The 52,719-nt window shown below is 66.4% G+C and carries 64 protein-coding genes and 2 rRNA genes (2 of these 66 running past the window's edge); 30 read left to right on the top strand and 36 right to left on the bottom strand.

All coding sequences use genetic code 11. The features are described 5' to 3' along the window. The 4 genes from test1122_RS14615 to test1122_RS14630 form a co-directional block, all read left to right on the top strand. Positions 1-1,611 (top strand): 23S ribosomal RNA (locus test1122_RS14615); it begins 1,516 nt to the left of the window's first position. A gap of 82 nt (positions 1,612-1,693) precedes the next feature. Then, positions 1,694-1,810, top strand: a 5S ribosomal RNA gene (rrf, locus tag test1122_RS14620). A 172-nt stretch (positions 1,811-1,982) separates the two neighbouring features. After that, the gene (locus test1122_RS14625; RefSeq protein WP_232269601.1) at positions 1,983-2,393 is read left to right on the top strand and encodes a DUF2267 domain-containing protein; all 411 of its coding nucleotides are present in this window, start codon (positions 1,983-1,985) and stop codon (positions 2,391-2,393) included. 38 nt (positions 2,394-2,431) lie between these two features. Continuing rightward, positions 2,432-2,749: a DUF2795 domain-containing protein gene (locus test1122_RS14630; RefSeq protein WP_232269602.1), complete on the top strand. Its 318-nt coding sequence runs from the start codon at positions 2,432-2,434 to the stop codon at positions 2,747-2,749. A gap of 49 nt (positions 2,750-2,798) precedes the next feature. Here the strand turns inward: test1122_RS14630 and test1122_RS14635 are convergent, their stop codons facing one another. The 6 genes from test1122_RS14635 to test1122_RS14660 form a co-directional block, all read right to left on the bottom strand. Further along, positions 2,799-4,310, bottom strand: a complete 1,512-nt coding sequence (locus test1122_RS14635; protein ID WP_232269603.1) for a type IV secretory system conjugative DNA transfer family protein — start codon at positions 4,308-4,310, stop codon at positions 2,799-2,801. A gap of 1 nt (position 4,311) precedes the next feature. Beyond that, the gene (locus tag test1122_RS14640) at positions 4,312-5,730 is read right to left on the bottom strand and encodes an ATP-binding protein (protein WP_232269604.1); all 1,419 of its coding nucleotides are present in this window, start codon (positions 5,728-5,730) and stop codon (positions 4,312-4,314) included. Between the two features lie 24 nt (positions 5,731-5,754). Beyond that, the gene (locus test1122_RS14645; RefSeq protein WP_232269605.1) at positions 5,755-7,299 is read right to left on the bottom strand and encodes an SCO6880 family protein; all 1,545 of its coding nucleotides are present in this window, start codon (positions 7,297-7,299) and stop codon (positions 5,755-5,757) included. A 2-nt stretch (positions 7,300-7,301) separates the two neighbouring features. Further along, a complete protein-coding gene (locus tag test1122_RS14650; protein WP_232269606.1) occupies positions 7,302-8,579 on the bottom strand; it encodes a hypothetical protein in 1,278 nt (425 codons plus the stop codon). Further along, positions 8,569-9,384, bottom strand: coding sequence for a DUF8175 domain-containg protein (locus tag test1122_RS14655; RefSeq protein ID WP_232269607.1), 816 nt, complete (start codon positions 9,382-9,384; stop codon positions 8,569-8,571). Before test1122_RS14655 ends, test1122_RS14650 begins: the two co-directional genes overlap by 11 nt. 353 nt (positions 9,385-9,737) lie before the next feature. Beyond that, on the bottom strand, positions 9,738-9,878 hold the full coding sequence (locus tag test1122_RS14660; RefSeq protein ID WP_232269608.1) for a hypothetical protein: 141 nt from the start codon (positions 9,876-9,878) through the stop codon (positions 9,738-9,740). A gap of 170 nt (positions 9,879-10,048) precedes the next feature. Here test1122_RS14660 and test1122_RS14665 point away from each other — a divergent pair, with 170 nt between their 5' ends. From test1122_RS14665 to test1122_RS14675, 3 genes are all read left to right on the top strand, one after another. Then, positions 10,049-10,294 (top strand): GntR family transcriptional regulator, encoded by a 246-nt coding sequence (locus test1122_RS14665; RefSeq protein WP_232271915.1) that lies wholly within the window; start codon positions 10,049-10,051, stop codon positions 10,292-10,294. A gap of 125 nt (positions 10,295-10,419) precedes the next feature. Next, positions 10,420-10,971, top strand: a complete 552-nt coding sequence (locus test1122_RS14670; RefSeq protein ID WP_232269609.1) for a Uma2 family endonuclease — start codon at positions 10,420-10,422, stop codon at positions 10,969-10,971. A 145-nt stretch (positions 10,972-11,116) separates the two neighbouring features. Continuing rightward, positions 11,117-11,722 (top strand): Uma2 family endonuclease, encoded by a 606-nt coding sequence (locus tag test1122_RS14675; protein WP_232269610.1) that lies wholly within the window; start codon positions 11,117-11,119, stop codon positions 11,720-11,722. Between the two features lie 102 nt (positions 11,723-11,824). Here test1122_RS14675 and test1122_RS14680 read toward each other — a convergent pair whose 3' ends face one another. The 5 genes from test1122_RS14680 to test1122_RS14700 all read right to left on the bottom strand — a co-directional run bounded on the left by test1122_RS14680 (position 11,825) and on the right by test1122_RS14700 (position 15,207). Then, complete coding sequence (locus test1122_RS14680; protein WP_232269611.1) at positions 11,825-12,415, bottom strand: hypothetical protein; 591 nt, start codon at positions 12,413-12,415, stop codon at positions 11,825-11,827. Beyond that, positions 12,412-13,689, bottom strand: coding sequence for a DUF7224 domain-containing protein (locus tag test1122_RS14685; protein ID WP_232269612.1), 1,278 nt, complete (start codon positions 13,687-13,689; stop codon positions 12,412-12,414). The genes test1122_RS14680 and test1122_RS14685 overlap by 4 nt, the downstream gene beginning before the upstream one ends. Then, a complete protein-coding gene (locus test1122_RS14690; protein ID WP_232269613.1) occupies positions 13,689-14,411 on the bottom strand; it encodes an ABC transporter ATP-binding protein in 723 nt (240 codons plus the stop codon). The genes test1122_RS14685 and test1122_RS14690 overlap by 1 nt, the downstream gene beginning before the upstream one ends. Before the next feature lie 107 nt (positions 14,412-14,518). Next, positions 14,519-14,941, bottom strand: a complete 423-nt coding sequence (locus test1122_RS14695; protein ID WP_232269614.1) for a hypothetical protein — start codon at positions 14,939-14,941, stop codon at positions 14,519-14,521. A 14-nt stretch (positions 14,942-14,955) separates the two neighbouring features. Further along, positions 14,956-15,207 carry a hypothetical protein gene (locus test1122_RS14700; protein WP_232269615.1) on the bottom strand — a complete coding sequence of 84 codons (252 nt, stop codon included), beginning with the start codon at positions 15,205-15,207 and terminating at the stop codon, positions 14,956-14,958. Positions 15,208-15,447: 240 nt separating this feature from the next. On the opposite strand from test1122_RS14700, the gene test1122_RS14705 reads away from it, so the two are divergent. The 3 genes from test1122_RS14705 (at position 15,448) to test1122_RS14715 (ending at position 17,655) form a co-directional block, all read left to right on the top strand. After that, positions 15,448-16,038 carry a VanZ family protein gene (locus tag test1122_RS14705; protein ID WP_232269616.1) on the top strand — a complete coding sequence of 197 codons (591 nt, stop codon included), beginning with the start codon at positions 15,448-15,450 and terminating at the stop codon, positions 16,036-16,038. A 620-nt stretch (positions 16,039-16,658) separates the two neighbouring features. Further along, positions 16,659-17,246 (top strand): Uma2 family endonuclease, encoded by a 588-nt coding sequence (locus test1122_RS14710; protein ID WP_232269617.1) that lies wholly within the window; start codon positions 16,659-16,661, stop codon positions 17,244-17,246. Positions 17,247-17,442: 196 nt separating this feature from the next. Continuing rightward, complete coding sequence (locus test1122_RS14715) at positions 17,443-17,655, top strand: hypothetical protein (RefSeq protein WP_232269618.1); 213 nt, start codon at positions 17,443-17,445, stop codon at positions 17,653-17,655. A gap of 548 nt (positions 17,656-18,203) precedes the next feature. Here the strand turns inward: test1122_RS14715 and test1122_RS14720 are convergent. Genes test1122_RS14720 through test1122_RS14730 form a run of 3 tightly spaced genes read right to left on the bottom strand, consistent with a single transcriptional unit; the run spans position 18,204 to position 21,135 of the window. Then, on the bottom strand, positions 18,204-18,587 hold the full coding sequence (locus tag test1122_RS14720) for a hypothetical protein (protein ID WP_232269619.1): 384 nt from the start codon (positions 18,585-18,587) through the stop codon (positions 18,204-18,206). A gap of 21 nt (positions 18,588-18,608) precedes the next feature. Beyond that, positions 18,609-20,987 carry a hypothetical protein gene (locus tag test1122_RS14725; protein WP_232269620.1) on the bottom strand — a complete coding sequence of 793 codons (2,379 nt, stop codon included), beginning with the start codon at positions 20,985-20,987 and terminating at the stop codon, positions 18,609-18,611. Between the two features lie 10 nt (positions 20,988-20,997). Next, complete coding sequence (locus test1122_RS14730) at positions 20,998-21,135, bottom strand: hypothetical protein (protein ID WP_232269621.1); 138 nt, start codon at positions 21,133-21,135, stop codon at positions 20,998-21,000. Positions 21,136-21,405: 270 nt separating this feature from the next. Here test1122_RS14730 and test1122_RS14735 point away from each other — a divergent pair, with 270 nt between their 5' ends. After that, positions 21,406-21,852 carry a hypothetical protein gene (locus test1122_RS14735; protein ID WP_232269622.1) on the top strand — a complete coding sequence of 149 codons (447 nt, stop codon included), beginning with the start codon at positions 21,406-21,408 and terminating at the stop codon, positions 21,850-21,852. 24 nt (positions 21,853-21,876) lie between these two features. Here test1122_RS14735 and test1122_RS14740 read toward each other — a convergent pair whose 3' ends face one another. Both test1122_RS14740 and test1122_RS14745 read right to left on the bottom strand, forming a co-directional pair. Then, positions 21,877-22,260 carry a PIN domain-containing protein gene (locus tag test1122_RS14740; RefSeq protein ID WP_232269623.1) on the bottom strand — a complete coding sequence of 128 codons (384 nt, stop codon included), beginning with the start codon at positions 22,258-22,260 and terminating at the stop codon, positions 21,877-21,879. Continuing rightward, positions 22,257-22,556 (bottom strand): ribbon-helix-helix domain-containing protein, encoded by a 300-nt coding sequence (locus tag test1122_RS14745; protein WP_232269624.1) that lies wholly within the window; start codon positions 22,554-22,556, stop codon positions 22,257-22,259. The genes test1122_RS14740 and test1122_RS14745 overlap by 4 nt, the downstream gene beginning before the upstream one ends. 118 nt (positions 22,557-22,674) lie before the next feature. On the opposite strand from test1122_RS14745, the gene test1122_RS14750 reads away from it, so the two are divergent. The 3 genes from test1122_RS14750 to test1122_RS14760 all read left to right on the top strand — a co-directional run bounded on the left by test1122_RS14750 (position 22,675) and on the right by test1122_RS14760 (position 24,296). Continuing rightward, positions 22,675-22,959, top strand: coding sequence for a carbohydrate-binding module family 14 protein (locus test1122_RS14750; RefSeq protein WP_232269625.1), 285 nt, complete (start codon positions 22,675-22,677; stop codon positions 22,957-22,959). 96 nt (positions 22,960-23,055) lie between these two features. Beyond that, the gene (locus test1122_RS14755) at positions 23,056-23,844 is read left to right on the top strand and encodes a serine hydrolase (protein WP_232269626.1); all 789 of its coding nucleotides are present in this window, start codon (positions 23,056-23,058) and stop codon (positions 23,842-23,844) included. Between the two features lie 137 nt (positions 23,845-23,981). After that, complete coding sequence (locus test1122_RS14760; protein ID WP_422397075.1) at positions 23,982-24,296, top strand: hypothetical protein; 315 nt, start codon at positions 23,982-23,984, stop codon at positions 24,294-24,296. 10 nt (positions 24,297-24,306) lie between these two features. Here test1122_RS14760 and test1122_RS14765 read toward each other — a convergent pair whose 3' ends face one another. The 3 genes from test1122_RS14765 to test1122_RS14775 form a co-directional block, all read right to left on the bottom strand. Then, positions 24,307-24,798, bottom strand: a complete 492-nt coding sequence (locus test1122_RS14765; RefSeq protein WP_232269628.1) for a Gmad2 immunoglobulin-like domain-containing protein — start codon at positions 24,796-24,798, stop codon at positions 24,307-24,309. Between the two features lie 86 nt (positions 24,799-24,884). Further along, complete coding sequence (locus tag test1122_RS14770; RefSeq protein ID WP_232269629.1) at positions 24,885-25,580, bottom strand: peptidoglycan recognition protein family protein; 696 nt, start codon at positions 25,578-25,580, stop codon at positions 24,885-24,887. 179 nt (positions 25,581-25,759) lie between these two features. After that, on the bottom strand, positions 25,760-25,897 hold the full coding sequence (locus tag test1122_RS14775; protein WP_232269630.1) for a hypothetical protein: 138 nt from the start codon (positions 25,895-25,897) through the stop codon (positions 25,760-25,762). A gap of 171 nt (positions 25,898-26,068) precedes the next feature. Here test1122_RS14775 and tuf point away from each other — a divergent pair, with 171 nt between their 5' ends. From tuf to test1122_RS14790, 3 genes are all read left to right on the top strand, one after another. Next, positions 26,069-27,259, top strand: a complete 1,191-nt coding sequence (gene tuf / locus test1122_RS14780) for an elongation factor Tu (RefSeq protein ID WP_232269631.1) — start codon at positions 26,069-26,071, stop codon at positions 27,257-27,259. 669 nt (positions 27,260-27,928) lie between these two features. Continuing rightward, positions 27,929-28,135, top strand: coding sequence for a hypothetical protein (locus tag test1122_RS14785; RefSeq protein WP_232269632.1), 207 nt, complete (start codon positions 27,929-27,931; stop codon positions 28,133-28,135). A gap of 93 nt (positions 28,136-28,228) precedes the next feature. Further along, positions 28,229-28,612, top strand: coding sequence for a hypothetical protein (locus tag test1122_RS14790; RefSeq protein ID WP_232269633.1), 384 nt, complete (start codon positions 28,229-28,231; stop codon positions 28,610-28,612). On the opposite strand, the gene test1122_RS14795 is transcribed toward test1122_RS14790, so the two are convergent. From test1122_RS14795 to test1122_RS14805, 3 genes are all read right to left on the bottom strand, one after another. Continuing rightward, positions 28,609-28,875 carry a DUF397 domain-containing protein gene (locus tag test1122_RS14795; protein WP_232269634.1) on the bottom strand — a complete coding sequence of 89 codons (267 nt, stop codon included), beginning with the start codon at positions 28,873-28,875 and terminating at the stop codon, positions 28,609-28,611. The two genes, test1122_RS14790 and test1122_RS14795, sit on opposite strands and share 4 nt — an antisense overlap. Positions 28,876-28,895: 20 nt before the next feature. Beyond that, positions 28,896-29,204: a hypothetical protein gene (locus test1122_RS14800; protein ID WP_232269635.1), complete on the bottom strand. Its 309-nt coding sequence runs from the start codon at positions 29,202-29,204 to the stop codon at positions 28,896-28,898. Positions 29,205-29,294: 90 nt separating this feature from the next. Continuing rightward, on the bottom strand, positions 29,295-29,987 hold the full coding sequence (locus tag test1122_RS14805; RefSeq protein ID WP_232269636.1) for an O-methyltransferase: 693 nt from the start codon (positions 29,985-29,987) through the stop codon (positions 29,295-29,297). 363 nt (positions 29,988-30,350) lie between these two features. Between test1122_RS14805 and test1122_RS14810 the strand changes: the two genes are divergently transcribed. Beyond that, positions 30,351-31,265, top strand: coding sequence for a C40 family peptidase (locus test1122_RS14810; protein ID WP_422397076.1), 915 nt, complete (start codon positions 30,351-30,353; stop codon positions 31,263-31,265). Between the two features lie 219 nt (positions 31,266-31,484). Further along, positions 31,485-32,186: a phosphatase PAP2 family protein gene (locus test1122_RS14815; RefSeq protein ID WP_232269638.1), complete on the top strand. Its 702-nt coding sequence runs from the start codon at positions 31,485-31,487 to the stop codon at positions 32,184-32,186. A 1-nt stretch (position 32,187) separates the two neighbouring features. Here test1122_RS14815 and test1122_RS14820 read toward each other — a convergent pair whose 3' ends face one another. Further along, positions 32,188-32,358 (bottom strand): hypothetical protein, encoded by a 171-nt coding sequence (locus test1122_RS14820; protein ID WP_232269639.1) that lies wholly within the window; start codon positions 32,356-32,358, stop codon positions 32,188-32,190. Between the two features lie 86 nt (positions 32,359-32,444). On the opposite strand from test1122_RS14820, the gene test1122_RS14825 reads away from it, so the two are divergent. Together test1122_RS14825 and test1122_RS14830 are read left to right on the top strand one after the other, a co-directional pair. After that, entirely contained in the window at positions 32,445-33,257 is an 813-nt protein-coding gene (locus test1122_RS14825) for an SCO4651 family lipoprotein (RefSeq protein ID WP_232269640.1), read from the top strand. A 76-nt stretch (positions 33,258-33,333) separates the two neighbouring features. Then, positions 33,334-33,495 carry a hypothetical protein gene (locus tag test1122_RS14830; RefSeq protein ID WP_232269641.1) on the top strand — a complete coding sequence of 54 codons (162 nt, stop codon included), beginning with the start codon at positions 33,334-33,336 and terminating at the stop codon, positions 33,493-33,495. A gap of 74 nt (positions 33,496-33,569) precedes the next feature. Here the strand turns inward: test1122_RS14830 and test1122_RS14835 are convergent, their stop codons facing one another. Then, positions 33,570-33,893 (bottom strand): metal-sensitive transcriptional regulator, encoded by a 324-nt coding sequence (locus tag test1122_RS14835; RefSeq protein WP_232269642.1) that lies wholly within the window; start codon positions 33,891-33,893, stop codon positions 33,570-33,572. A 203-nt stretch (positions 33,894-34,096) separates the two neighbouring features. Here test1122_RS14835 and test1122_RS14840 point away from each other — a divergent pair, with 203 nt between their 5' ends. Together test1122_RS14840 and test1122_RS14845 are read left to right on the top strand one after the other, a co-directional pair. After that, positions 34,097-34,717 (top strand): DUF47 domain-containing protein, encoded by a 621-nt coding sequence (locus test1122_RS14840; protein ID WP_232269643.1) that lies wholly within the window; start codon positions 34,097-34,099, stop codon positions 34,715-34,717. 5 nt (positions 34,718-34,722) lie between these two features. Continuing rightward, entirely contained in the window at positions 34,723-35,721 is a 999-nt protein-coding gene (locus tag test1122_RS14845; protein WP_232269644.1) for an inorganic phosphate transporter, read from the top strand. Positions 35,722-36,058: 337 nt separating this feature from the next. On the opposite strand, the gene pstB is transcribed toward test1122_RS14845, so the two are convergent. The 4 genes from pstB to pstS form a co-directional block, all read right to left on the bottom strand. Next, on the bottom strand, positions 36,059-36,835 hold the full coding sequence (gene pstB / locus test1122_RS14850; RefSeq protein ID WP_232269645.1) for a phosphate ABC transporter ATP-binding protein PstB: 777 nt from the start codon (positions 36,833-36,835) through the stop codon (positions 36,059-36,061). A 30-nt stretch (positions 36,836-36,865) separates the two neighbouring features. Further along, positions 36,866-37,945 carry a phosphate ABC transporter permease PstA gene (gene pstA / locus test1122_RS14855; RefSeq protein ID WP_232269646.1) on the bottom strand — a complete coding sequence of 360 codons (1,080 nt, stop codon included), beginning with the start codon at positions 37,943-37,945 and terminating at the stop codon, positions 36,866-36,868. Continuing rightward, the gene (pstC, locus tag test1122_RS14860) at positions 37,942-38,922 is read right to left on the bottom strand and encodes a phosphate ABC transporter permease subunit PstC (RefSeq protein ID WP_232269647.1); all 981 of its coding nucleotides are present in this window, start codon (positions 38,920-38,922) and stop codon (positions 37,942-37,944) included. The genes pstA and pstC overlap by 4 nt, the downstream gene beginning before the upstream one ends. A gap of 144 nt (positions 38,923-39,066) precedes the next feature. Further along, the gene (pstS, locus tag test1122_RS14865) at positions 39,067-40,191 is read right to left on the bottom strand and encodes a phosphate ABC transporter substrate-binding protein PstS (RefSeq protein ID WP_232269648.1); all 1,125 of its coding nucleotides are present in this window, start codon (positions 40,189-40,191) and stop codon (positions 39,067-39,069) included. Between the two features lie 451 nt (positions 40,192-40,642). Between pstS and test1122_RS14870 the strand changes: the two genes are divergently transcribed. From test1122_RS14870 to test1122_RS14880, 3 genes are all read left to right on the top strand, one after another. Next, a complete protein-coding gene (locus test1122_RS14870) occupies positions 40,643-41,185 on the top strand; it encodes a hypothetical protein (protein ID WP_232269649.1) in 543 nt (180 codons plus the stop codon). A 192-nt stretch (positions 41,186-41,377) separates the two neighbouring features. Beyond that, complete coding sequence (locus test1122_RS14875) at positions 41,378-42,448, top strand: C40 family peptidase (RefSeq protein ID WP_232269650.1); 1,071 nt, start codon at positions 41,378-41,380, stop codon at positions 42,446-42,448. Positions 42,449-42,637: 189 nt separating this feature from the next. Continuing rightward, the gene (locus test1122_RS14880) at positions 42,638-43,834 is read left to right on the top strand and encodes a PP2C family protein-serine/threonine phosphatase (protein WP_232269651.1); all 1,197 of its coding nucleotides are present in this window, start codon (positions 42,638-42,640) and stop codon (positions 43,832-43,834) included. Positions 43,835-43,848: 14 nt separating this feature from the next. Here the strand turns inward: test1122_RS14880 and test1122_RS14885 are convergent, their stop codons facing one another. From test1122_RS14885 to test1122_RS14895, 3 genes are all read right to left on the bottom strand, one after another. Then, on the bottom strand, positions 43,849-44,184 hold the full coding sequence (locus test1122_RS14885; protein ID WP_232269652.1) for a DUF2516 family protein: 336 nt from the start codon (positions 44,182-44,184) through the stop codon (positions 43,849-43,851). A gap of 147 nt (positions 44,185-44,331) precedes the next feature. Next, positions 44,332-44,829, bottom strand: a complete 498-nt coding sequence (locus tag test1122_RS14890) for a hypothetical protein (RefSeq protein ID WP_232269653.1) — start codon at positions 44,827-44,829, stop codon at positions 44,332-44,334. After that, complete coding sequence (locus tag test1122_RS14895) at positions 44,822-45,211, bottom strand: helix-turn-helix domain-containing protein (RefSeq protein ID WP_232269654.1); 390 nt, start codon at positions 45,209-45,211, stop codon at positions 44,822-44,824. The genes test1122_RS14890 and test1122_RS14895 overlap by 8 nt, the downstream gene beginning before the upstream one ends. A gap of 510 nt (positions 45,212-45,721) precedes the next feature. On the opposite strand from test1122_RS14895, the gene test1122_RS14900 reads away from it, so the two are divergent. The 3 genes from test1122_RS14900 to test1122_RS14910 all read left to right on the top strand — a co-directional run bounded on the left by test1122_RS14900 (position 45,722) and on the right by test1122_RS14910 (position 47,547). Further along, a complete protein-coding gene (locus test1122_RS14900) occupies positions 45,722-46,267 on the top strand; it encodes an RNA polymerase sigma factor (RefSeq protein ID WP_232269655.1) in 546 nt (181 codons plus the stop codon). Further along, entirely contained in the window at positions 46,264-46,761 is a 498-nt protein-coding gene (locus test1122_RS14905) for a transmembrane transport protein (protein ID WP_232269656.1), read from the top strand. The genes test1122_RS14900 and test1122_RS14905 overlap by 4 nt, the downstream gene beginning before the upstream one ends. A 282-nt stretch (positions 46,762-47,043) precedes the next feature. After that, positions 47,044-47,547, top strand: coding sequence for a YfbM family protein (locus test1122_RS14910; RefSeq protein WP_232269657.1), 504 nt, complete (start codon positions 47,044-47,046; stop codon positions 47,545-47,547). Positions 47,548-47,708: 161 nt separating this feature from the next. Here the strand turns inward: test1122_RS14910 and test1122_RS14920 are convergent, their stop codons facing one another. From test1122_RS14920 to test1122_RS14935, 4 genes are all read right to left on the bottom strand, one after another. Then, the gene (locus test1122_RS14920; protein WP_277879830.1) at positions 47,709-48,128 is read right to left on the bottom strand and encodes an ankyrin repeat domain-containing protein; all 420 of its coding nucleotides are present in this window, start codon (positions 48,126-48,128) and stop codon (positions 47,709-47,711) included. Between the two features lie 205 nt (positions 48,129-48,333). Next, entirely contained in the window at positions 48,334-49,614 is a 1,281-nt protein-coding gene (locus test1122_RS14925) for a GNAT family N-acetyltransferase (RefSeq protein ID WP_232269658.1), read from the bottom strand. A gap of 91 nt (positions 49,615-49,705) precedes the next feature. Further along, positions 49,706-50,668 (bottom strand): asparaginase, encoded by a 963-nt coding sequence (locus test1122_RS14930; protein ID WP_232269659.1) that lies wholly within the window; start codon positions 50,666-50,668, stop codon positions 49,706-49,708. 51 nt (positions 50,669-50,719) lie between these two features. Further along, positions 50,720-51,307, bottom strand: a complete 588-nt coding sequence (locus test1122_RS14935; RefSeq protein WP_232269660.1) for an RsiG family protein — start codon at positions 51,305-51,307, stop codon at positions 50,720-50,722. A gap of 158 nt (positions 51,308-51,465) precedes the next feature. Between test1122_RS14935 and dtd the strand changes: the two genes are divergently transcribed. Beyond that, positions 51,466-51,891, top strand: a complete 426-nt coding sequence (gene dtd / locus test1122_RS14940) for a D-aminoacyl-tRNA deacylase (protein ID WP_232269661.1) — start codon at positions 51,466-51,468, stop codon at positions 51,889-51,891. Positions 51,892-52,098: 207 nt separating this feature from the next. Here the strand turns inward: dtd and ygfZ are convergent, their stop codons facing one another. Next, positions 52,099-52,719, bottom strand: partial view of a CAF17-like 4Fe-4S cluster assembly/insertion protein YgfZ gene (ygfZ, locus tag test1122_RS14945; RefSeq protein ID WP_232269662.1) — the 3' portion only. 354 nt of this gene lie beyond the right edge of the window; only the last 621 of its 975 coding nucleotides appear in the window; the start codon falls outside the window, past its right edge; its stop codon occupies positions 52,099-52,101.

Here is a 52,719-nt window from a genome sequence, read left to right on the forward strand (position 1 = left end):
GGTACCCGCTTTGAAGCGCCCAACATCGAATCAAGCGATGCTAAGTCCGTGAAGCCGCCCTGGATCCTTCGGGTGAAGGGGAGTGGTGGAGCCGGCGAACCAGACTTGTAGTAGGTGAGTGATGGGGTGACGCAGGAAGGTAGTCCAGCCCGGGCGGTGGTTGTCCCGGGGTAAGGGTGTAGGACGTTACGTAGGTAAATCCGCGTGACATTAAGTCTGAGACCTGATGCCGAGCCGATTGTGGTGAAGTGGATGATCCTATGCTGTCGAGAAAAGCCTCTAGCGATGTTTCATGGCGGCCCGTACCCTAAACCGACTCAGGTGGTCAGGTAGAGAATACCGAGGCGTTCGGGTGAACTATGGTTAAGGAACTCGGCAAAATGCCCCCGTAACTTCGGGAGAAGGGGGGCCACGCCTGGTGATGAGTTTTGCACTCGGAGCTGGGGGTGGCCGCAGAGACCAGCGAGAAGCGACTGTTTACTAAAAACACAGGTCCGTGCGAAGCTGTAAGGCGATGTATACGGACTGACGCCTGCCCGGTGCTGGAACGTTAAGGGGACCGGTTAGTTCACTCTTCGGGGTGGGCGAGGCTGAGAACTTAAGCGCCAGTAAACGGCGGTGGTAACTATAACCATCCTAAGGTAGCGAAATTCCTTGTCGGGTAAGTTCCGACCTGCACGAATGGCGTAACGACTTCTTGACTGTCTCAACCATAGGCCCGGTGAAATTGCATTACGAGTAAAGATGCTCGTTTCGCGCAGCAGGACGGAAAGACCCCGGGACCTTTACTATAGCTTGATATTGGTGTTCGGTTCGGCTTGTGTAGGATAGGTGGGAGACTGTGAAGCCCGTACGCCAGTATGGGTGGAGTCGTTGTTGAAATACCACTCTGGTCGTGCTGGATGTCTAACCTGGGTCCGTGATCCGGATCAGGGACAGTGTCTGGTGGGTAGTTTAACTGGGGCGGTTGCCTCCTAAAGGGTAACGGAGGCGCCCAAAGGTTCCCTCAGCCTGGTTGGTAATCAGGTGTTGAGTGTAAGTGCACAAGGGAGCTTGACTGTGAGACTGACGGGTCGAGCAGGGACGAAAGTCGGGACTAGTGATCCGGCGGTGGCTTGTGGAAGCGCCGTCGCTCAACGGATAAAAGGTACCCCGGGGATAACAGGCTGATCTTCCCCAAGAGTCCATATCGACGGGATGGTTTGGCACCTCGATGTCGGCTCGTCGCATCCTGGGGCTGGAGTCGGTCCCAAGGGTTGGGCTGTTCGCCCATTAAAGCGGTACGCGAGCTGGGTTTAGAACGTCGTGAGACAGTTCGGTCCCTATCCGCTGTGCGCGTAGGAGTCTTGAGAAGGGCTGTCCCTAGTACGAGAGGACCGGGACGGACGGACCTCTGGTGTGCCAGTTGTTCTGCCAAGGGCATGGCTGGTTGGCTACGTTCGGAAAGGATAACCGCTGAAAGCATCTAAGCGGGAAGCCTGCTTCGAGATGAGGACTCCCTCCCCCATGAGGGGTTAAGGCTCCCAGTAGACGACTGGGTTGATAGGCCAGATATGGAAGACCGGTAACGGTTGGAGTTGACTGGTACTAATAGGCCGAGGGCTTGTCCGCAGTTGCTCGCGTCCACTGTGTAGGTTCTGAGGTAACGACCAGAACCGGTAACCATTCTTTTTGGTTGTGAACTTTATAGTGTTTCGGTGGTCTTGGCGAAGGGGAAACGCCCGGTTACATTTCGAACCCGGAAGCTAAGCCTTTCAGCGCCGATGGTACTGCATGGGGGACCGTGTGGGAGAGTAGGACGCCGCCGAACAATTGTTGATGAGAAGCCCCGTTGGGAAACCAACGGGGCTTCTCTGCGTTTACCCTCCGATCGGCCCGTTAGGCCGCGCAGGACCTGGCAACCCGGGAGTGGTGCAGCGGATCGCACGAGGCCGTGGCCTGCACCCTGCAGCCAGCAGCCAGCAGCGAGAAGGAGGCGCGTCATGCAGCACGACATCTTCATTGGCCAGGTCCAGGCCCGCGCGCGGCTCGACAGCCGTGGTTCGGCCGAGACTGCCACCCGGGCCAGCCTGGAGACGCTCGCCGAACGGATCCCGGCGTCGGTGTCCGAAAACGTGGCGGCCCAGCTGCCACACGAGATCGGTGAACACCTGAAGCGAGTGGCGAGCGCGCTCGACCAGCCGGAGACCGGCATCCGACTGAGCCGCCAGGAGTTCTTCGACCGCGTCGCCAGGCGTGCCAGTGCCGACCTGCCCAAGGCGGTGCACGAGGCCCGCTGTGTGGTCGAGGTCGCCGACGAGGCCACCAACGGCTTGCTGGCCACGAAGATCCGCCCGCTCCTCGACGACGAGCTGGCCGAAGTCCTCTTCGCGGGCAGCACGGGCTCGGCGTAGCCCGGAGTAGCGCGGCTAGCGCAGGGAGAGGGGTCATCATGGCTGATACGAGCACCCAGGAAGTCCTGGCAGCGGTACGAGACGCCAAGTTCCCCGCGAGCAAGGAGGAACTGCTCCGCGCCGCGCGGGCCTCAGGCGCCTCGCAGGAAGTACTGAAGGCCCTGCGGGGCATCCCGGCTGAGGAGTACGCGAACAGGGAGGATGTCGCCCACTCGGTACGGGTCGATCCGGCCTCTGACCTGGGCCTCAGCCCCGCGCAGCGCGCCGAGCAGGCCCGTAAGGGCGGCGCTCCCGGTCAGTCGCAGCACCTGCGGGATGTGCCCAAGCCGCCGGTGGAGGAGGAACTGGACCAGTGAGGGGACGCTGCTGCACGACCTGGTCGCCGTCCACCGGCTTGTCACCGAGCTACGGGGTACCGACACCCCCGACACGGGGCCCCGCTTTGAAACCAAACGCCGGTTGTGAGCCGCGCTCCGCGTGCGTCCTGGCCAGCTCCGGCCACCAGGCATGAGCCTGGTCCTTGGACCGGAGGTAGGCGTGGGTGTGGATACCGGTCTCCTCCCCGGAGGTGAGGAGACCGGGAAGATCGGCGAGGGGCGCTACGGTCGCGGGGCCGTCGAGGATGACGGTGAGTGGTGGGTCGAGCCGACCGGAGGATGACCGTGCGGCCATGCGCCGGCCGTGCTCGACCACGCTTGTGGTGAGGGCGGTGAGGAGCGGCATCGCGCCGGGGTCGCGCCGCGGGTCCTCGATGGAGTCGCCCACGATGTAGAGCGTGCCCGCTTCGGTGATGAACGATTCCAGCGCGATGGTGTCGGCCCGGCTGGCTGTGCAGACGGTGCGGATATGGAGTTGGGAGAGGGCGGTCAGGGCGTGGCGGATCAGGTCCGTTGCCTCGTCGCGGCGCTCGGGGTGGGCGATGAGGGTGGCTTCCAGCTCTCCCGCCGCGCCGGGGGCGGCTGCCTTGTCCTTACGGAGGATCCGTACTGCCTCCGTTGGTGAGCCGCTGGTGGCCCAGCGGTGGACTTGGCGGAAGGGCTGGCCGGTGATCGCCGCCGCGTGCAGGCAGCACCGCAGCAGCGTTTCGGCGGCGTCGTGGACCGCCGCGTCGGCCGTCGCGGGGCTGCGGACGGGGGCGAGCAGGGCGGCGGCGCGGGTGCGGGCGGTTTCCGGGTCCGTACAGCCGTGCTCTGGTGCCCAGCTGATGCGAGCCGGGGCGTCGGTGGCGTGAGTGGGGTCGTAGAGGTGTGTGGGGCCCAGCTTGCTGCGGGCGCCGACGGTGTCCGCCCATAGGGCTGCGTTCGCGGTGACGACCACCGCGGCGCCTTCGGCCGCTTGGAGCGCCTCGGCGGGGTCCGCCGCGCCCTGCAGGTGCAGCCTTGTGGTGGCCCCCGGCGCGGTGGCGGGGGTCGGGGTGATCCGCTCGGGGGACCGCTCCTGCTGCGCCGGGAGGTCGGGCTCTGGCGACGGATTCGGCGACGGCGACGACTCCGGGGCTGGTACTGGTGCTGGGATCGGGATATCCGGCGCTGCCGCCGCCTTCGCGCGCTGCGCCTCGCGATAGGCGCGGCGGCGGGTTACGGAGGTCAGGACCACGAACGCCAGCGTGAAGAGGATCAGGAGCTGGCCGATGAAGACGCCCCAGAAGAGCCCCGGCCCGGACAGCGTCGCGGGGTCGGCGTCGGGCCAGGCGGCGGCCAGGTCGGCCGGGTCCGAGGCAAGCCCGCGGAAGGCCAGCGGAGTCCGGGTGAAGACGACGCCCGTGGGCCAGGTGCCGTGCGCGAGCAGCCCGGAGAGTCCGGCCGCGGACCAGGTGAGGATCGTCAGACCGAGCAGGAAGCCCAGGGCTCCGATGAGCAGGCTGTCCGGAACACTGTTCCCGGGGCGGCGGGACGGCTCCGCTTCGTAACTCGGCATATCAGGCCACCGTTTCGTCCGCGGGGGCGATTTTGTCGAAGGATACGGCGCGGGACTCGGTCTCGGACTCCAGCGCCTCGTCCAGTTTATCCAGCGGGGAGGCGGCCTGCGCGGACGACTCCGTCATGGCCCGGTCGGTGAAGACCAGCGGCCGTTCCGCCTCCGTGACCAGGTGTTTGACGACCTGAACATTTCCATTGACGTCCCATACGGCCATGCCGGGGGAGAGGGTGGGGATGATCTCCACCGCCCAGCGGGGCAGGCCCAGGACGTCACCCGTCGCCCGCGCTTCATCAGCCTTCTGGGCGTAAATCGTGCGGGTGGACGCCATCTTCAAGATGGCCGCGGCTTCCTTCGCCGCCGCGCCGTCCACCACATCGGAGAGATGGTGGACCACCGCGACGAAGGACAGGCCCAGGCGGCGGCCGAACTTCAACAGCCGCTGGAAGAGCTGTGCCACGAAGGGCGAGTTGATGATGTGCCAGGCCTCCTCGACCAGGAAGATCCGCTTCTTGCGGTCCGGCCTGATCCAGGTGTGTTCCAGCCACACTCCCACGATCGCCATCAGGATCGGCATGGCGATGGAGTTGCGGTCGATATGGGAGAGGTCGAAGACGGTGAGCGGGGCGTCGAGGTCGATGCCGACCGTCGTCGGGCCGTCGAACATGCCGCGCAGATCACCGTCGACCAGGCGGTCCAGGACGAGTGCCACATCCAGGCCCCAGGAGCGGACGTCCTCCAGCGCGACATTCATGGCCAGCGCGGACTCCGGCTTGGGATGGCGCAGCTGCTCGACGATGTCGGTGAGGACGGGCTGCCGGTCGGCGACCGCTGAGTTGACGTAGGAGTGCGCCACCTTGAGGGCGAAGCCCGCGCGTTCGTCCAGGCCGTGGCCGAGCGCGACCTCGATGATCGTACGGAGGAGGGCGAGCTGCCCGGTGGTGGTGATGGCGGGGTCCAGCGGGTTGAGACGGATTCCCTGGTCCAGCGCGGCCGTGGGGTCGAGCCGGATCGGGGTTATGCCGAGCTCGTTGGCGATGAGGTTCCACTCGCCCATCCCGTCCTCGCCCTGCGCGTCCAGCACGACGACCTGGCGGTCCCGGAAGCGGAGCTGGCGCAGCACATACGTCTTCTCCAGCGCCGACTTGCCGTTGCCGGATTCGCCCAGCACCAGCCAGTGCGGGGCCGGGAGCTGCTGCCCGTAGAGCTGGAAGGGGTCGTAGATATAGCCCTTGCCGCTGTAGACCTCGCGCCCGATGATCACGCCTGAGTCGCCCAGGCCGGGTGCGGCCGTGGGCAGATAGACGGCCTGCGCCTGGCCAGTGGAGGTACGGACCGGGAGCCGCGTCGTCTCCGTCTTGCCGAAGAGGAAGCTGGTGAAGGCGTCGGTGATGGCGGTCAAGGGGTCAAACGCGGCCACAACGTCTCTCCTAGCGGCTGTCGGCTAGCGGCGGATGCCGGTCGCGAACGGGAGGGTGTTGACGAACGCCCGGTGGTGTTCGCGGTCGCACCACTCCAGCTTCAGATAGCTCTTGCCCGCCGAGGCGCGGATCGTACGCTTATCGCGGGCCAGCGCTTCCGGATGGCGGGACGAGACCGTGATGTAGCCGACGAGGTTCACCCCCGCCGCGCCGCTGGCCAGGTCCTCGCCGCGCTGGTCGACGCGGCCGTGCGCGGCGACATCGCGAGGGTCGACCGTACGGTTCATCTTGGCCTGACGGCTGGCCTCCGCTTCGTCGTTGGTCTTCTCCGTCAGCATCCGCTCGATGGCGACCTCGGTCGGCTCCAGATCCATACAGACCGCGACCGTACGGATCACATCCGGGGTGTGCACCAGCAGCGGCGCCAGGAAGTTCACCCCGACCGGCGTCATCGGCCACTCCTTCACCCACGCCGTGGAGTGGCACCAGGGCTGCCGGGTCATCGACTCCCGGGTCTTGGCCTGGAGATAGGTCGGCTCGACCGCGTCCAGCTCGGCGGGCCACGCGTTCCGCTTCGTCATGGCCTGGATGTGGTCGATCGGGTGGTCCGGGTCGTACATGGAGTGGATCAACGACGCCATCCGGGCCTGCCCCAGCGGCTGCCGTACCCGGATATCCGCCTCGGCCAGCCGGGCGCAGATATCGGTCAGTTCACGGGCCATCACGATGGCCAGCCCCGCGTCCCGGGACAGCTTCCGCTCCTTGTTAGCCCGGGCGATCGTGGTCGCCTCGGCGGCCAGGTCCCGCCCGTAGTGCATACAGGCCACCAGATAGGCGCGGTGCTGCTCGCTGGAGGTCGACACCATCGACTGGAGCTGGTCGTACGATTCCTGGAGCCACCCCGGCGCCCGTTCATCGCCGCGCTGTGCGACATCCTTCGCGTGCGCGTCGGGGTCGGCCGGGAGCGTACGGGCCAGCATCTGCAGCCGGGTGACATAGCCATCGCCGTTCGCGACATGCTTGAGCAGGGTGCCGAAACGGTCCACCAGGGCTTCCTGGTCCTCGCTGTCCCGCAGGCCGACGCCGGGTCCCTCGATCTCTATGGCGGCTGTCACGGTACGGCGGTCCGCGTGCAGCAGCACCGCGATCTCATCCGGCCCGAACGGCGCCGAGAGCCAGGTGATACGGCCCACCCCGGGCGGCGGCCCGATCTCCACCTCGCGCCCGTCGAGGCTGATCCCCGCCTCGGCGGCGTCGGAGCGGTACGCCGTACCGCCCTGGCGGCGCAGCCGCCGGAAGGAGCGGTCAATCTCAAACCAGCGGTAGAACGTCCGCTGCTTGTACGGGACGTACACGGCCGCCAGCGCCAGCATCGGGAAGCCCACCAGCAGCACGATGCGCAGCGACAGCACGGGAACGAGCAGCCCGCTCATCATGCCCAGGAACGCACCCGCGATGATCAGCGCGATCTCACCGGTCTCGCGGTTCTTACCGACGATGGCGTTCGGACGGGCTCGCCCGATCATGTACGTACGGCGGGGGGTGAGGACGTAGGGCGGGGAGGACATGCTCAGTCACCTCGGGCGCGGTTGCTGCTGGTCGAGCTGGGGGCCTGACGCGGTGGGGGCGGCTTGGGCGGCGGCGCGTCGCCGCTCCGGGTGCTGTGGGCGGATACGCCGCCGGAGACCGGGTTCGGCTGCCTGGGGGTGCCGCTGCCTGACTGCTGGGCGCCGGGGCCGCTGCCGCCCCGGCCGCCGTGGGTGTTGATGCCCTGCCGCAGCATCGCCGCCGGGGACGACACGGCGGCCACCGCCTTACGGGACGCCGGGTCGGCGGAGGCGTTGCGGTGCCGGACGATCTCATCGCCGAAGCCGGGTACGAAGCGGTAGATCATCGCCGAGGCGAAGATGGCCAGGATGATGATGGCCAGCCCGGACACGATCGCCGAGAAGGCGTCCGGCCCCTCATCGGCGGCCAGCGCCCCGGCCAGGCCCAGCACGATAACGATCACCGGTTTCACCAGGATCACGGCGATCATGATCCCGGCCCACCGCCGTACGTGCGACCACATGTTCTTGTCCACGAGCCCGGCGTAGACCACCACGCCCAGCAGCGCGCCAACGTACAGCAGCGCGGCCCGGATCACCAGTTCCAGCCAGAGCACACCTGCGGCGAGAACGGATACGAGCGAAACGACGATCAGCATGATCGGCCCACCGCCGATCCCCTCGCCCTTCTCCAGCGCCTCGGAGAACGCGCCGAAGAAAGTGTCGGTCTTGGCCGACGTCCCGGACGCGATGACTTCCGTAACGCCGTCGGTCGCCGAGACGAGCGTATAGAGGATGAGCGGGGTGAACGCGGAGGCCAGCACGACCAGCCAGAGAAAGCCGATGGCCTCGCCGATGGCCTCCAGCAGGGGTACGCCCCGGATGGCCCGCTTGGTGACGGCAAGCAGCCAGAGGATGAGGGTGAGGATCGTCGACGCGGCGAATACGACGGCGTACTGCTTGAGGAACTCGGCGTTGGTGAAGTCGACGTTCGTCGTCGCGTTGACGGCGTCGGAGAGCTTCCCCACGATCCACGAGGCGGCTTCGGCACAGCCCTTGGCGAGGGAGGAAAGCGGGTCGACGGCCGTCTCCAGCTCGGAGGTCCCGGTGCCGCCACCGTCACCGGGCGCGCCGCTCTCGCAGTATTCCCTCGCGGGACCACGGATGAGTTCGCACGGGTCATCGCTGGCAGAGGGGCTAGGACTCGGCTCAGCAACGGCTCGGGAGGCGGCCAGCAGGAGCGTGCCTTGCAGGCCCGCGACCACGGCAGCGACTGTAAGGGCGCGGCGATTACCGGGCATACGTGAACCCTCCGAACCCTTCGATTGCCTCGGCCATCTCCTCAGCTGAAGAGGCCCGCTGATCTCGGCCTACTGGGACCGGGCCGTCCTTTTGGTCGAAGTCGGTGACCTTCCAGTCACCCTTGACCCACTGAAGCTGGAAGGTATTGGTGTACCAAGCCTCACTGACGGGGTTCTTGGAGTCCTCGCCTGCCAGGCCGAACAACGACGAGTACCAGACCGACACCTTCGCGGTGTGGTTGCTGTACTCCTCCACCTTCGTGCCGACGGGATTCGTGCGGGAGACAAAGGTCATGCCCTTGGGGGGCGTGCCGTCCTTGGTGAGACCGATTCTCTTGAGGAAGGCAGCGTTGGTATACACGCGGTCGAGATCGGCCTTGCGCTCTGCCGCAACCTCGGGGGCGTAGACAGCCGTCACGATGCTCTCGCGCTTGTCATCGTCGTACATGCCGTCACCGCTGAGCGCCACCGCATAGTTGGCGGCAGCGCTCTGCGCGCCCTGCTCAGTCCGGGCGAAGCCGGAGGGTACCGGCTGCACGCCAGTGGGCGCGGTCGGCTGGGCCTTGCCGCCCTTGCCATCGCCACCACCACCGCCGTCCCCATCGCCACCGCTCCGCGTGGCAAAGGCAAGTGCCGCGATCAGCAGCACGATGACTCCGACGATTGTCACAAGACTCTTGCCGGGCCGTACGACAGGCGGTCGCGATCCGCCCTCGCCCTCCGGCAGCCGCGTACGCGTGCCTCGACGGCCCGGCTCCGCGTCACCGCGCTCGCCACCGTACCCGTCGCCACCGCCGAAGCTCATGGTGCACGTGCCCCCTCGACACTGAACCGCCAACCACCTTCAGAGCATTGTCTCCTCAAATGAAGGTAGCGGGGGCACCGCATGTGTGGGGGCGGTGAACGCATTCCGAGACCGCTCCCGGCCGCGAGGGGGTACGGCTGGGAGCGGGTCTCGTCTCAGACTGTCATCCGCGAGCGGACATAGGCGGGGTCACCTGCGATAACGCTCCTCCTCTTCGCGGTGCAAGGGGCAACGGCAGGGCGGAAGGGCCATATTGAGGTCAAGCGGATTGCTGTCCGCGCCGGTGTAGGTCCGTTCACGTCGCACAGTCCGGCGCTCGCCAGTGACCGGATTCACGTTGTACACCCGGATCTTCAACACGGCGACCCCGGCGTGTAGAAGGCGATCCAGTCCGCCCGCTCCCGCTCCCGCTCACAAGCGAGAACGTACGGGCGTACCAACGGCGACGCGTCACCGTCGAGCGGTTCCGCGTGCGGATCGGTAGTGTTCTGCATTGTCTGCCTGCTTCCTGAAGGTGGGCCGCGCCCCGGGGCTGAGCACACAGCCGCCGGGGTCTTCTCTGTCGCCTGCCAATGTAGCCAGCCTGAGCGCACCCGTCTATAGCGCACTGCGCGGGGCTGCCTCTATGTTCGAATAACCGTTCATGAGTACAGTCCGGCCCGTGATGGAGTATGACCCCAGGTTTCCCAAGTGGACCCAGATCGCTGATGTGATCCGCGAGCGCATCGCCACCGGTAAGTACCCGCCGCGCTACCGGCTTTCTGAGACGAAGCTGGAAGAGGAGTTCGACGTAGCGCGGGTCACCGTACGCAAGGTCACCCGCGCCCTACGCGAAGAGGGACTGATCACCACCCACCCCGGCATGGGATCGTTCGTGACCGACCCCTCCGAACAGTCCCCGTCGGACTAACCACCCGAGTGGGTGAACGCTCGCCGAACTGGCCTGAGGCCACCGAACCGCTGCGGCTGCCGCCGAGGCGTACCGTGGCGGGTAGGCCGGTAGATGGGCCGCTTACTCGAAGATCAGGAGTGACGGTGAGTGTCCTGCCGACGTATACAGACGTCGATCCGGAGAAAGCCCTGAAGTACGCGATCCAGCACATCGCGGGCGACCGTGCCGAGGTCATCGAGGGCGTCATCACCCCTGCGTCGCCGGGCTGGGCAGATGAGAATGTCGCCGACTTGATCAGGGAACAGCTCGGTTCCCGGATGCGGGAGCAGGGTTGGCGTGCCGGGTCGGGGAATCTCGATCTTCCGGGGAGCGAGAACTTCTACATCCCGGATCTCGCGGTAGTCCCCGCCGAGCTGGCGAAAACCGAAGGAGCGCTGCTGCCTGACCAGACGCTTCTGGTGGTCGAGGTGACGTCGCCGTCCAACGCGGACACCGATCGCACCGCCAAGCGCAAGCGGTACGCCCAATACGGTGCGCCTCTGTATCTGTTGGTGGACCGGCAGGAAGACACCTGCACTCTGTTCTCCGAACCCGGCCAGCTTGGCTACACGCACATTCAGGGCCCGTATCCCTTCGGCACCCCTGTGCAGCTCCCTGAACCCTTCGCCCTGACGATCGACACCAGCGGCTTCTAGCCTCCCGAAGCCCCAACGAACTGACCACCCGAGTGGGTGAACGGTCGCCGCATTTGCCCCCGGAATGATCGCTGCGCCACCAAGCTCCTTGCTGGCAGGCCTGGCCCAGGCGTGACCGGCAACAGCGACGAGGGAGGACAGCGTGATGACCGCCGATCCCATCACCGAGCCGATGGACCCCATCGATCTGCTGATCGCGTTCGAAGAGGCAGCCGATGTGCCGATTCGCCCCGAGTGTGTCGAGGGGACGGTTGTCGTGCCGCGACAGCCGGACTTCAACCACGGCGACAGCGCGTTGCAGATGTGTCGCCAGTTGTGTTCCGCAGGGTTCCGGTATGCGGGTTCCGGTATGGGGTTCCGAGTCGGTATCAAAGGGGAACAAACCCGTTCCCTGGTCATCCCCGACTTCTACGTACTGCATTGCAGGCCCAGCGAGGTGGATGAGGCTTACCGCAGAGTCCACAAGGGCTGGTACTCCATCGAACTGCTGGCTCTCGTCGGGGAGGTGACCTCGACCAACCATGAGACGGACTCCGGCCCCAAGTACCGCAGTTACGCCGCCGCTGGCATCCCCGTATACGTACTGATCCACCGCCAGGACCGCATGGCCTACGCCTTCTCCGACCCCGCCCCCGAAGAGGACCCGGTCAACTCCCACTACACCACCAAGACCGCAGTCGACCTCGGCCGCCCGCTTCCCCTCCCCGTGCCGTACCCCGCCCTGGACACCACCATCCTGCTGGACGAATGACGACCTTGCCCAGGACGGCGCTACCCCGACACCCTGACGATCACGACGACTTTTTTTGAAGGGGGCAGGCTTCCGCTAAATGCAGACAAGCACCGTGCATCTTCAGCCGGTTACGTGGAGTCTGCGGCCGTGGCTTGCCATGGCTATGGCTGCTGCTGTGCAGGCTGCGGCGCAACCGGCCAGAGCGGTGGGGTCAGCCGCAGGCTGGAGGAGGATCGCCCACCAGCGTGGTTCTCCGCCGTAACCTCGGCCGAGCAGCGGCGTCACCATCACGGTGGCAACCGGAACTACGATGGCCCTTTCCTTCAGCCAAGGCAGTACCGCGAGGGTGCACGCGGCGAGGAAGACCGTGTTACGGCTCGCCTCTCCTGCAGCACGGGAGTCCAGCAACACCGAGCACACCTGCCCGATCACCACCGCCAAGAGAAGCAGCACGGCCACGGCCGCCATATCGAAGGCCCACACACGGCGCACCGGCAGGGCATCCGCAGCATCGAGGCGCGAGCGCAGGCACAGCACGAGGGCAGAGCAGATCGGAAGTGGGGCGAGCATCATCAGCAGCATGTCGCCCCCGCCGGTCGCGAACGGCAGCTCGATCGCGCTGTCCAGGAACAGTGCCACCATCAGCGCATACAGAGCGATAGCGAGGGCGGCGATGCTGTTGAGGCGGCGCGCCTTGAACCAGTAGATCAACGCTTGTTCTCCTGGCATTTGGCCGCTGCCTGGGCGGCGTGGGCATACCAACGGGAGCGTTCGGCTCGGGTCATCTTTCTCAGCTCGCTGATCGTGGTGTCCGCGATTTTCTGCTGGGCTGGCCGATAGGCGTTGACCGTGTCGCGGCCCTCGACGGCGGTGATCAACCACGAATGCAGCACCCAATAGGGCTCGTCCTCCTTCTGGTTCAGGAGGCAGCCGAAGTCCTCCTCTTGGGGGAGAGCGGCGGTGATCAGCTGGGTGCGGATGGTGTCGGCATGGTCCATGCCGGGGGTGAACCATCCCTTCCACACCCTTGGGCCACTCCGGTCGTCCACGCGGCTGTCGGTGACCAGCATGGGGCGGGGTGCTCCGGCCTCTTCAAGCTGGTTAACTGTGTTGGTAATGAGCTTAGAGAACGCGGGCAGGGCGTCGGCGTAGGGGGCGGGCACGCACACCTGCGGAGCATCTCCAGCGCATGCCTTAGCCACCTCGCCGGTCTTGCGTATGGGCGTGGTGTAGTCCCAGGCGGAGGCCGTGGTAGCCCCGCACAGCACGGCCGCCAAGCCAACACCGGCCGCAGCCCCGATCCTCACCCGGCGCCTGAACGGGGCCCAGCCGAGCGCTACCGCGATGGCGAGGGAGCTGAGAACCGCGAGGGGGAGGAGGTACCCGGACGGGGCGATGGTGTATTCCAAGCCGGGGGTGGTGAAGGCGTAGACGGTGATGTGCCGCAGCCAATTGGTGCCCGGTATTTCGATGATGTTCCCGGCGAAACCGATGAACACCCACGTCGCGGCGGAGACCAGGGGCGCGGCCATGACGGGCTGCTTCGACAGGTGCCCGACGGCGTAGCCGAAGACCGCATACGGCAGTGGCAGCAGCAGACAGAACGCGATGAGCGGCAGTGACCATCCATCCGGCCACATCCCGACCTTGATGTAGGCGGCGGCCACGGCAGCCCCCATCATTGCGGTGCCAAGGCCCGCGCAGGCTGCGACACCGGCGGCGGCCAGCGCGTAGCGGGTTCGGTAGGCGCCGAGCTGCATGATCCCGGAACGGACGATTTGGCCGCCCTGCCAGGCGGCGGCACCGGCCGTGGCCGAGGCCGCGAAAATTATCAACCCGACCACGCTGGCTGGAATGGCAGAAGGGGGACCTCCCAGGTAGGAGGCGGCCATACGGGGCTCAGTCACCGCCCACGCCGCCAGCGCGATGCCAGGAAGAAGCAGGTAGGTGGCCGGGGAGGTGCGAATCAGCGTACGGATGCGCATCAGGCGTCCCCTCCGCAGAGGCGACTGTAGGCGGCCTCGGCCTGGCGTGTTGAAGGAGTGCCGGGAGGGGCGCAAGCCAGGAACTCATCCGTGGTGCCCCCGTGCACGATCGCCCCGTCATACAGGCAGGTGACGTACTGGGCATCGTCGGCAAGGTCGGCGACGTCGTGGGTGGACAGCAACACCGACACATCAAGGGCCGCGAGTAGATCGCGGAAGGCGCGGCGCTGGGTAGGGTCCATGCCCGCCGTGGGCTCATCCAGCAGAAGGATGCGGGCGTCGTGGACGAGCGCGGATGCAACGCCCACGCGTCGGAGCTGACCGCCGGAGAGCGTCTTGGTCCTCTGGTCCCGTTTGGGGGTCAAGTTGACTTTGTCCAGAGCGTCGGCGGCTTTGTCCCACGCTTCGCGTCGGGAGAGCCCTTTGGCCCAGCCGACGTAGGCGACTTGTTCCCGGGCGGTCAGACCGGGCATAGGGGTGATGTTCTGTGGCATCCAGGCGACTAGCTTGCGATAGGAGCGGTGGGTGGCGGGGATGCGATCGAGGTGAATGGTTCCGTGCTGGGGAGCCCGCACCGAGGCCGCGAGGGAAAGCAGGGTGGACTTGCCTGCCCCGTTGGGGCCGAGCAGCACGGTGACGCCGGGCTTGACGGTCATCTCAAGGCCGGAGAAAACCTGCTGCTTTCCGTAGGCGAACCAGCAGTCGGCGATGCGTATGGGCAACGAGTACTCCTGTGCGGGGGAAGGACATTTCAATGACCATGGACGTGGGCCCGCAACGGATGGTTGCGGGCCCACGGGGGCCTAGCGCTCAGGCCGGGGAGAGAAGGTCACTCGTAGACGACGACCTTTTTGACATCCAGCCCGCTGCCGGACACCTCGCCGTTGATCTTGTCGATGCGGAAGTAGGCTATGGCCCCACTGGTGATAGAGCGGGATGTCTTGGAGGTGTAGCTGCTGCCCTTGAAGCAGTTGGAGAAGCGGGCCGAATCCCCCTGCTTCTGGTCCGGGCCGAACACGTCCTTCCACTGGGATATGTGGGTGGTGTTCTGGTTCGGGCCGACACCGACCGAGGAGCAGCCGGTGAAGTGGACGGCGGAGGAACCGCCGACCGACTTCCAGCGGCTGGACTCGAAGCCGGTGAGGGCTCCGTCGATGATGCTGGAGTAAGCAAGCGCTGATGGGGCGCCGATGAGGACGAGGGCAGCCGCAGAACCGACGACCACGCCGATGCGCTGCTTTCTACTGGCCACGTATGGGCTCCTTTCTATTCTGAAACACTGACTGTGCTGACGTTCAGCATGTGGGCGCGCTCCACGCCACTGATCTTGTCGATGCGGAAGTACGCTCGGTCACCGGAGAATTCGGAGCAGTTGAACTTCGAGGTCGACCCGTTGAAACAAGCGGTGAACTTCGCCGAACTGCCCACTCGGGCACCGGGGAGGTAGCTCGACCAGGCGAGTGCTGGATGCACCAGGAGGAAGACGGCGGACAGTGTGGCTGTCGAAACGACCGCCACTCGAAGTGTCTTGCGCGCAGTGACCGCCCCTCTCCTCATGCGCCCGAGAACTATTCGATCATTCATTTCCGATCACGAATGTGACGGAAGCCATGATTCCGCCTCAGATCTTGATCAAATGCTTCCCGCGGCTGTTGTGCTCGAGGAGTGGACACCTGCTGCATGCCCGGTTCGCCCACCGTTTCGGCAGGTCCAACGGCTACGCGTCTCAGAGCCGTTGGGCCAACGGGGAAGTACTCCATGTGGAAAGTTGTTCTGTACCTCAGCCCCACAACAGCGGCCTTGTTCGTTGCGGCGATCGTAGGGCTGGCTGCGCTCGGCGCGTGGTGGTACGGCCGCGAGGACGGCGGTCGAGCGGTGTTGACGGCAAGAGTGCTGCTGGCGGCCTGGGCCGTTCTCGTCCTCATGGCTACCATCACACCGACACAGCCACTGGGTACCGGCGGCTATGACATCTCTTGGGTCCCCGGTGGAGGCCTATGGGAATCCGGCGGAAATGGCTACGGCCTTTTTCCGGAAGAGCGGGACATGCTTCTCCGCCAACAGGCAGCCAACGCCGCCATGTTCGTTTCCTTGGCGGCGCTGCTGGCCTTCTCGGCCCCAAGGTGGCCGCCGTTGGCTCTGATCGGTTCGTGTCTGGTCTTCAGCGTCGTCATCGAGGCCGTCCAGTTCGTCATGGCCGCTGGCCGAACCGTGGACGTCGACGACGTACTGTTCAACACGCTGGGTGGCGCCCTCGGAGTGTTCGCCGTCCGGCTGGCGGTGTATGCGGTGGGACGACTCATCCCCTCTGGAGGGCGTCGGCGCAAGCCAAGACTCGATCACTGCTGAGGTTTTACGCTTCTCAGCAGGAGTCGACCAGCTGGTCTACGTACCCAGGGCCCGAAGGATCTCTCCGACCCCACTCGCAGCCGCTCGGGCTTCCTGAGGATCAGCCAAGGGGTCTGCTGCGATTTCTTCACAGGCGTGAAAGCGGGCGGCACGCTGGGGCCAACGTTCGATGTTGACGACCGTGCCCCAGTGGGCTGCGAAGGCCCGGAGCGGTCCGATGTCACTGCTGTGCTGAGCGCTGGTCGCGGCCCGTGCCAAGTGCGCGTTCAGCTCCGGCAGGCGACTGGGAATGATCTGCGCGACAGCAGCGCGTAGGGCTTCTGGGGTCAGCGGTGGCATGGGGATGAGCGGAGCACTCGGCTCGGTCGGCTGGCTGCTCATGCTGACCTCCCTGCCCGTACGTAGCGCGCAGCGTCGCTCCACGCTCCTCTGATGACGTGCCTATCGCCACCACCCTGCCAGGCAGAAGCGGAAGTCAGACAACTGGGATGGTGCAATCAGCGTCTACAACGCGGCGGGTAGTGTGCTGACCGCGAACGTTGTCTACTGAGAACCACCCGCCCGGGTGAACCCCCATGAACGAGCCCACGTGGACCGTCCGTCGTCACCAAGGTGAGAGCGTGACCACTGACCCGATCGATTTGCTGATCGCCTTCGAAGAGGTAGCCGACGTGCCTGTCCGGCCGGAGTTCGTCGAGGGGAGGCTGATCGTGCCCCCATGGCCGTACGACGACCACCACAACGCGACCCGCTGCGACCTCGCATACCAACTCCGCACAGCGGATGTGCCGCTCGTCGGCTTCGGCAACGGTTACCGGATCAGCCTCAACGGTGAGTCCACGCACTCGCTGACCATCCCCGACTTCTACGTCCTGCATCGCAGGCCCAACGAGGTTGACGAGGCCTACCGGACGGCCCACAAGGGGTGGTACTCCATCGAACTGGTCGCCCTGGTCGGGGAGGTCACCTCGACCGACCACGAGACGGATTCCGGCCTCAAGTACCGCAGCTACGCTGCCGCCGGGGTGCCCGTCTACGTACTCATCCACCGCGAGGAGCGCACAGCGTACGCGTTCTCCGACCCGGTCCCCGGCGCCGACTCAGCCAAGGCCCACTACGCCACCAAGACCAAGGTCCACCTCGGCTACCCGCTCCCCCTCCCCGCGCCGTTCCCCGCCCTGGACACCTCCCTCCTGCTGGACAGCTGAACTCGCCCCGTCCTCCGCTGTCCTGCTGGGCGGCTGAGCTCTCGAGCTGAGGGCGCTGGGCAGGGCCAGCGAAGTCCCCTGCTTCGCTGCCCTGTTGATAGCCGAGCCACCCATGCCAGCGCGAGAACCGTTCACTTTCCGGTGAAGGGCAAGAAGGAGATACACGGGCCGTCATGCGGAGCGTACGGTGGCTGGCATGTCCGCGAAGGAACGGGTCACGATCACCCTCACCGCCGACATTCTGGCCAGCGCGAGGAAGGCATCAGGTGGAGACCTCTCCGCCTACATCGAACGCACTCTGCGTATACAGACCCTTACTGAAGCCGCACGGGCCATCAACGCATGGCGCCCGAACTCCACGACCGATACCGAAGAACTCCTCGATACCTTTGCCGAGGGCCACCGTTAATGCTGATGCGGCCATATTCATTCTCCACCGTGAATCCGCCTCCCCACTTATAAAGCATGATCAAGGGTTGGAACGGGTCATCAAGCTCGCCGAGCCGGGGATGAGCCAGAATGAGGTTGTACATCATTGAAATAGTCTCATGCTCATTGGGTAGCTCTCGGCGCTGAAACCACAGCCCGGCTGGCCTCTTCGACACAGATGAGTAACGGTGAATGCCAGGTACTAGCTGGCGCTCATCCCCTTCTCAGGCCACTCTCCCTTCTCTCGCCTCACTGAACTAATCTTGTAGAAGGCTTTGAGAAACGGGTGATCCGTAGGCCCGTCGTCGGGCTCTGCTCGGCCACTCGCCTTGCTGACCGATAGAGTGCGCAGCATCCTGCTGGGATCGTCTCCGAAAGCGTAACGAACTTCGATATCACATTCGGAAAGTTTGTGAAAGTATACCAATGAGGACATTGCCACTCAGCCTTGGTGAAAGCCCTGAGAAATATCAGCTCCGCTGAGGTTCAGGCCCGCGAGACTCAGCACCGCGCGCAATGGTTTGTCGGTCACAGGAGTTCAGCAACCTCGCTTGCCAGGCTGTCAAGTCGACCCTTCTCGACTGGTGGCATGGAATAGCTGAATCCTCGAATTCGTGACAGGAAGTCCTCTGGGAGTTGCACGTGGTACCTAGTGAGATAGAACCACAGGTCGCCGCGCCATACCCACTCGCCATCAGTGAAGATTGAATCTCCGCCTAGCAATCGCTTCTCCGAGCCGAGGACGTCCCCTACTGCGCCCATGATGCTCCAGAGCTCGTACCCCTCGTCTAGGTACCGTCGCACATCTTCCTCGTCAGGAATCGGGTCTGCTTGCAGGAAGTCTTTGATGCTCCCTGCAGATGTCCCGACCTTGTCTTCCCAAAATTCTTGATAGAATCCAGCGATTTTCATTTCTTAGCTCCTCTTTGAGCCTCAGGTGAGCACTGGTAGGAAGGTTCGCCAGTAGCCGCCGCCGAATATGACAGGCTCTTGCCCGGTGCCGCCACTTTTGTATGTTCCTACCTTATTGGTAGGTGCCTTGACTGGAACGCTAAGCTCATTGGCTAGGGCTTGAGCTGCTGGTACGGAAGTGTCTGCCAAATGAGCCGCCACTGTCCCCGAGTGGCATGATACAAGCCTCACCGGCCCCCCAGTGTAGTTGGGGTTGTTGCGGATAGCATCCGCGATGTGATTGGGGTGAGTATCTCCTGCGGGAAATCCTTTTCCTGCGGCGTTAACCCGACCCGGCTCAAAATATCCCTTGTTGTTCCCGTGGACCACAACGTCGTGATGCCCGTCCAGAGGCTTCACGTTGTCGTAATTTGAAAGCGTGCTCGAGTCATACCCGATCGCGGTAGACCGGTCTCTGAAGTAAACGGGATCACCAGTCTCAAGGACGATATCTCCACTCTCCTTCGGTGGAGCGGCGATCTCTGAGTCCGGCGAAAGACGGGCTGCCTGGTCTCGGCGAGTACCCAAACCATCAAACAGGTCATGCCCGGCAACGCCATTGGTGCCGTAGTCAAATCCAGCACTATCAGGTGCATGGTTGCCATTCGCGCTAGCCGAATCCCCTGTCTGGTCTCTGACTTCCGGTAGATCCGAGCTTCCATTACCGCTTTGCCTGTCTACACCTACAGAATTGTCCGGGAGGTCGCTGCCCGCGTTAGGGCCCGTTGTGACATCACGGCCGGTCGCGTCTGGCAGGGTGCCGTCGTCCGTGGCGTGGGTGGTGCCGCCTGCGCCGGTCGGCTCGGTACGGGTGTTGGAGGCGGTTGGTGTGTCGGGGGCTGCGCCGCCCGGGCTTGGGGTGTTGCCGTCGGCGTGGGCATTTGTGTTGGCAGGGGTGTTGTGGGCGCCAGTCAGGGCGGGTTCACGTCGGGGGACGGCCGTGCCGGTGCTGTCGGGGGTGCGGTCGGTGGCGGGGAGTTCGGTGGGGGCGTCGTTGGCGGGTTGTTTGAGGGTGCCGGTGGAGTCGATCAGGTCGCCGTTGGGGGTGAGGAAGGTGTTGTCGGCGGTCATGACCGAGCCCTTGGGCACGCCTGTCGTGGTGCCGCCGGGGAGGTCGATGGTGGATTTGCCTGGGGGGAGGTTGATGTCGTGGAGGGGTGTGTTGGGGGTGATGGTGTGGCCGTTGGGGAGGCGGAGGGTGCCGTCGGGGAGTTCGAGGGCTTGGACGGAGGTGAGGTTCTTCAGGCCGGTGGTGATGTCGGTGATCTTCGGGAGGGCTTTGATGCTGGTGCCGATGCCTTTGCCGAGGTAGGTCATGGGGTCGATGACGGTGCCGGCTTTGCTGGCGGCGGTGAGGACTTTGCCTGCGGTGCCGGCTTTGGCGGCGGTGCCGGCGCCGCCGCTGGCGAGGGTGGTGACCGCGTTGAAGGAGACCAGCCCGGCCGCGCGGGCCGGGTTTTCGCTCCACATGTCCCAGGCCACCAGTTCCTTGCCGACCTGCTTGGTGGTCTGGCGTGACTGGGTCATCCAGTCCCGGACCGGGCCGTCGGGCATCAGCTCGTAGGTGAGCGCGCCCAGGCCGGAGGTCATGGCCAGCCCGGTGGCCAGCTGCCCCAGGCCCTTCCACGCGTCGGCGAAGCCGTCACTCCAGGGGTTGACCAGCGTGCCCAGGCCCTTCAGGGTGCCCCAGATCCCGTCGACGATGACGCCGTCCCACACGAAACTCTTGACGTGCTGGTCCAGCCGCCACAGCGGGTACTCCTGCTCCACCGCACTGCCCCACGGCGTCTCCCCGGCCTTCTTCATGTCCTCGACACTGAGGCCGTACATGTTCTTGCCCTCAGAACCGTCACCGACGGTCCACTGGGTGCCGCCTACCAGCGCGGTGATCTTGTTGGCGGCGCGGCGTTCGGCTTCCCAGAACTGGGCGACCGTCGCGGAGATCTCGCGGACGAGGGCGTTGTTGAAGTCGACCTTGGTGCTGTCTTCCTTCCAGTCCTCATCACCCTGGAGGGAGCCGACGAACGTTCTGGCTTTGTCTTTGAGCCGCGCCAGCTTCGCGATCAGCGGGCGGGCCTCGGTCGCGTAGCAGCTCAGCGCGGCGGTGACCTTCTCCAGATCACCGGCGAAACCGTCGGCCTTCTCCCGCACCGGCTTGGTGGTGGCGAACAGCTGCTCCGCCTCCGGTGCGTCGTAGAACGCCGACAGGCCCTGGAAGCTGGAGTGGATCCCCGTACCGGTCTCCCGGATCGCGGACGCGTCCTTCTTCAGCCCGGCAATGTCCTTTTCCAGCTGCTCCAGATTCCCAGTGAACTCCGGTATCCCGGACGGGTCCACCTGCTCCTTGACCTCTTCGGCCACGCCCCCGCCCCTACCCCTTCTCCGCCTGTGCCTTCGTGATCTCTTCCACGTCCGGGCCCCGGGCCCCGGTCAGGGACTTGCCCGCCCGCGCACCGACGATCCGGCATCGCGACTGCTTCATCAGCGTCGGCAGAGGCTGATTCCCCATATCGAACTTCACGCCCGACAGCCCCTCCCCGTGGACTGCGCAGGCGGTCTCGTCGTATCAGGAGACGCACAAGCCACCCGTGACGCTACACAACTACCAGCACCGCTAAGGAGAATGCCACACGTATTCGGACACGACGGTGGGCTCCCTCAGCCAACGACGACCTGCGACGCGGGGGTCCTCCTTGGGGGGAAGCGGATGGCACCGCACTATGATTTGCGGTTCGGCCTTGGTGAGGTGCCTGGGCTGGGTTTGGCGTGAGGGGGAAGCATGCGTAAGACGGTTGGCGGAATAGCTCTGGTCGTGGTGGCCGCGTTGTTGACGGGGTGCGGCGGCGGTGCGGATGAGGACAGCGCCGGTAAGAAGGACGACACCGCCAAGTCGCCCGTGGAGTCGACGGCTGACGACGCACGGGGCGGGAAAGAGACGCGCGAGGTGACCCTGGAGGTCCAGGGCGACGGGAAGACCCAGGTCTTCTACGTGGCTGGTACCACCAAGTCCGAGCAGGTGACCCTCCCGTGGAAGAAGACGACCCAGGTCACCCTGGAGGGTGTGCAGCTGAAGGTCGGGATTCCGGTGTCCATCGTGCCCGGTCCGGTGCAGGGTTCCGACGGGCAGTTCAAGGCCGCGCCGTGCGTCATCAAGGTCGACGGAAAGAAGGTCGCGGACAACCAGGGCGGTGAGTCCGAGAAGGGCTGCCAGTACACAGTGAAGTAGCAGGCGCTCTCGGTAGGTGGGCGGTCAGAGGGTGTTCACCGGCATGACCGGGACTCCGAAGCCTTTGTATGACTGTGGCCTCGTCGTAGCGATCTCCCACCCCGCTGTGATGCTGGTGGCGACGGCATGGAGGACGGGCCACCCCTCTTCCGGGAAGAGTGTTGCGGCGATGCGCCCCATGGCGTCAGCGGATATTCTGTCGACACCTGCGATCTCCACGGCGGGCAGCTGGGCGAAGTGGGCAGAGATCCCTGGGCGTTGCCGGGTGGCTTCTGCCAGGCAGAGCGCGGGAACGGTGACGACGTAGAGCGGGTCCTCGTGCGCGGCCACGATGAAACCTGACAGCTGGCGGTTACCCTGCCCGACCGTGAGCAGTGAGTGATGGTCGAAGACGATGCCGCCGCTCACGCTGCGGAAGCTCCGGAGCCGCGGCGGGCAGCGGTTCGGGCCTTGTTCGCTGCGAGCATCCCGCGTGCCTCGACAATCTCTTCATCGGTCAGCGTCTGACCCCCAAGGAAGTTCTCCTCGATATACGCACGTGCTCGCTCGGCCTGCCGTCTGCGCTCCAGACGGTGACGCAAGGTCTCGTTGATCACGGCGGAGAGAGATGCGGACTCGCCTTGCTGGACTAGGCGCTGAAGCTCGTCGAGCACCTCTGTGTCGAGAGTGACGGAGATCGGCTTCTTAGGATTCTTTGCGGTCACGATGCGATGCTATCGCATCTCCATGGTGTGTTCTCATAAGTCGGCCTCGTGCGCCCACCTGGCGTAGCGTCCGCCCCCTTGGCCAGCACCTTGGTGGCCGTCGCTCGTTGACGACGGCATGATTGTTCACCGCGCGCTGAAGAGCGCTCTTGTGGCCACCGCCGCTGTAGCCGCCTGCCTGACGGTGGCCCCCGCTTCCGCTCAGGCGGCCGAGTCGTCCGAGAGTCCCTGTAAGGGCATGCCGGACCAGAACGTCGCCCATCCGTATGACCGCAGGGCGTACCTCTCCTGTGTGGATGAGCAGCTGTGGCTCACCTACTGCCCGGAGGGTCTGCACTACAACCCCAACAAGGCCCGGCCGCTGGGGGTGTGCGAGGACCCCAGGAGCATCAAGGAGGGCTAGCTGTTCTCGAAGACCGGGCGGTCCCGCGTCGGGGGACGGGACCGCCGCTTCCCGGGTCCGCTTGAGCGCGTGCCCCGGCTGGGTAGCCTCAGTGGCATGCTGTCCGTCTACGCCGCCCGGCTGGGCGCGGACGCCTGCGTCAGCCGTAATGCGGATCTTCCCCACTACGCAGCGAGCACCATGAAGGTCGCGGTGCTCGCGGCCCTGTACCGAAGCGGTCTGGATCTTGACGCGCCGGTGCCGGTGCGGAATTCGTTCTTCTCGGCCGTTCCGGGGCCCGCGTATGGCATCGTTCCGGACTGGGAGATCGATCCCGGTACGTGGCGGCTGGTGGGGGAACGTGCGTCACTGCGTTGGCTGGCGCGGCAGATGGTCGTGCACTCCTCGGACCTCGCCGCGAACCACTGCCTGGCCCATGTGGGCCTTGACGCCGTCGCGGAGGTATGGCGGCTGGCCGGGGCCCGGCACAGCAGCACCAGGCGCGGAATCCAGGACTTCGCCGCTCGCGCCGCCGGGGTCACCAACCTGGTGACCGCCGCCGATCTTGCCCGCCTGCTGTGCTGGCTGCCGGGTGACCTGCTGGAGCTGCTGGCCGAGAATGCGCACCGGGTCGATCTGGCGGCCGGTCTGCCGCCGGGGACATGGATCGCGTTCAAGAACGGCTGGGTCCCCGGGGTCCGGCACAGCGCCGGGATCGTCCGTCCCCCGGATGCCCCGCCCTATGTCATCGCCGTCTGCTATACGGGTCCCCTCGCTACGGGGCAGGCCACCGGCGACCCGGCCGCCCGTCTGCTCGCCCGTATCTCCGCCACCCTCTGGTCCCACCGCGATGGGCTCGGCGGCTCGCCGGATTTCGCAGGGACTTCCACCGATGGCTCGCTCTGACGGCAAATCCGACTTAGGCAGAGCAGGGCTGAAAAGCGCTGAATTCCCGGAGGGCATGCTCGAAACCACCGGTGCGAAAAAGGTTTCGCGGGCTCGCTTCAGGTAACCAAAGAAACGTGAGCAACGCCCATGAACCCATACCCCCAAACGCACGACACGGCCGGAGTCGGCGCGGCGCCGTGACAAACGGGGCAGCCACGGTCATCCGCACGATCGCGGACATCGCCGCAGGATTCCTAGGCCTGTGGATCTTGCTGTACCTGCTTAACGCCAACCAGGAGAACGCATTCGTCAGCTTTGTACAGAGCGTGGCCGACTGGCTCGCCTGGTGGTCTCAGGACATCTTCACCATGGAAAGCGACTGGCAGCGGGTCCTCCTTAATTACGGACTGCCCGCCGTGATTTACCTGTTGGTTGGGCACTGGCTGGCCGGACGGGTGCGCCGGCTCTGACCGGGGCCGGTCAGGCGCCGATCGGTACCCGCAGGATCTGGCCGGGGAAGATCCGGTCAGGGTCGCTGATCTGGGCTGGATTGGCCCGTACGATCCGTGGGTAGAGGGTGGCGTCTTCGTAGTGCTGCCTGGCGATGGCCGACAGGGTGTCGCCCGGCGCCACCACGTGCTCGCGGTAGCCGATGTAGCCGGGCACGATCCCGGGTCCGTAGATCGCGGGCACGGTCACCTTGTTGATCTCGCTGCCGTCATCGGCGCTGAACTCGAAGATCTGGATGAACAGCCGGTCGAGCCGGAAGGCCGCGCGGCTGACGTCGACCTCCAGCTGGAACTGCCCGTGCTCGCCGGTGCCGCCGCCGACCATGAAGTGCCCGGTCACCTCGTCATGGCCTTCGGTGATGCGGTACTGCAAGGTGGCCTCGAAGCCGACGCCGACACCGGCCACCTGCACCGGGTTGCCGACCAGGTCCAGCTCTCGCGGCTGGTCGATGCGATTGGTCATGAACCCTCCCCTTCAGTCCCTTCAGTGCGAAACTGACGTCTCTCACTCTCCGCGCCCACCCGGCGGTGGTCAACGGTGCCGCCGTCTCAGCCAGGCCGCATGGCGGACAGATAGGCGCTCAGCTTCCCGGGGCACTCCGTTGCCATAAACGTCTTGTGCCCCGTGATCGACGTTCCCGCGTTCCCCACGCTGCGCAGGTGCGCGATCGCGTTGCGGAAGCCCTGAATGAGCTGGTCGGTGATCGGGTCGTAGGCGCTGCCGCCGCCGACCAGCCCGCACACCGCGTAGTAGCGGTCATTGCCGTCGTTCGTGCCGTTCGCGGCGGTCCTGATTCCCACGCCGCGCCCTTCGAAGACATAGCCATGGACGCAGACCAGATAGGTGTAGGCGATGTCGTCCCAGCCCCTGTCGTCCATATGGGTGTTCTGGATGCCACGCACTTGCGCGGGGCAAAAGGAGTGTTTGCTGGCGGCGAAGCGTTTGGGCCCGAGGTGATGGACGGCGACGCCGCCTCGTGCCGGGTAGATCCGGGTGGAGCGCCTCTTCGGGGAGCGGGCACGCCACTGAGGGCGGCTGATGAAGCGCGGCATCACCAGGCTGCCCCTTTCCGCAAGGGGCACGGTCGGCAGCTCGTCCGGGTCGGCCGCGTAGGCCGGGCTGAAGCAGACGGTGGGAAGGGCCGCCGCCCCGGTGGCCACGGCAAGCGCCCTGCTGGTGAGGCCCAGAAAGCCACGGCGAGTGGTGTGCGTGCTGTTGGAATCGTGGTCGTGGTGGTCTGGCACGCTCTCCCCCTCGTCACGGGCCTTGCCACCATCGGCGATGGTGGCGGCATAAGTGATGAAGAGAATGGTATCGCGTCAAAGTCCGTATTAATACGGCAAGAAGGCCGTAGGGGAAATTCAACATCGGGAAACAGGCCGAGAGTTGGCGGGCGCCTTGGTGATTGCGGGCGCCTTGTTGATTACTGGGGCTGCTGCGGGCCCATCAGCTGGCGGAACGCCTCGGCGTGCTCGGCGGCCCACTGGGCGAAGGTGCGGGGTGCGGTGAGGTCCCGGACACCACCTCCGCCCCGTAGGGGAGGGAGGCTGCCGCCGGGCACCGGGTCAGGGCGCGTACGGGCTGGCCGGACCGGTGGGATCGTAGGACTTCAACTAAAGTTGAAGTCAAGTGCGTCCGGGTGCGCCGCCGAGTGGCGTACCGCTCCAGTAGTTATACGGTTACTTTGAGCTACGCCGCCCCAGATGAGTGGCTGTTCCGGAGGAGGACCCCAGTGGCGAAGGCAAAGTTCGAGCGGACGAAACCGCACGTCAACATCGGCACCATCGGCCATATCGACCATGGCAAGACCACCCTGACGGCGGCTATCACCAAGGTGCTGCACGAGGCGTTTCCGGACCTGAACCCCTTCACGCCGTTCGACGAGATCGACAAGGCGCCGGAGGAGAAGCAGCGCGGTATCACCATCTCCATCGCGCATGTCGAGTACCAGACGGAGAACCGTCACTACGCGCACGTTGACTGTCCCGGTCACGCGGACTACGTCAAAAACATGATCACCGGTGCCGCCCAGATGGACGGCGCGATCCTCGTGGTCGCCGCGACCGATGGTCCGATGCCGCAGACCAAGGAGCATGTGCTCCTGGCCCGCCAGGTCGGCGTGCCGTACATCGTGGTCGCCCTGAACAAGGCCGACATGGTGGACGACGAGGAGATCCTGGAGCTCGTTGAGCTCGAGGTCCGCGAGCTTCTGAACGAGTACGAGTTCCCCGGCGACGAGCTCCCGGTCCTCAGAGTCTCCGCGCTCAAGGCGCTCGAGGGTGACAGGGAATGGGGAGCGAAGATCCTTGAGCTGATGAGGGCCGTCGACGCAGCCATCCCCGAACCCAGCCGTGACGTCGACAAGCCCTTCCTGATGCCGATTGAGGATGTCTTCACCATCACCGGTCGCGGCACGGTCGTCACCGGCCGGATCGAGCGCGGCATCCTCAATGTGAACGCGGAAGTCGAGATCGTCGGCATCAAGGAGACGCACAAGACGACGGTCACCGGCATCGAGATGTTCCGTAAGCTGCTCGATGAGGGCCGGGCCGGTGAGAACGTCGGTCTGCTGCTCCGTGGCATCAAGCGTGAGGACGTCGAGCGCGGCCAGGTCATCGCCAAGCCGGGCTCGGTCACCCCGCACACGAACTTCGAGGCGCAGGCGTACATCCTGTCGAAGGACGAGGGCGGCCGCCACACCCCGTTCTTCAACAACTACCGCCCCCAGTTCTACTTCCGTACCACCGATGTGACCGGCGTGGTGACCCTCCCCGAGGGCACCGAGATGGTCATGCCGGGCGACAACACCACGATGAACGTCGAGCTCATCGCGCCGATCGCCATGGAGGAGGGCCTGAAGTTCGCCATCCGTGAGGGCGGCCGGACCGTGGGCGCCGGCCGGGTCACCAAGATCACCAAGTAGCCGGGGGAGGGGAGCAGGGCTGGGCCGGTCCCCCATTGTCTGAGAGCCAGTGCGTACGCTGTGCTCCCGCTCCCGCCGGGTCTGCCGCAGGCCACGCTTCGGCTTGCGGACACCGATCTGCGGCGGCTGGTCGCTGATCTGTGCAAGGAGGCCCCGCTGCGACGGGCTCGCGACCCGCGCCCGGTTGTTCACGGTGGCCGCCGCCACGGGTGCGGTTCGGCGGACCCCCCGGGCCTTCGGCTGGCCGCCGCGCGCTGGGTCAACGACCGCCAACTGGCTTTATGGCGGGCGGCCTCGGCCGCAGTCGGTCTGGGCCAGTCGGACCGCGCGCTGGGCTGGTTCGGCTGTCGGGCCGGGAGAACGCCTGCCCCCCGACGCTGCGCTGCGCTGCCCGGTGGACGTCCCCGGTCCGGACCCGGGTCCGCGTCCGCGTCCGGTCCGCGTTGGCGTTCCGCGCGACGGAAGAACAGCTTCTCTCCGTAGAGCAGTAGTCAGAGCTCAGAGCGTTGGAGAGGTCCACTGGGATGAGGGACCAGACCACCGCGCTGAGCCATACGCCTTTCGGAGAGCATGATGCAGCAAAAGCCAGAACCAGCGAGAACTCAGAGAATGGTGCTCGGAGCGGGCTTCTTTATTGTCTTTATGTCTCTTTCTCTCGCGCTGGGCGCTATGACTGGATGGAGCTCCGAGGAGCAGGGACCTGAACGCTTGCGGAGCAACATCGATATCGTCATTGGCTCCGCCCTTTGGGGAATCATCGCCGTGGGCGGCGCACGGGTGATCGTCCGCTGGCGGTTCCTGTCCCCCTGGCTCCTGACCGGCCTGGTGCCGCCGGTCCTCGTCGCCGTGGACAGCCTCGGCTGGCTGCCCGCGTAATCCGTGCCCGCCGGGACTGACCCCGGCGCCTGTGCGGTCGCCGGACGTATCCTCGGGGGAGACGCACGCGGCGCGCTAGGGAGGTGCCGGGCGATGGGCTTCTGGTTCGTGCTCCTAGTGATCTTCATTCTGTGCGGCGGCGGTGCCTGGCTGGTGGAGAACCTCCGGGAAGCGCTGCGCACGCGGCACGAGCGGAGACTCGCGCTGATCCGGGCGGACGAGCGTCGCGTACGGGAGCTGGCGGAGGCGAGCAGACCGCCCGAGCCGCCCGAGCCGGTGTGCGGCTGCACACACCACCTTGCGATCCACGACAAGCAGGGCATGTGCCATGCGGTGGTGGAGGTGCCGACGGGGTGGGACGCGGACCACAAGCCGCTGGCGTACGAGCCGGGGATGTGCAGATGCCAGCAGTATGTGGGGCCGCAGCCCCTGTCGCAGGTGTGGGCGGAAGATATAACGGATAAGGGAGACGGCTAGGGCTTGCTCCCGGCTTCCTCGGCTTCCTGGGCTCCTTCGGCCCCTTCGATCCCTTCGATCCCTTCGACGAAGTGGTCGAACTCGTCGTTCTGCACTCCCAGGACGAAGGCCTTCCACTTGGCCTGGGTAGTGGTGACGACGTTCTCCGGGTCGTCGGTCTGGCGGATGTGGATCAGGTCGCCCTCTCCGGCCGCGACCTCGATGCACTCTTCGTCGGGGTTGTCCGACGCCCGGATCCAGTTGAGATCGTTCCAGTTACTCATAAGGTCAGCCTAGAGGCAGGTCAGACGGACATGCCGTAGACGATGGTGAAGAGCGTCCCGAGCGAGCCGATGATGAAGACGCCGGTAAGCCCCGCGATGATCAGGCCCTTGCCCTGCTCCGCGCTGAAGGTGTCGCGGAGGGCGGTGGCCCCGATGCGCTGCTTGGCCGCGCCCCAGATGGCGATGGCGAGGCAGATGAGGATGGCGACGGCCATGACGACCTCGATCATCACGCGTGCCTCACGCCCGAGTTCGCCGAAGGGGCCCCAGTCGGGGGCGATGCCGTTGATGATGGTGCCGATATCGCCTTTGTCGGCTGCCAGGAACATGTGAACTCACCGCCCCGTGGTTGGTGGTTGTGGGAGAGCTGGTCGTAGCTCGCTGCTCATCGGATTCTGCCATGCTTCTGCCGGAGCGCGTTATGAACTGACCCGCTTACGGGCCAGGGTGACGCCGTCACGGATGGGGAGCATCACCGAGGTGACCCGGGGGTCGGCGGTGACGGTGTCGTTGACCGCGCGGATGGCGGCATCGGCGTCGTCCTGGCAGGCGGGGTCGATGACACGGCCTTCGCGCAGGACATTGTCCAAGGCGATGATGCCGCCCGGACGGAGACGGCTCACCAACTCCTCGTAGTAGACCGGGTAGCCGGTCTTGTCCGCGTCGATAAAGGCGAAGTCGATGGTCTCTTCCGTGGGGAGGGCGCGCAGCGTGTCCGCGGCCGGGGCGATACGGAGGTCGATCCGGTCGGCGACGCCCGCGCGGTCCCAGTAGCGCCGGGCGATGGACGTCCACTCCTCGCTGACATCGCAGGCGATCAGCTGACCGTCCTTGGCCAGACCCCGGGCGATGCAGATGGATGAGTAGCCGGTGAAGGTGCCGACCTCTACGGCCAGTTGGGCGCCGGTGAGCTGGGTCAGCATCGTGAGGAACGTGCCCTCGTCGTGGGAGATCTGCATGACGGTGTGCTCGGGGAGAGCCTTGCGGGTCTCCTCGGCCAGGTCCCGGAGGATGTCGTCCGCCGGGGTGCAGTGTGCGAGGACGTAGTCATCGAGGGCGGGGTTCACGATGTGCACGGGGTGCTCCACGGCTTGGGGTGGCTGGAGGGCCATACCGTAGACGATCGGGTGCGGGGTGCGCAGGGTGGTGCGGGGTGGGTTTCCCGTGTCCCGCCCTTTCCCGGCTGTGCCGGTGTGCGGCTTCGCCGCGTGGCGGGGCTTCGCCCGGCTGCGGGGTGCTGTGGGTGGGTGTCCCCGTATCCCGCCCCTTCCCGGAAACCGGGGCTTCGCCCCGGGGCCCCGGGGGTGGCCCGGTGCGGGACGGTGGCCCGGTGTTGTGCCCACCCGTACCGCCCCTCGGGCGGCCCGAGTGCCCACAACACTACGGGCGACTGCCCACAACAGGCGTGGGAGGATTGGTGGGTGCGGAAGGGTTGGGTTGCGGCTGGGGTTGGGTTAGGGCTGGTGGTGGCCTTTATGGGGCTGCTGGTCGTCGGTACGTACAGCGCTGCGGCGTTTCTGGGCGGCGGGGGCAGAACCGTCGCGTTGGCGAAGAACGCGGTGCCCGCGCAGTACGCGGGGCTGGTGCAGAAGTGGGGGAACCTGTGCCCGGCGGTCAACCCGGCATTGCTCGCCGCCCAGTTGTACCAGGAGAGCGGCTGGAACCCCAGGGCACAGTCGCACGCTGAAGCGCAGGGCATAGCCCAGTTCATCCCGGGCACCTGGGCGACGCACGGGCTGGACGCCAATGGCGACGGCAAGGCCAACGTATGGGACCCGGCGGACGCGATTCCGTCGGCGGCCTCGTACAACTGCAAGCTGGCGAAGTATGTGAAGGACGTACCGGGCGATACGACCGACAACATGCTGGCGGCCTACAACGCCGGGTCATATGCGGTCATCAAGTACGGCGGGGTGCCGCCGTACCGGGAGACGCGGAACTACGTCTCCGTCATCCGGAAGATGGAGCAGAGCTTCGCCGCGCCGAAGGGGCGGGTGTCCCCGTCGAAGCAGGCAGCCGGGGCGATCTACTACGCACAGCAGAAGCTCGGCACGCCGTACAAGTGGGGCGGGAACGGTGGGCCCGAGGACGACGGGCGGTTTGACTGCTCGGGGCTGACGAAGGCGGCGTATGAGTCGGTGGGGATCGAGCTGCCGCGGGTCGCCAACGATCAGTGGAACTCGGGTCCGCATCCCAAGCGGGATGAGCTGCTGCCGGGGGATCTGGTCTTCTTCGCGTACGACCTGGAGGACTCGCGGTCCATCCACCATGTGGGGATATACGTGGGCGGCGGCTACATGATCGACGCACCATATACCGGGGCGACGATCCGCTTCGACCCGATCGACGCACCTGACTACTTTGGGGCTACTCGACCAACGAAGCAGTGATGAACCGTGTACTTTGTGTGATGAGCGGGTTCTGAGCTGCGAAGACGGGTCACCCTTCGATAACGTCCAGGTGATCTTTCGGTTGAGAGTGGAACGCCGAAGGGCGGTCAGGGCGTTCTCTGTGAGTGGAATGGGAATTCCGCTACCACGGGGGTCGGCAGCGCGTACACGCGACGATGAAGACGAAGACGAAGACGAAGATGAAGGGGCCGCATCGCGATGGCTGGATGGGACAACCCCGACGTCGACGTGCTTCAGCGCGTGAACGGCCTGGCCAGGAGCACGCCGGGCTGGGTCGATTCGACGCTTGGCTTTCTGAGTGAGTACGGCGTCCTCTTCGGGCTGATGGTGCTGGGCGTATGGGCCTGGTGGGTGGCCCGGCGGCGGACCGACGCGGTGGCGGCGGTGGCCGGACTGCTGTGGGCACCGCTGGCGGCGTCGGTCGCGTATCTGGTGAACTTCCCGATCCGGGAGCTGGTGGCCAGACCACGGCCGTTCATCGACCACCAGGATCTTGAGGTCCTGGTGCCCGGTAAGACCGGTTTCTCCTTCGTCAGCGACCATTCGACGTTGACCATGGCGATCGCCGTCGGAATCTTTATGGTGAACCGGCGCTTCGGGCTCGCCGCGATCGCACTCGCACTGTTCCAGGGCTTCGGGCGGGTGTACGCGGGGGTCCACTATCCAACGGATGTGGTGGGCGGTTTCGCGCTGGGGACGGCGGTCGTACTGCTGCTGGCGCCGTTGGCGCTGGCGCTGCTGACCCCGCTGACCCGGACCATCGCGACCTCGCCACGGGCGGGATGGCTGGTCCGCGCGCGGTCGGCGTCGGAGACGGAGTCAGGGGCAGGGTCGGGCTCGGAGTCAGAGGCGGAGTCAGGGTCGGAGTCGGTTTCGCGTGAGCGGGGTCTGGCGGCCTGAGCTACTCGGCGCCTGTGCTGTGCGTATGCGCTGAGGCGTCCTCACGGGCCTTTCCACGGGCACGGCGGGCGGGGCCGTGCCAGCCGCAGGAGCAGCTGGCGCTGACGAAAGAACCGCGTTCCGTTGTGCTGGTCTGGTGCTCGTCCTGCGGGAGGGTGTCTGGCTCAGGCACGCCACCAAGGTACCGGGGCGTGACGGCCGCTCAAGGCCATCGTTAAGGGGAACGAGTTCCATGATGGTTGTTGGGAGTCGTTTGCCATGGAGAGGCGGAAAGGTACGGCCGTAGCTGTTGCCGTGGTCGTGCTGACGACCCTTGCCGGTGCGGGATGCTCCGGCCGAGGGGTCGCCGCCGAGGACACATATCCGCGCGATCACCAGGCCGAGGTGGCGCGAGCGGCCGATGTACTGGTCCGGGCAGGCACGTCCAAGGCCCGTACCGCCATAGAGATGGTCAGCGGCAGCACCCGGCTGACGATCCGCGGGGTAGGGGGCTTCGACTACCAGAAGCGGGTGGGGCGGTTGACGGTCACGCTTCCGGACGGTCAGCAGAAGCCGGTGACGGAGGTGTTCACACCGGAGACGCTGTATATGAAGAACCGGGGGGCGGGAGTGCCGGACGGTAAGTGGGTGCGGGTGGATACGACCACGCTGCCGGACGGAAACCTGGTCACCAACGGTGCTACGGACCCCATGAGCGCGGCTGAACTGCTGCGCGGCGCGCGAAAGGTGGCGTATGTGGGGGAGAAGAAGCTCCATGGTGAGGCCGTCCGTCACTACCGGGGCATTACGGACCTCACGGTGGCCGCGAAAGAGGCGTCGCCGCTCTCGCGCATGCAGCTGGTAGCGGCGGCGAAAGGGTTTTCCAAGAAGGCGGTGCCGTTTGACGCGTTTCTCGATGGGCAGGGGCGCCTGCGGAAGGTCCGGCACGAGTTCGTTTTCCGTAACGAGCCGGGCGATGGTGTCGAAATCGCCTCAACCGTCGCGCTGTACGCGTTTGGGGCGCCGGTGAAGGTCGTCATGCCCGAGCCGGGCGACATCTACGCAGGGAAGATTGCCACGCCGGACCAATAGTCCGGATGTGCCATGCGCACAGGGGGGAAATCTCCCTACTCTGGGGATTCGGGGCAAGTGCGAGGAGGTGGCGAGGATGCCTGGAGAGTCGGCGGTTCAGGACCGGGAGGCCCTCGCCGAGATTGAGCTCTATGGCGAACTGATCATCGCGGCGGCGGCGGAGCCGGAGGAACGGTTGAGCGACGACCGTATCGATGAGGTGCTGTTGGCCGGGCCGGGCAGCTCCGACTCGGGGTAGCCACGCAGGCGGCGTACATCACTATGCGCACATCACTATGCGTACATCACTGTGCGTACATCACTCTGCGCTCACTATGTCCGCAGCAGGCGGGCGATGGCGGCTGTGGCTTCGGCCACTTTGGCGTCGATCTCCTCGCCGCCCTCTGTCGCCGCCGCGGCGACACAGTGCCGGAGGTGTTCCTCCAGGAGCTGGAGGGCGAAGGACTGCAGCGCCTTGGTCGAGGCGGAGACCTGGGTGAGGATGTCAATGCAGTAGACATCTCCCTCCACCATCCGCTGGAGGCCCCGGACTTGGCCCTCGATGCGGCGCAGCCGCTTGAGGTGGGCGTCCTTTTCCTTGGCGTATCCGTACGGGCCGGGTGGCGTAGGGCGAGGTGTTTCCTCGGTGGTGGTCATGCGGCTCTCCCGTTGTCGGCGCTGGGGTCATACCCCCGCTAGGTATATGGTACAGAATTTCCGTTGTGCGGTGATGCGGGACTTTGGGCCCCCTATCCGGGTACGACATTCGATGGGTGACACTGTTGAACGCTGGCCCACTGTGGCCGGATGATGCGCCTAGCATCAACGAGACCGACGCCAATGCACCCCGAGGAACCACCGTGCGCTTTCGTCTGACCCCCAGGGAGACGAGCTTCTACGACATGTTCGCCGCTTCCGCGGACAACATCGTGACCGGTTCGAAACTCCTGATGGAAATGCTCGGGGCGGACGCCTCCGCACGGGCCGAGATCTCCGAGCGGATGCGGGCCGCGGAGCACGCGGGGGACGACGCCACGCACGCGATCTTCCACCAGCTCAATTCCTCCTTTATCACGCCGTTTGACCGCGAGGACATCTACCGTCTCGCGTCCTCACTCGACGACATCATGGACTTTATGGAGGAGGCCGTCGATCTGGTGGTCCTCTACCAGATCGATGAGCTGCCCAAGGGCGTCGATCAGCAGATCGAGGTGCTGGCGCGGGCCGCCGAGCTCACGGCCGAGGCGATGCCGCATCTGCGGACGATGGACAACCTCACCGAGTACTGGATCGAAGTGAACCGGCTGGAGAACCAGGCCGACCAGATCCACCGGAAGCTGCTGGCCCATCTTTTCAACGGCACGTACGACGCGATCGAGGTGCTGAAGCTCAAACAGATCGTGGATGTGCTGGAGGAGGCGGCCGACGCGTTTGAGCATGTCGCCAACACGGTGGAGACCATCGCGGTCAAGGAGTCCTGAACTTCGTGGACACCTTCGCACTCGTCGTCGTTATCGGCGTCGCGCTCTTCTTCACGTATACGAACGGCTTTCACGACTCTGCGAACGCGATCGCGACATCCATCTCGACCCGGGCTCTGACACCCCGGGCGGCGCTGGTGATGGCCGCGGTGATGAACCTCGCCGGGGCGTTTCTGGGCAGCGGGGTCGCCAAGACGGTCAGTGAGGGGCTGATCGCGACGCCCACCGGCAAACAGGGGATGATGATCCTCTTCGCGGCGCTGGCCGGCGCGATCACCTGGAACTTGATCACGTGGTACTTCGGGCTGCCGTCGTCCTCGTCACACGCGCTCTTCGGCGGCATGGTGGGCGCGGCACTCGCCGGGTCCAGCACGGTGTACTGGTCCGGGGTGCTGGAGAAGGTCGTCATCCCGATGTTCCTGTCGCCGATCGTCGGCCTGCTGGTCGGCTATCTGGCGATGACCGTGATCATGTGGATATTCCGGGGGGCGAGTCCGCAGCGGGCACAGCGGGGCTTCCGTATCGCACAGACGGTCTCGGCGGCGGGCATGGCGCTGGGCCACGGTCTGCAGGACGCCCAGAAGACCATGGGCGTCGTGGTGATGGCCCTGGTCATCGGTGGCGTGGCGGAACAGAGCGAGGCGATTCCGATCTGGGTGAAGCTCGCCTCCGCGCTGATGCTGTCGGCCGGTACGTATGCGGGGGGCTGGCGGATCATGCGGACACTGGGGCGGCGGATCATTGACCTGGACCCGCCGCAGGGGTTTGCCGCGGAGACGACGGCAGCGTCCGTGATGTACAGCACCGCGTACATATTCCATGCGCCGATCTCGACGACGCATGTCATCACCTCGGCGATTATGGGGGTGGGCGCGACGAAGCGGGTGAAGGCCGTGCGGTGGGGGGTCGCGAAGAACATCATCGCGGGGTGGTTCATTACGATGCCGGCTGCGGCGGTGGTCGCGGCCCTGAGTTACTGGCTGGTCAACCTGGCCTTCGGCTAACCGGCCGCCGCGGGGGGTTCTCCCCTGACCCACCCCTTCCCGAAACTGGGGGCTGCCGCCCCCAGACCCCCACAGTGTTGTGGGCACTCGGTCCGCCCGAGGGGCGGAACGGGTGGGCACAACACCAGCCACCGTCCCGCACCGGGCCACCCCCGGGGCCCCGGGGCGAAGCCCCGGTTTCCGGGAAGGGGCGGGATACGGGGAAACCCACCCGCCGGGAACCCGCCCGAGGGGACGTGTGGGGCCCGCCTCCCCCATGGAGGGAGGCGGGCCCTTCGTCTTGCGGTGGCACCGCCATGCAGCACCGCAGGACGTTCTGGTTCCGGCTCAGCCCCGCTTAGCCGAAGCGGCCGGAGATGTAGTCCTCGGTGGCCTGCACCGAGGGGTTGGAGAAGATGCGCTCGGTCTCGTCGATCTCAATGAGCTTGCCGGGCTGCCCGATCGCCGCGAGATTGAAGAACGCGGTGCGGTCGGAGACGCGAGCGGCCTGCTGCATGTTGTGCGTGACGATGACGATCGTGAAGCGCTCCTTGAGCTCACCGATCAGGTCCTCGATGGCGAGCGTGGATATCGGGTCCAGCGCCGAGCAGGGCTCGTCCATCAGTAGCACCTGAGGCTCAACCGCGATCGCGCGGGCGATGCACAGACGCTGCTGCTGGCCACCGGAGAGGCCGGAGCCGGGCTTGTTCAGCCGGTCCTTGACCTCGTTCCAGAGGTTGGCGCCCTTGAGGGACTTCTCGACGACCGTGTCGAGCTCGGACTTGCGGTACGTGCCGTTGAGCCTCAGGCCCGCCGCGACATTGTCGTAGATGGACATCGTCGGGAACGGGTTCGGCCGCTGGAAGACCATGCCGATCGTGCGGCGGACCGCGACCGGGTCGACGCCGGGTCCGTAAAGGGACTCGTCGTCGAGCATGATCTTGCCCTCGACACGGCCACCGGGGGTGACCTCGTGCATCCGGTTGATGGTGCGGAGGAACGTGGACTTGCCGCAGCCGGAGGGGCCGATGAAGGCGGTCACGGAGCGGGGCTCCACGGTCATCGAGATGTCCTCGATGGCCTTGTGTGAGCCGTAGTAGGCGGTCAGGCCGCTGACGTCGATGCGCTTGGCCATGTCAATCACTTCACTTCTCTACGTGGCCGTTCAGCGGCCGGTCTTCGGGGCCTTCCAGCGGGCGATGCCGCGGGCGACCAGGTTGAGGATCATCACGAAGACGATCAGTACGAGCGCTGCGGCCCAGGCGCGGTCGTAAGACGCCGGAGTGGCGACCGCCCACTGCTCGTAGATGTAGTACGGCAGGGAGGACTGCGCGCCTTCGAACGGATTCGTGTTGATGTGCTGGGCACCGAACACCAGCAGCAGCACGGGGGCTGTCTCACCGGCGATACGGGCGACCGCGAGCATCACGCCCGTGGTGATTCCTCCGATGGCCGTGGGGAGCACGACCTTGAGGATGGTCCGCCACTTCGGTACGCCGAGCGCCAGCGAGGCCTCGCGCAGCTCGTTCGGAACGAGCTTGAGCATCTCCTCGGTGGAACGCACGACGATCGGCAGCATCAGGATCGCGAGCGCCATCGCGCCGGCGAAGCCGGAGTAGCCGAAGTCCAGCAGGATGATCCAGAAGCTGAGGACGAACAGACCGGCCACGATCGACGGGATGCCGGTCATGACGTCGACGAAGAAGGTGACGGCCTTGGCGAGCTTGCCACGGCCGTACTCGACCAGATAGATCGCGGTCATCAGGCCGATCGGCGCGGCCAGCAGCGTGGCGATGCCGACCTGCTGCACGGTGCCGACGAGGGCGTGGTAGACACCGCCGCCTTCCTGGCTGGTGATGACGTTGTGCATCGAGTGCGTCAGGAAGTAGCCGTCCAGCACCTTCACGCCCTGGGTGGCCGTCTCCAGGAGGAGGGAGACAAGCGGCACCAGAGCGACCAGGAAGCAGACCCAGACGATGCTGGTCGCGAGCCGGTCCTTGGCCTGCCGTCCGCCCTCGACGGCGGTCGCGACGAGCAGGGTGAGGACGACATAGAGCAGGGCGGCGATCAGGCCCCACTGCAGGCGGCTGTGCAGGCCGCCGAGGAGACCGATGCCGATGCCGAGCCCAGCGGAGACAACGGCCAGGCCAAGCGGCGCCCAACGGGGGAGGCGGGGCTGCTTCAGCGTGGTGGGCCGGACGTCGGCAGCGTCCACCGTGGGCTTGTCCAGGACTATGTTGCTCATGCGTTGGCCCCCGAGTACTCCTTGCGGCGAGCGATGATCATGCGGGCCGCGCCGTTCACCAGCAGGGTGAGCACGAACAGGACCAGGCCGGAGGCGATGAGGGCGTCACGGCCGATGGGGCCCGCCTCCTTGAAGGCCGCGGCGATGTTCTGCGCGAAGGTCGCGCCGCCGGGGTCGAGCAGGCTCTCCTTGATGATCAGGCTTGGGGAAAGCACGGTGGCGACCGCCATCGTCTCGCCGAGCGCACGGCCCAGGCCCAGCATGGCGGCGCTGATGACGCCGGAGCGGCCGAACGGCAGGACGGACATCCTGATGACCTCCCACCGGGTGGCGCCGAGCGCGAGCGCGGCCTCCTCCTGCATCTTCGGGGACTGCTTGAAGACCTCGCGGGAGACGTTGGTGACGATCGGCAGGATCATGATCGCCAGCAGAATGCCGACGGTGAACAGCGAGCGGGGCGCTCCGCCGTCGTAGGAGAAGATCCCGGTCCAGCCGAAGAACTGGTCCAGCCAGGTGTAGAGGCCGGTGAGGTGCGGCACCAGGAAGAGGGCGCCCCACAGGCCGTAGATGATGCTGGGGACCGCGGCGAGCAGGTCGATGATGTACGCCATCGGCGCGGCGATCTTGCGCGGTGCGTAGTGGGAGATGAACAGCGCGATACCGACCGCGATCGGCACTGCGATAGCCATCGCGATGATCGAGCTGACGACGGTGCCGAAGGCCAGGACGGCGATGCCGAAGACCGGCGGAGTGGCGTTGGCGTTCCACTCGAAGGTGGTGAGGAAGTTGCCCTCGTTCTCAGGCAGCACACCGATGGTGCGCCATGCGAGGAAGGCCGCGATCGCGGCCATGACCACCAGCAGGGTGATACCGGAGCCCTTGGAGAGGCCGAGGAAGATCCGGTCACCCATACGGGTGGCGCTCGCCCGCTCCGCCTGTTCAGGCGGTGGCGGGGCCGTGGTGGGAGATATGTCCATGGTTTCTCCGGTCTGGTGCGGACCCGGGGTTCTCAGCTGGGCCCTGGCGGCGGTGCACCGGAATGGGTGGGGAGCAGTGTGGGTCTGTTGGGGCGTTGGGCGGTCGGCCCCGGGGAGGAGGCCGACCGCCTCAGTGCGTCAGATTCAGGAGATCTTCGCGACGGTCTCGCGGACCTGGGTGATGATCTCTTCCGGCATCGGCGCGTAGTCGATGTCCTCGAGGGCCTTCTGGCCGTCCTCGCTGGCAGCGTAGGTCAGGAAGGACTTCGTGGCCTCCAGAGTGTCTGCCTTGTTGCCCTTGTCGCAGACGATCTCGTAGGTCACCAGGACGATCGGGTAGGCGCCCTCGGCCTTGGTGGCGTAGTCCAGCTCCATGGCGAGGTCACCCTCCTTGCCGACGATCTTGCCGGCGCCGATGGCGGCCGAGGAGTTCTCCACGGTGGCCTCGACCGGCTTGCTGGCGCCGGTGTCCAGCTTGACGGTGTTCAGGTCGCTGCCGGTGGCGTAGGAGAGCTCGAAGTAGCCGATGGCACCGTCCGTCTGCTTGACGTTGGAGGCGACACCGGAGGAGCCGTCCGCGGACTGGCCGCCCTTGCCCTTCCAGGCCTTGCTGGCCTCGTACTTCCAGTCGTCCGGAGCGGCGGTGTTCAGGTAGTCGGTGAAGTTGTCCGTGGTACCGGACTCATCCGAGCGGTGGAAGGCCTGGATCTTGGTGGACGGCAGCTTCGTGTCCGGGTTCAGCTTCTTGATGGCCGTGTCGTCCCACTTGGTGATCTTCGAGTCGAAGATCTTGGCCAGGGTGGGGGCGTCCAGGACCAGGTCGTCCACGCCGGAGAGGTTGTAGCCCACGGCGACCGGGCCGCCGACCATCGGCAGGTTGATGCCCTTGCCGCCGCCCTTGCAGACCTTCTGGGAGTCCTTGATCTCGTCTTCCTTGAGGGCCGAGTCGGAGCCCGCGAAGGCGGTCTTGCCCTGCAGGAACTCCTGGATGCCCGCGCCGGACCCGGTGGCCTTGTAGTTGACCTGGGTCTCCTTGCACGCCTGCTGGTACTTCTGCACCCAGACGTCCATGGCGTTCTTCTGCGCGCTGGAGCCGGAGGCCAGCAGGTTGCCCTTGCCCTCGCAGTTGATGTTGCTCGCCGCGTCGGTCTTCCCGCCGCCGTTGCCGGTGTTCTCGTCCGTACCGCAGGCGGACAGGACCAGGGCACTGGTGACCGCGAGAGCACCGACAGACAGGGTGCGAAGCCGGTTCGTGCGGTGAAGCTTCACTTGGTTCAGTTCCTTCCTGAAGCCCGCCGGTGGGGGCGGCAAGCGATGAGATGAAGTGTTTGTTCTCTTCGATCAGCCATGCGGCGCGACCCTCTGCTCGGCGAGGAGACTCGCACTCCGTAGGGATGAAATTAGGTAGGGCAGATGAAGCCCCCGACGGTCGAGAGTGAACACAAGGTGAACCTCAGCGAACGTTGCAGTGGCCTCACCGGCGAGCGATCCCGTCCCGGAGCATGATGAGTGCGCACGGTGCTGCGATATGCGCGGATAGTAGTCACGCTGGCAGAGTCGCTGGCGGGGGCCTCACATTACTTCTTTGGTATATATCCGGCTTGGTATATGCGAATCACCTCTGGAATTTAACATTCCGTTTTATGTGGTCCTTGTCCTTGTCCTCGTTGTTCCCCATCTGGCACGGTTGTCGCCGTCAATGGAATGAGGGGGATCGAGTATGCTGCGTACCACCTGGATTACGGCGGCCATGACCACCGTCGTAGCAGGAAGTCTCGCTTTCTCGGCATGGCCCGCGGCGGCGGTGACTGCCGCTGAGCCGCCCAAGGGAAAGGCCAAGTACCGTGCGGTGAAGCAGTGCAGGAGCGCCAAGGGGCGTTGGGCCAAGGCGTACATCAAAACGACCAGCAAGCCCGTGGCAAAGGGTAGTGAAGCAGCACGATTCACCTACATGGTGGAGTGGGGTTATGCCATCCAGCGGACCAGGGGAAACCATGGGAACAGCCGGGTTGAGGCCAGACGGGTCGCAAATGGCATAGGCCGCTGGGTGCCCTTCGATAAAATTGGCCACACCCGGGCGGCAAAAGAGAGCAGCAAGTTCTATAAGGGGAATCAACGGGGCCGTTACGCCCATTCCACTGGCTACGTCAGGCGGAACGGCAAGCGCTGGACAACGGCCGTCCGGGTCTCCGTGAGGTTCGACAACTCGGACGAAAGGTGCAGCATCCTGCTGCACCCGAAGGACCTCAAGAAATTCAGATGAACGCGCGGGCAGCGGGCGGCGCCCGGCCGGGCGGCGGGCGGGCGCTTGGCCTGTGCCTGGCCTGTGCCTGGCCTGTGCCTGGCCTGTGCACGGGGTCTCCGGAGTACGCCTCTGTTGGATTTTCGCGTGCCGTGTCACCATCCGGCGGGGGTGCCGCGGAGAAGGCACCGTTACGGAGGGGATGTCGCGGTGATGCGTCAGGGGACCGTTCTGGTCTGCGCGGTGGGTGTGCTGGCGGTGTCGGGCGGGGGCGCCTACGCGGCGCCGCACAAGCCGCCGGAGCCGGGGCCGAAGTCGGACTCGCAGTCGCAGTCGCAGGCACAGGCACAGTCGCGGAGCCTGGAAGAGGTCCGCGAGGAGATCGAGAAGCTGCACGACCAGGCCGGTTCCGCGACTGACGCGTACAACGCGGCCGCGGAGAAGGTGAAGCTGCAGCAGCGGGAGATCGTGCGGCTGGCCCGGCGGATCGATCAGAACCAGGGCAAGCTCAAGCAGCTCAACGACCAGGCGGGCGCGATGGCCCGGGCGCAGTACCGCAGCGGCGGGATGCCCGCCGGGACGCGGATGGTGCTGGAACGCGACCCGGAGCGGTTCCTGCACTCCCTCAGCCTGATGCAGAAGGGCCAGCAGGCCACCAGGGGAGTGATCGGCCAGCTCAGCACCACACAGCAGGCGCTGAACGGCTACGCCAAGGCCGCCACGGCGCGGTGGGAGAAGCTGGAGACCAGCCGGAAACAGCGAGCCGCGGCGAAGAAGCGGATCGAGGCCAAGCTGAAGCAGGCCGAAAAGCTCGAATCCCAGCTTGCGGAGGATGAGCTTGAGCGGCTGAAGGAGCTGGAGGAGAAGACCTCCTATGAGCGTCAGCTGAAGTGGCTGAAGTCCGGAGTGCTGAACGAGGTCAACGCGAAAGCCTCAAAGCAGGGGAAGAAGGCGATCGCCTACGCCACGGAACAGATCGGCAAGGACTACAAGTGGGGCGCCACCGGCCCCGGCACCTTTGACTGCTCGGGCCTGACGATGCGGGCCTGGGAGGCCGCCGGCAAGCGGATCCCGCGTACCTCGCAGGAGCAGTGGAAGGGCCTGAAGAAGGTCAGCACCAAGGAGATGCGGCCGGGCGACCTGATCGTCTACAAGAAGGACGCCAGCCATATCGGGATGTATCTGGGCGACGGCGAGATGGTTCACGCACCACGGACCGGACGGCAGATCCGGGTCGAGGGCGCGGGCGTGCTCCCCATCCTCGGTGTCGTACGGCCGGACTGATCGACTCATCGGGGCGATTAATCGGGGCGATCAGGGCTGATCAGGGCGCTCCGGCCGTGATCCATGGCATATGCCGACGATGGCGGGCCGTAAACCATTCCGCACCGGCGTACCCGGCGGCTAAGGTCGCCTGCGGCATCCCGAGCGGGGTGTCTGATGCCCTCGGGGGGAGGGAAGAGGACTGCGGTTATGCCCATATCCGTGGGCGATGGGACGGAGGTCCCGGTGTCAGCGGCGTTGCCACGGCAGGCGGAGACACTGCTCATCATCGAGGCCGATCCCGCCGGCGCCCCACCGCTCCCCGAGATGCCGGACGCCTTCGGCGGCCGGGTACGGGTCCGTACGGCCCGTAATCTCACCGAGGCCGAGCGGCTGCTCACCGACGATGTGCACTGCGTCCTGCTCGACCTGGGAGTGGGCGATCTCGACGCACTCCCCCGAGTGCTTCGGCTCGCGCCACAGCACGCGGTACTGGTGCTGGCCGGCGAGGACGATGCCGAGCGTGCGGCGGAGGCGGTACGGATCGGGGCACAGGACTACCTCTGCCGGGACGAGCTGGACGGCCGGCTGCTGAGCCGGGCGATCCGCTACGCGGTGGAGCGGAAGCGGGCCGACCTGGCACAGCGGCAGCTCACCGAGTCACGGCTGCGCGCCCAGGAGAACGCCCGGCTGGAACGTGGGCTGCTGCCCACCCCGCTGCTGGACGGAAGCGCACTGCGGTTCGCGGCGCGCTACCGGCCGGGGCGCTCGCGGGCGCTGCTGGGCGGGGACTTCTACGACACGGTGCGCACCGCCGATGGCACCGTGCACGCCATGATCGGGGATGTGTGCGGGCACGGCCCCGACGAGGCCGCGCTCGGCGTCGAGCTGCGGATCGCCTGGCGGGCGCTGACTTTCGCCGGGCTGTGCGGCGATGAGCTGCTGGGCACGCTGCAGAAGGTGCTGGAGCACGAACGGGCGAACGAGGAGATCTTCGCGACCCTGTGCATGGTCGATATCTCGCCGGACGGGCGCCGTGCCGGGGTCTGCCTCGCCGGTCACCCCGAGCCGCTGGTGGTCGGCGGTGGCTCCGCGCCACGGCTGCTGCCTTACGACTACGCCGGTCCAGCGCTCGGCCTGCTGCCGAGGGCCCGCTGGTCCCGCAGCCAGGTGGAGCTGGGCGGTGTGTGGAGCCTGATGCTCTACACGGACGGGTTGATCGAGGGCCGTATCGGGCGCGGCAATGAGCGGCTCGGCCAGGACGGCATGCTGGACCTCGTCACTTCCGGGCTGGCCGGGGGCAGGAGCGGTGAGCAGCTGCTGGACGGGATGCTGGAGAACGTGGAAGAGCTCAACGGCGGCGTGCTGACGGACGATGTAGCGGTGCTGCTGCTCGACCGGGGCTGATCGCTCGATTCCGCTCAGCGGTTGTACGGACCGTACGGCCCATCGCTGCTGCTGCCCCGGTAGCTGCCGCCACCGCCCCCGCTGACCTGGATGAGAGCCGGGCGGACATCGACCATGTAGACGATGTTGGCGATCAGGCCCGCGATCTTCAGCAGGAAGAACGACGGCACGAAGAGGCCCGCGGCGACCGTCAGCCCAAGGATGATCAGCCAGAACTGCTTGGTCTTCTTGTCGGCGGCCCGATAAGCGTCCTCACGGCGCAGAGCCGCGTCCACCACGCAGAAGATCGCGAAGACCAGTAGCCCGAGGAAGACAAAGCTCATCAAAGTGCCGAAACCCTGCAGCAACACGCTGTCCACCATCCTGGAGAAATACGCCGTCCTTGGCCTTCCACGCTACCTGGACGGCAGGCCGGGCATATAGCCCATGCCCGGCCTGTCCCAACGATTACCCGGCCCCCGCCAGAGCCCGGCCCAGAACGGACTCAGGAGTCCGACTCAGGAGTCCGACTTGGGGGTCGTCTTCTTGGCCGTCGTCTTCTTGGCGGCCGTGCTCCTGCGGGGCGCCGCCTTCTTCGGCTCAGCGTCCGCCTCGGGCTCCGGCTCCACCACGGTGACCGGCTCCCGCTCGATGGTCGTCTCGTAGGTGGCCGCTTCGCCCTCCTCCTTACCGCGCCAGGACTCGACCGCGACCTTGCCCTGCTCAGCCAGGGAGTCGTAGCTCTCCTTCGCCTTCACCACGGCCTCGGCGGTGTAGCCGACGCCCTGCAGCGCGAGGTGCTGGGCCTGCTCGCGGAGCTTCTTGATGTCGGCGTCCAGCGTGGACAGGAACCCCTGGAACTTGTCCTGCACGACCTTGGGATCGGTGTCCTTGACCTTGACGATCTTGGCGATCCGGTCGGGCGCCTCATTACGGACCTTCTCAATGACGCCCGCGGCGGCATAGAGGGGCTTCGGGTCGGTGAGCGTCTTACGGAGATCGGTGGCGTTAGGCATGAGAATCCCTCCCGGGCTGTGGCTGCGACTGTTGCATGGTGCCGTTCTGGGTCCGGAACGACTCGTAGATCTGAAGCAGCGCCTGCTTCTGCTGCTCGGTGATCGACGGGTCGGCGAGGATCGCGGCCGGAACCTCGATCTCCTCCCGTTCCCGCTCATCGAGCATCCCGGCCCGCACGTAGAGCGTTTCGGCGGAGATCCGCAGCGCCTTCGCGAGCTGCTGAAGGATCTCCGCACTGGGCTTGCGCAGGCCGCGCTCGATCTGGCTCAGATACGGATTCGACACCCCGGCGGCGTCGGCGAGCTGGCGCAGCGAAAGCTGGGCGTTCCGCCGCTGCTCACGCAGAAACTCGCCGATCCCGCTGGGGTGCAGTGAGGCCATGCCTCCACTGTGCCCCGGGGTGCTAGCTTTTGCAAGCGAATGCTTGCAACGGTGTCGAGTGTCGCCGGGCGTCGCCGTCTGCCCGCGAACCATCTGTTGATCTGTCTCGAGGCGGAAGACTTCTGGCTGGAGTACATCGACGCCCGGGGCGGGCTGCGCCGGGGGCCGCTTGAGGTGATGTGGCCGACTCGCTTCAAGGCGGCCGAGCAGGTGCCCCGTTCCCGTCGTACCGGGGGCAGCGCACCCTTCCGGTTGGTACTGGGCGGCTACCTGCGCCGAACTGCGGATCGAGCCGGAAGATGCGGCGAAGTTCACGGCCACGGCAGCGGCCTGCGCCCGGGTCGACTGGGAGTACGAGCGGGTCGGGGTGCTCGATCCGGTGCTGGCGGCTGGTTGCCGGGCGTCTGTGCCGCCAGGGTGGCGAAGACCGATCAGTGGCGTGGGACGTGAACCTTTCTGTCGTGGGTGCCGACTGTTTCGGTGACGGGTGGCGCGGGATGGGGAGGTGCGGTGGCCGAGAACGGATGCAGCGGACTGCTGGTGGTGCGCTGCCAGCTCGGCGAGCGGGAGGCGTTCACCGAGCTGGTGCATGTCTGGCATGTCCCGCTGTTGCGGTATGTGCGGGGCATGGTCGGCTCACAGCACGTCGCGGACGATCTCGTCCAGGAGACGTGGGTCGCCGTCGTGCGCGGACTGCCGCGCCTGCGGCAGCCGGAACGGTTCGCCCCATGGCTGTTCACCATCGCACGGCGCACGGTCGTCAACCACCTGCGGCACGCCTACGCGGCCCAGGAGGTAGCAGCGGTGGAGGCAGACGTTGTCGCCGAGGACAACGATTCCCTCAGCGGCGTCCTGGACGGGATGGAGATCGAAGCCGGGCTCAGCGGGCTGCCGCCGGTGGAGCGCGAAGTGCTGATCCTGTTCCACCTGCAGGATCTACCGCTGAACGCCTGCGCGGAAGTGCTCGGCGTACCGCCCGGCACGATCAAGAGCAGACTGCACCGAGCCCGCCGCATGTTGCGGAACATCATGGCTGAAAGGGGACATGAGGCATGAGCGAGCCGAACCACGGAGCACACCGGGATGTGCCTGAAGAACTGGAGCGCGCGCTGGCGGCGGAGGTCTCGTTGCGCTCCCGGCTGCGGCACGTGGCGGTGGGCCTGGCGGGAGGATGCGGCGCGGCACTGATCGCGGTGCTGTGGGCGACCGAGCCGGACCCGCTCCCCACACGGACCCAGGCGGGGTTCGCAGGCTTGATCGCGGTCGGGCTGGCCTGGGCGGCCTTCGCCGGCTGGGTACTCAGCAGGCGCCGACCGCTGTTCGCCCGGGACCGGGTGCTGGGCGCCCGGCTCGCGCTGGTGGTGACCACGCTGACCGGCGTCGCCGGAGTCGTACTGGCCGCGGTACGCGGCACGGCGGCCGGGGTGCTGGGGACCGCCCTGACCGGTGCCGTCCTGGTGGCCGCCGCGGGACTGCTCCTGGCACGGGCGCAATCCCGCCGCCGCGAACTGCTGCGGCTACGCGACGCCCTGCAAAGGAAATCCTCCTGAGATCGTGCGCCTACGCGGGAATCGATGTCGAGAACTCGGGCCTGTTCACCGGCATCCGCGGCCACCAGCTCGCCGGCTGGCTGCACTCTGAGTTCGACGCGCTGGGCCCAGCGGACCCCCGCCCGCGTCACCTCACGACCTGACCGCATCAGCCCGAGCAGTCCCGTACCACCTGCCCCGTGGACACCGCCGTCCTGCGCGCCACCTCGCCTTATCCGGCAGCGGGCTGCCGCTTCGCCGTCTGCCCACGTGGCTGTCAGTCGCCACCGTTAGTCTCCGGCCATGAGCATGATCGGTGAATACGCACGCGTGACGACGTCCGAACTCGACCAGGTCATCAACGATTCGGAGTGGGCGCTGGATTTCGTTGATGAGCTGGTCGAGGCGGAGCTGGACGCGCAGGCAGATCCGTCCGAGGCGCGCTGCCTGGATACCGACAAGGCCTGGGATGCCCTGGGCTTCCTGCTCCGGCGTGTGGGCTTCCCTGTCGATATCGTCCATGGCGAGGAAGCCATCCCCGAAGCTGAGGACTGGGGGTACGGGCCTCCCCGATACCTGACCCCGGATCAGGTCCAAGTGGCTGCCGGGGCGCTCGCGAAGATGACCGGCGCCCGTCTCATCGAAGGTGTCACCCCGGAAGAGCTGGCGCGAGCGGACGTCTATCCGAGCATCATCTGGGAGCGCGGCGAGTCGCTGGACTATGTGCGCGACCACTACGACTCGCTGGTGCCGTTCTTCGAAGCGGCGGCGCGTGAGGGCGACGCGATGCTTGTCTGGCTGGACTAGGGCGCGGCAGAGACGGGCGTCGGCAGGTGCGGTACCGGCAGGCGCCTTTCGCGCCATGAAAGGCGCCTGCCAGTGGTGTCACCCACTGGACCGGCCTAACGATCCGATCATCCGGTAGATATGCAGAGTCATTCGTTCAGGGGGCCCAGTGGCGCGTACGTTTACTGCGCGCCGAACAGCTCCAGCAGCTCTTCCTTGCCGAACATCCGGGCCGTGTCGATCGCGCTCGGTGTTCCGGCCGCCGGATCCGCGCCCGCGTCCAGCAGGGCGCGGATCACCTCGTCCTCGCCCTTGAACACCGCACCGGCGAGCGGGGTCTGGCCACGGTCGTTGAGCCGGTCCGGGTCCGCGCCCCGCTCCAGCAGGGCGCGGACCGCGGCGGCGTGGCCGTGGTACGCGGCGAGCATGACGAGGGAGTCGCCCTTGTCGTTGGTGAGGTTCGGCGGCACCCCCGCGTCGACATACGCGACGATGGTGTCCGTATCCCCGTGCCGGGCGAGGTCGAAGATCTTGGCCGCGAGCTGCAGCACCTCGGGGTCGTGCGCGGGCTCACTGCTCTCGGGGGTGGGCGCGTCGCTCATCGCGGCTCCTCCTGGTCGTAGCGTCGCTGGTGGCCTCACTTTACGTACACGGCTACGCGGTACCGCTTGTACGCAAGCGTGATGTCCTCGTGGCTTGGTACTCGGTCCAGGCCCAGCACATCGGCGGTGCCGTACCCGGGGGGCGGTGCTCGCCGTGCTGATCCTGAGCTGAGTCGGCGAGTCGGCGGCTCAGCGGTACAGCGGCTCAGAAGGTGTCCGGGCACCAGGGGCGGCGGGCCGTTCGCAGCAGAGTGTCCGCCAGGGCGGCCGCACCAGGGCGGTGCTCGGTGATACGGCCCAGAGCACTGAGCCGGGTCACCGCCTCGTCGCCGAGGAAGAGCGCTCCCAACTCGCCGATCTCCATGGAGAGATCGGCGTTCGCGCTGCTGGGCGTACAGGTGGCGCCCTCCGGTGAGGCGTCCAGCCGGAACCGGCCGCCCGCCAGCCCCGCCTCATCATGGAGGTCGAGCACCAGCGTGCCGGAGGCGGCGTAAGAGCGGGACTTCAGCATCATGGGGACATCCAGCGGACGGAGCCAGAGGTGGTCTCCGTGTGAGGTGATACGGGCCATCCGCGGGTCCCCGAGCAGCAACGGCAGCACATCGTCCGGCGCGCGGCCGCCGGAGCGGAGGGTGACGGCCCAGTCCAGCGACAGCAGATAGTGCCACAGGGAGCGCTCGGCGGCCGCGGTGGCGGCGGTCAGCTGGTGGACGGTGACGGGGACCTTGGTCACCTTGCCTTCCCACAGGTCTTCAGCGGAGTAGGCCGCCAGGCCCTGCACGGTGTCCTCGGCGTCCCGGTAGAGGGCGAAGAAGCGCTGCTGCCAGCCATCGCCGGGGAAGCGGAGGTCGCCGGTCAGCTTCCGCCAGCGATGCTCGCCGCGGTCGACGACGCCCGCGCCGGTGGGGAGGGCGCGGAAGCGTTCGTAGCAGGCGGGGCCGGACTTACGGACGTCACCGGCCTCGACGACGTCGATGCGGCCGCCGCCGGTGTCGGAGGCGACGTGGCGGTTGAGTCCGGCGCGTGGAATGTCGACCTCGAAGTCGGTGGTCCAGGTCGCCGGGCCGAAGCCGTAGCGGCCATAGATCGGGTATTCGGCGGCGATCAGGTTCGCACAGGCGTCACCGCGCTCTTTGGCGGCGGCCAGCGCGTTGCCCATCATCTGGGTGAGCAGGCCCCGGCGGCGGTGCGTGGCGGTGACGGTGACCTGTGTGACCGCGGTGGCGGGCAGGGTGGCACCGCCGGGGACGGTGAGCTCCTGCGGGAAGGTACGGAAGGTGGCGACGCAGCGGTCGCCGTCGTACGCGCCCTGGGTGCGGGACAGCTCGAAGCCTTCGAGTCGGCCCGCTGCCTCTTGCGGGGTGAGCTCCTGGTGGGAGGCCTGCTTGGCGTCGAGGAAGCCGGTGCTTACGGCGCGGAGCCAGCCGGGGATGTCGGCGGGGTCGCTGAGGGTACGGATCGTCTGGGTACGGATCGTCTGGGACACCTCGTGCAGGCTAGGCGGCGGGGTGGGGGTGTTGCACGGGGTTTTTGGGGGCGGGGGGTGGGCTTCCCCTGGCCCGCCCCTGACCGGGGTGCTAGAAGGCAGCGCGGATGGTGCCTACTGGGTGGGGGCCGCCCAGCAGGGGGGCGTGGGCTATGCGGGGCAGGGCCGGGGAGGTCACGCCCATCTGGGCCAAGGCGTGGGCGAGTACGGGGCCCAGGGCGCGGGTGCCGCCGTCGTCGAGTTTGAAGGCGAGGGCGCGGCCGTCCGGGAGGGCGACCGCCTGCACCGCCTCGGCGCCCATCTTGGCGAGGGTGCCGGGGAGCTCGCGCATCAGCCAGGTGTCATGGCGGCGGGTGCCCGCGACGTATTCGGGGTGGGCGCGCATCGCGTCCGCCACCTGGCGCTCGGGGGTTCCCGGGGCCGAGATGACGAAGGTCCGGAAGGCGCGGGCCAGCCCGGTGAGGGAGATGGCCAGCAGCGGAGCGCCGCAGCCGTCGGTGCCGGTGTGCGCGATCCGCTCGCCGGAAGCCGACTCGACCGTCTCGGCGATCAGACGCTGCAGAGGGTGGCCGGGGTCCAGATACGTCTGTGCCGGCCAGCCGTTGTGGGCGCAGGCGGCCAGCATCGCCGCGTGCTTGCCGGAGCAGTTCATGGTGAGCCGGGTCCGGGGGTGGCCCGCGGCGAGGTAGATCTCCGCTTCGGCCCGGTCGAGCGGGAGGTCGGGCGGGCACTGGAGCGCGTCCTCGGACAGGCCGTACTCGGTGAGCATCTTCTGTGCGAGGTCCCGGTGGAACGGCTCCCCCGAGTGGCTCGCGGCGGCCATGGCCAGCCGCTCGCCGGTCAGCTCAAGACCCGCGCGGAGGACGGCGGCCGCCTGCATCGGCTTGTTCGAGGAGCGCGGGTAGACCGGGGATGAGACATCGCCCAGCGACCAGTCGACGCTGCCGTCCGCGGCCAGCGCGACGAGGGAGCCTCGGTGGCGGCCCTCGACGAAGCCGGAGCGTACGACCTCGGCGAGGACCGGAGCTGTGGCGGAGGCTATGGACGACGGCATCGGCGGCCTTCCCTACGGTGCTGGGACGACTCCGGCACCTCAGGGATCGCCTCAGGAGAGCAGGTCGTCGATTTGCGCTTCTCCCTCACGGTACCTGCGGGCGATCTCGGCACTGCAATCGTCCGCCGTGCGCTGGAGCGACTGGCGGCGCTGGGAGACCTGGCGTTCGTAGTCCACGAGCCGGCGCAGCCCCTGGTGCAGCTCATCGTCGGTACGGGCGGTGAGGTCCGACAGCTCCACCTCAGCGAGCATCGACTCGGCCAGCCGCTGGTTCTCCTCGCTGTAGGGAGTGCCCAGCGTCACATGACGGGCGGAGGAGCGGTGCTGGCTGGGGCTGTCCGCGAGGATCTCCGGCAGCCGGTCGAAGACCGAGGCCTCGGGGCTGGTCCGCCGGGTCAGCTCGGCCCGCAGAATGTCGATACGGCCCTGGAGGAGCCGCCTGAGATAGCTGAGGTCGGCCTCCTCCCGCCGTGCGGAGCGGCGTAGCTCGCGGAGGGCGGGGAGACGCAGATCGGAGAGCTTCCCCAGCGCGGAGCGGGCGTCGCGCTGCTCCGGCGGCCGGGCCTGGATCAGCGAGGCGGCGGCGGCCCGGGCCATCGGCACGGTGCCGGGCGTGCGCTCGGCTCCGGTTGTGCTCATAAATCTGTCCCCTCGTCCCCTTTGTCGTATTCACAGCTTCCGTTGCTGCTTTGACAGCTTTGCCCTTTTTGCTGTGAACGCGCGTCACATCACGCATCGTGCCACTGTGTGGTTACCGCGCGCAGCGCCCTGGCACCCATCCGGCGCATCATGGAGACATGCGAGCAGTAGTTCAGAGGGTGAACGGCGCAAGCGTCGTTGTGGACGGTGAGACTATCGGAGAGATCGTCGGCGAGGGCCTGTGTGCACTCGTCGGGGTGACGCATGACGATACGAAGGAGAAGGCCGCGCAGCTCGCCCGCAAGCTGTGGTCCGTAAGGATTCTGGGGGGAGAGAAATCTTGTTCGGATCTGGGCGCGCCACTTCTGGTCATCAGTCAATTCACTCTATACGGTGACGCCCGCAAGGGTCGTCGACCCACTTGGAACGCCGCCGCGCCCGGTTCGGTCGCCGAACCGCTGGTGGATGAAGTCTGCGCCCAGCTAAGGGCGCTGGGCGTAGAGGTCGCCGAGGGACGCTTCGGGGCCGATATGAAGGTGTCGCTGTTGAATGACGGGCCCTTCACCATCCTGCTGGAGGTGTAAGCGGTCTGATCGGCGTAAATTCAGCATAAACAGCGTGAACGGCGCGAACGGTTATGCAACAGCCGTCACTTGACCGAACCCGCCATCACCCCCCGGACAAAGTGCCGCTGGAAGACGAAGAAGACGACCACCGCCCGTACTCCCCGCCGCGCGGGCCGCCCGCCGCAGACTCACGGACACGCTGACCGACGCCGCGTAACTGGTCGTTTACGGCTCGACAATGACTTCCTGAGCGGCGGCCGTATCGCCCGCCAGCAGCGGGGCGTCGGCCGGAACATTCCGCTTCACCAGGGCGAGGGCGATCGGGCCCAGCTCATGGTGGCGGGCTGAGGTAGTGACAAAGCCAAGCTGACGGCTGTCCGGCCCATCGGCGGCCAGCCGTACCGGATCGCCATGGGCGGGGATCCGCACCTCACTGCCGTCCAGGTGCAGAAAGACCAGTCGACGCGGCGGCTTCCCCAGGTTGTGGACCCGGGCCACCGTCTCCTGACCCCGGTAACAGCCCTTCTCCAAGTGCACCGCGGTGTCAATCCAGCCCAGCTCATGGGGGATGGTGCGGTGGTCCGTCTCCATCCCCAGCCGGGGACGGTGCGCCTCCACCCGGAACGCCTCATACGCCAGCACCCCGATGGCCGGACCCTGCTTCTCGGCGAAGTCACGCAGACTGGCGCGGGGCAGAAAGAGATCACGCCCATACGCGGTCTCCCGGGCGACGACCCCGGCCGGGGTCTCGGCGATAGAGCCCGCCGGCAGATACACCACCGCGAAGTCATCCGTACGGTCAGCGACCTCCACCTGGTAGAAGAACTTCATGCTCTCCAGATACGC

This window comes from Streptomyces gobiensis, from assembly GCF_021216675.1.
Taxonomy (GTDB): domain Bacteria; phylum Actinomycetota; class Actinomycetes; order Streptomycetales; family Streptomycetaceae; genus Streptomyces; species Streptomyces gobiensis.

What these genes read in the sequence shown, in the direction of transcription:
- test1122_RS14790 (WP_232269633.1), top strand. Translation starts at nt 28,229, where the DNA reads ATGGGCTTCTGGTTCGTGCTCCTAGTGATCTTCATTCTGTGCGGCGGC.
- test1122_RS14810 (WP_422397076.1), top strand. Translation starts at nt 30,351, where the DNA reads ATGGGGCTGCTGGTCGTCGGTACGTACAGCGCTGCGGCGTTTCTGGGC.
- test1122_RS14800 (WP_232269635.1), bottom strand. Translation starts at nt 29,204, where the DNA reads ATGTTCCTGGCAGCCGACAAAGGCGATATCGGCACCATCATCAACGGC.
- test1122_RS14825 (WP_232269640.1), top strand. Translation starts at nt 32,445, where the DNA reads ATGGAGAGGCGGAAAGGTACGGCCGTAGCTGTTGCCGTGGTCGTGCTG.
- test1122_RS14735 (WP_232269622.1), top strand. Translation starts at nt 21,406, where the DNA reads ATGCGTAAGACGGTTGGCGGAATAGCTCTGGTCGTGGTGGCCGCGTTG.
- pstA (WP_232269646.1), bottom strand. Translation starts at nt 37,945, where the DNA reads ATGAGCAACATAGTCCTGGACAAGCCCACGGTGGACGCTGCCGACGTC.
- test1122_RS14650 (WP_232269606.1), bottom strand. Translation starts at nt 8,579, where the DNA reads ATGCCCGGTAATCGCCGCGCCCTTACAGTCGCTGCCGTGGTCGCGGGC.
- test1122_RS14750 (WP_232269625.1), top strand. Translation starts at nt 22,675, where the DNA reads ATGATTGTTCACCGCGCGCTGAAGAGCGCTCTTGTGGCCACCGCCGCT.
- test1122_RS14890 (WP_232269653.1), bottom strand. Translation starts at nt 44,829, where the DNA reads ATGCCTAACGCCACCGATCTCCGTAAGACGCTCACCGACCCGAAGCCC.
- dtd (WP_232269661.1), top strand. Translation starts at nt 51,466, where the DNA reads ATGCGAGCAGTAGTTCAGAGGGTGAACGGCGCAAGCGTCGTTGTGGAC.
- test1122_RS14675 (WP_232269610.1), top strand. Translation starts at nt 11,117, where the DNA reads ATGACCGCCGATCCCATCACCGAGCCGATGGACCCCATCGATCTGCTG.
- test1122_RS14755 (WP_232269626.1), top strand. Translation starts at nt 23,056, where the DNA reads ATGCTGTCCGTCTACGCCGCCCGGCTGGGCGCGGACGCCTGCGTCAGC.
- test1122_RS14875 (WP_232269650.1), top strand. Translation starts at nt 41,378, where the DNA reads ATGCGTCAGGGGACCGTTCTGGTCTGCGCGGTGGGTGTGCTGGCGGTG.
- test1122_RS14705 (WP_232269616.1), top strand. Translation starts at nt 15,448, where the DNA reads ATGTGGAAAGTTGTTCTGTACCTCAGCCCCACAACAGCGGCCTTGTTC.
- pstC (WP_232269647.1), bottom strand. Translation starts at nt 38,922, where the DNA reads ATGGACATATCTCCCACCACGGCCCCGCCACCGCCTGAACAGGCGGAG.
- test1122_RS14685 (WP_232269612.1), bottom strand. Translation starts at nt 13,689, where the DNA reads ATGCGCATCCGTACGCTGATTCGCACCTCCCCGGCCACCTACCTGCTT.
- test1122_RS14895 (WP_232269654.1), bottom strand. Translation starts at nt 45,211, where the DNA reads ATGGCCTCACTGCACCCCAGCGGGATCGGCGAGTTTCTGCGTGAGCAG.
- test1122_RS14910 (WP_232269657.1), top strand. Translation starts at nt 47,044, where the DNA reads ATGAGCATGATCGGTGAATACGCACGCGTGACGACGTCCGAACTCGAC.
- test1122_RS14635 (WP_232269603.1), bottom strand. Translation starts at nt 4,310, where the DNA reads ATGCCGAGTTACGAAGCGGAGCCGTCCCGCCGCCCCGGGAACAGTGTT.
- test1122_RS14930 (WP_232269659.1), bottom strand. Translation starts at nt 50,668, where the DNA reads ATGCCGTCGTCCATAGCCTCCGCCACAGCTCCGGTCCTCGCCGAGGTC.
- pstB (WP_232269645.1), bottom strand. Translation starts at nt 36,835, where the DNA reads ATGGCCAAGCGCATCGACGTCAGCGGCCTGACCGCCTACTACGGCTCA.
- test1122_RS14660 (WP_232269608.1), bottom strand. Translation starts at nt 9,878, where the DNA reads ATGCAGAACACTACCGATCCGCACGCGGAACCGCTCGACGGTGACGCG.
- test1122_RS14880 (WP_232269651.1), top strand. Translation starts at nt 42,638, where the DNA reads ATGCCCATATCCGTGGGCGATGGGACGGAGGTCCCGGTGTCAGCGGCG.
- test1122_RS14655 (WP_232269607.1), bottom strand. Translation starts at nt 9,384, where the DNA reads ATGAGCTTCGGCGGTGGCGACGGGTACGGTGGCGAGCGCGGTGACGCG.
- test1122_RS14815 (WP_232269638.1), top strand. Translation starts at nt 31,485, where the DNA reads ATGGCTGGATGGGACAACCCCGACGTCGACGTGCTTCAGCGCGTGAAC.
- test1122_RS14870 (WP_232269649.1), top strand. Translation starts at nt 40,643, where the DNA reads ATGCTGCGTACCACCTGGATTACGGCGGCCATGACCACCGTCGTAGCA.
- test1122_RS14920 (WP_277879830.1), bottom strand. Translation starts at nt 48,128, where the DNA reads ATGAGCGACGCGCCCACCCCCGAGAGCAGTGAGCCCGCGCACGACCCC.
- test1122_RS14645 (WP_232269605.1), bottom strand. Translation starts at nt 7,299, where the DNA reads ATGTCCTCCCCGCCCTACGTCCTCACCCCCCGCCGTACGTACATGATC.
- test1122_RS14625 (WP_232269601.1), top strand. Translation starts at nt 1,983, where the DNA reads ATGCAGCACGACATCTTCATTGGCCAGGTCCAGGCCCGCGCGCGGCTC.
- test1122_RS14835 (WP_232269642.1), bottom strand. Translation starts at nt 33,893, where the DNA reads ATGACCACCACCGAGGAAACACCTCGCCCTACGCCACCCGGCCCGTAC.
- test1122_RS14830 (WP_232269641.1), top strand. Translation starts at nt 33,334, where the DNA reads ATGCCTGGAGAGTCGGCGGTTCAGGACCGGGAGGCCCTCGCCGAGATT.
- test1122_RS14905 (WP_232269656.1), top strand. Translation starts at nt 46,264, where the DNA reads ATGAGCGAGCCGAACCACGGAGCACACCGGGATGTGCCTGAAGAACTG.
- test1122_RS14935 (WP_232269660.1), bottom strand. Translation starts at nt 51,307, where the DNA reads ATGAGCACAACCGGAGCCGAGCGCACGCCCGGCACCGTGCCGATGGCC.
- test1122_RS14665 (WP_232271915.1), top strand. Translation starts at nt 10,049, where the DNA reads ATGGAGTATGACCCCAGGTTTCCCAAGTGGACCCAGATCGCTGATGTG.
- test1122_RS14715 (WP_232269618.1), top strand. Translation starts at nt 17,443, where the DNA reads ATGTCCGCGAAGGAACGGGTCACGATCACCCTCACCGCCGACATTCTG.
- test1122_RS14805 (WP_232269636.1), bottom strand. Translation starts at nt 29,987, where the DNA reads ATGGCCCTCCAGCCACCCCAAGCCGTGGAGCACCCCGTGCACATCGTG.
- test1122_RS14765 (WP_232269628.1), bottom strand. Translation starts at nt 24,798, where the DNA reads ATGACCAATCGCATCGACCAGCCGCGAGAGCTGGACCTGGTCGGCAAC.
- test1122_RS14730 (WP_232269621.1), bottom strand. Translation starts at nt 21,135, where the DNA reads ATGGGGAATCAGCCTCTGCCGACGCTGATGAAGCAGTCGCGATGCCGG.
- test1122_RS14795 (WP_232269634.1), bottom strand. Translation starts at nt 28,875, where the DNA reads ATGAGTAACTGGAACGATCTCAACTGGATCCGGGCGTCGGACAACCCC.
- test1122_RS14630 (WP_232269602.1), top strand. Translation starts at nt 2,432, where the DNA reads ATGGCTGATACGAGCACCCAGGAAGTCCTGGCAGCGGTACGAGACGCC.
- test1122_RS14720 (WP_232269619.1), bottom strand. Translation starts at nt 18,587, where the DNA reads ATGAAAATCGCTGGATTCTATCAAGAATTTTGGGAAGACAAGGTCGGG.
- test1122_RS14785 (WP_232269632.1), top strand. Translation starts at nt 27,929, where the DNA reads ATGACTGGATGGAGCTCCGAGGAGCAGGGACCTGAACGCTTGCGGAGC.